Below are 47964 nucleotides of genomic sequence, written 5' to 3'. Positions count from 1 at the left end.
GCACAGGAAGAGGTCCGTAACCATGGCCACCCGAAGAAACAGCGCTGAGGACACCGATTCCGCAAACCGCATCAGCGGTTGTAACTGTTTGTTTTTAAAAATCGAGAGACTTATCTTAGTGCCATTCCAGTCTGGCTGATTTGATCGAGCCGAACCTACCGGAACAACTGCAACGCTGGCAGCCGCAGATCCGGTATCTGCTGCTCGATGAGCACCGTTATACGGAGGCCGATCTGGCCGGACAGCGGAATCTGGCGGCGGCGCTGTTTCGCTTGGAGAACAGTCGCCAGCCTGAAGACATCGAGCGGGTATTAGCCAGCCTGATCGACTGGTTGACCGCTCCTGAACAGGATGAACTGCGCCGCGCCTTCGTGGTCTGGCTCAAGCGGGTATTGCTCCCGGCGCGCGTGCCCGGCGCAGAGCTTCCCCCTGTCAACGACTTGCAGGAGATGCACGCCATGTTAGCCGAACGAGTGAAGACCTGGACTGAAGAGTGGAAACAGCAAGGGCTTGATCAAGGCCGGTTACAAGGTCGGCTCGAAGGTCGGCTCGAAGGTGAGGCAAAGGTGGTACGCCGTTTATTAATCCGCCGCTTTGGCGCGTTGCCTGCCTGGGTCGATCAACGCCTGGAGCGGGCCAGCGAAGTGGAATTGGATGTTTGGACTGAACGGCTGCTGGACGGTCAGACGCTCGAAGCCGTCTTCAACGACATGAACTGAAGCGGTCAAGCTGGAAACGTCGATAGAACGTCGTCATGTTGATGACGATTTTTCCGGTCTTGCTCCGGTCTGGTGGAGGCCATCTGGTCCAGTTCTGGTCCTGATTTGGCCTTTCAGGTGCCTTGGCAATGCCAGCGATGTCTTTTTCTTTCAAACAGTTAAGGGTCGCTTGGCCCGGATGTTCGTGGGGCTCTTAATCCATCGGTCGTAGGTTCGAATCCTACACGACCCACCAAATTCAAGATCAGAATCAGCCGGTTACGACCGGCTTTTTCTTGCCTCCTCGGTTTTCCCGTGGCCAGTGTGCCAATGCGTCCCTGATCAAATTCAGATTCGCGTCATCAATCCAAATGGCATCACAGCTTTCTTCTACCCCTCGACAAAAGGTAGAGATCGCATCATCTGGCCGCTTTAATTTTCCATTCTTGCTTCATGCGCACGCCTGAAAATTTCCCGTGCAATGTGCTTATGGGCAATTGATCGGAATTCCCTGTCGTTCATCACCCGTGAAAAGATCTCTTCGTTTCCTTCCATGCGGTCGATGAAAAGCTCATCCAGCATCCGCGCCAAAAATGACGAGAAGTTATCGAGATTGTTGGCGCGTGCCGCTTCCATGATTGTGTCGTTTGATTCGGCGCTCGCGCGGATCTGGTCGAAGAAGAGCTGATCCGCGGCGGCAAAGTCGGTGCCAAAGCGCGCATTGAGTGCGTCGACGAGCGTGGACAGTGGAACGGGATCGTCATGGATACCGCCTGTGCCGACATCTGTTGGTCCCTTGAGGGGATAGACTTCTCCCTGGCTGAGATCGATCGAGCCCTCGGTCATTTGCTGCAAGCGGTAGAAACGTAACGCCACTTCGTCGTCCAGCTTGAAGGCTTGCCCGTCTCCTGGCGGTGGCAATTTGGCGATCAGGTTGCGAATGAAGGTGTAGAGCCGCTCAAGCTCGCTGTCCTGATAGGGAATGATCTGAGAGAGAAAGGCGTACAGGTTGCGATAGGCGATCAACTGACCGCGAAAATCATCCTGCTCGGTGTCTTCCCTAGCGAGAAACCGCTCGACCACAGCGTCCAGCACCGCATTCATCACCCGATGATCAGCGGCCGAATGATCACGCTTGCGCCGATACCAAACCTCGGCAAAGGCATTGACATCGTCGGGCGTAAAGATGGCCCATTCCAGCAGCCGATAGTGCAACTCGGACAGTCGGTGCGGGTCGGCGTTTTCACCGATGGGTGTCGTCTCATAGTAAGGCTTGAATGCCTTATGGATGTCGTCCTCTTCGTTGACGAAATCGAGCACGAAGGTACGTGCCTTGCCGGGTGCCACCCGGTTGAGGCGGGACAGGGTCTGTACCGCCTGCACGCCCGCAAGCCGCTTGACCACGTACAGGGTCTGAAGCAAAGGCTGATCGAATCCTGTCTGATACTTGTCCGCGACCAGCAGTACCCGATAGTCGTCGCGCTCGAAGGTCTCGGGCAGCTCGCTTTCCGGCACACCGTTGTTCATCGACGCTTCCGTATAGGAGGAACCGGGATCATCCGGATCCTCGACGGAGCCCGAAAAGGCCACCAGTGAACGGATGCCGCGATAGCCCTGATCCTGGATGTAGCGGTCGAAGGCCAGCTTGTAACGCACCGCCGCCAGCCGCGAGCCGGTGACGACCATCGCCTTGGCGCGCCCGCCCAACTCGTGCATGACGTAAAGCCGGAAGTGCTCCACAATGACCGAAACCACCTGCTCGATATTGACCGGATGCAGTTCCAGGAAGCGCGTCAACGCCTTGGCGGCCTTTTTGCGCGGCACATCAGGATCATTCTCGATCTGCTTGATGAGGCCGAAGAAGCGCTTGTAGGTCGTGTAGTTCTGGAGCACATCCAGGATGAAGCCCTCATCGATGGCCTGCCGCATGCTGTATTCATGGAAGGGCGATGACCCGCTCGGCCCCGGCTCATCGAATAGCGCCTTGGTCTTGAATTTTGGCGTGGCGGTAAAGGCAAAGAAGCTGAGGTTCGGCTGACGCGCGCGTTTCAGCGCGTCACGCAGGATCGCCGCCTTGGTCTCCTCGGTGAGCGCGTCATCTTCTTCGTCCGACAGCTGCGCCGCGATCGCCGCTTCGATTCCGTCCCGGTTCAGCATCCCCTTGAGCGCGGTCGCCGTCTCGCCACTCTGCGAGGAATGGGCCTCGTCCACGATCACCGCAAACCGCTTGCCTGCGGTGTCGATCGTCACCCCCTCGCCCTTACCTTCCAGGGTGGCGAGCGCCCGCGCGATAAAGGGGAACTTCTGAATGGTGGTGATGATGATCGGCGTCTCCTGCGAGAGCGCGCGGGCAAGCTGCTGGGTATTCTCGTCGATCTTTTCGACCACCCCGGTCTTGTGTTCAAACTGGTAGATGGTGTTCTGCAACTGTTGATCCAGCACGCGCCGATCGGTCACCACCACGACCGAATGGAACACCTTTTCATCCTGGTCGTCATGCAGGTTAGCCAGCCGGTGCGCGAGCCATCCGATCGAGTTCGACTTACCCGATCCCGCCGAATGCTGAACCAGATAGTTGTGGCCGGACCCGTGCGCTCGGGCATGCGCGATGAGCTTCCGCACCCCGTCGAGCTGGTGAAAGCGCGGGAAGATCATGGTCTCCCTGCGGATCGTCCGCACGCCCTGATCGGTCTTGACCTGCCTTTCCTTCACCTCCAGATGCATGAAGCGTTGCAGGATATCGAGCAGGCTGTCGGCCTGGAGCACCTCATCCCACAGGTAGTAGGTCTTCCAATTGCCCGCGACCGGCGGATTGCCCGCGCCGTGGTGGTGGCCCCGATTGAAGGGCAGAAAGCCGGTCTCACGGCCCTTCAACGCCGTGGTCATCCACACCTCGTCCGGATCCACGGCGAAATGCACCAGCGCACGCCTCTTGAACGCGAACAAGAGATCGCGACCGTCACGGTCGTTCTCATATTGACGGATCGCATCGGCCGCGCGCTGGCCCGTGAGCGGGTTCTTGAGTTCCGCCGTCACAACGGGCAGCCCGTTCACCGCTAGGGTCACATCGATGATGCAGCGCCGATGCTGACCATCGGCCTGTTTCATCGCCGAGGTGAAGGCCACCTGCCGGGTGATCGTCAGCCGGTTTTTGGCGTAGAGCGCGGCGGCCTCGGGATTCATGCGGGAATTCGGACGGAACCAGGCGAGCCGGAAGGTCTTGCCGTAGCACTTGAAGCCGTGACGCAGGATATGGAGTGTCCCCTTGAGGTCCAGTTCCTTACCGAGACTGTCGAGCACGGTTGTTTCGGTCCGGTCGCGGAGCAGTGCTTCGAGCTGACCCCAGCGGGTCGGTTGGCTGTCCTTCAGAAAGCCGATGACATCCTCGGGGAACAATGCACGCGCTTCGTCATAGTCGCTGGCCGCGCGTTTTGCATAGCCGCCCGCGCCGATCAGTCCGGCTTCAATCGCTGTTTCGAAGTCGCGTTCGGTGTGGGCTGGCATGGCTTGATCCTCCCGTTGATATGGGTATCGGGCTCGATACGCCGATCAGACCGAAAACGGTTTCATAATCCGCGCACCAGTCCGCTCCACATCCCGCTCATTGCGGGGTCGCGTGGGCGGAAAAAGTCCGCGTCTTCGCCGACGTCCGGCATGGCGCGGAGGAGGCGCTTGATGTCATCGCCCGTGGCACGGGCCGTGGGGTTGGCCTCGAAGATGATCGCCACGCGCACGGGTCCAGCCGGAATATCTGGCGGTAGCTGCAAATGGAGGCAATGATCCTGCGGGATCTCGGCGAGGGCTTCGTAATAACGTGTGCTCATGCGGTTTCCTCGTCGGATAGGATCAGTTCAGCTCGGTGATCTGGCCGGTGACGGCGGCAGTGATGAGGGTGGAGCGGTATTCGCCAAGCAAATCGATACTGCGCCGGATTTCCTCTATAACAGCTGCGCTTCCTCTGTCTTGTTCCCTAATGAAACCTGCGATGTCTTTTTGTTCGCTCGCTGGCGGCTTGAGAACAGGAAGAGATTTCGTTCCATCCTGATTGAGAATGCCTAATGTGTTCCCATTTGATGCAACACGAACTTCTTCACGGAAACCATGTAGAAAATAGGCGAGATAGTAAGGATCGTTTGTCTGCTTAATCAGAATTGCATTGATCTGCTGGTTAGCAGAACCGACGTTGGTGCTGACCGCAACTTTCCCCAAAGTCGCGCCAATGCCGACAAGGAAAACAGTAGCTTTTGGGAAGAGTGTCGATACGCCGTCTTCCAAGGCTTCGGAAATGATTTTTCGCGTAGATCCTTGCAATTCTATGTCGTAGCCAAAGTCGCCTGGAGTGAACCAATTGATTTCACCATCCGTAAAATAGTCGGTGGCACCTGAAGGCGGCGTTCGACCCGTCGCCACTTTTCGGGCGATCCGTCGCAAGGGGACTGCCTCCCAATGATATGGAATCTCCCCAAGCCAATCGATGCCGGAGTGTTTCATGGGCGCGTCGGGATTCAGGCCCTTGGTGACAGCGCGGGTGATGAGCGCCTGACGCTTTTCCGCCAACCGGTCCAGAAGCGCGCGCTTCTTCTCGATCAGGGCGTCGATTCTTGCTGTCTTTTCATCCAGGAAGTACGCAATTCGCCGCTGGGTTTCGAGTGGTGGGACGCAAATCTCTAATGATGCGGCATCGCCCTGATAGATCGTTTTGTGCGTGGAACCGTTCGTGATCTGGGCGATCTTGTGTCCCATTGACCGAAACAACCAAAAAAGATAATCAGGTAAAAGCTTTGGTCCGCAGATCCAATTCCAAAAGTCCTGTGTTGTCGCCATTGCTGTCGGCATGATTCCGCTGAATCCAACCGATGCAGTTCGCGACAGAATGACCGTACCTCGTGGTAAAAGCTCTGCCGCTGAATTGAGAAGACCTATTTCGCTAATTTTCTCCTTAGTTTTACCGAGATACTTCCTTGTCCCATCTCGAAGCTGCCAAACATCAGCCAGTGTAAACCACGGAATAGTGCAATCGCCCCAGTACTCTGATGACTGACGGCTTGGCGTATGGCCAGTTCGCATCATTGCGAACCGTCTGATGTTACCTGTCTCCCAATGGGCAGGAATCACCCCGATCCAATCGATACCAGAATGCTTGTAATCCGGCGCAGGAGAACTTGAAGAGAGGGCATTGCTCATATCCTCAACCCCTTCAACAACCCCGCAATCTCGCCTTCAAGCATCGTAATATCCGCTTCGATCTCATCAAGCAGGCGCGGCGGCTTGTAGACATAGAAATGCCGATTGATCGGAATTTCATAGCCGATCTTGGTCTTATCGTAGTCGACCCAGGCATCCGGCACATGGGGCCGCACCTCGCGCTTCATGTAGTCGTCGATGACCGGCTTGAACGCGGCGACCAGCCGATCATTGGGCTTGTCCGGCCCGAAGGCCATCGGGAGCGGAAGGCGCGAGCCCTCGGGCAGCGGGATATTCTCGGTATCGCGCAATTCGCTGTCCGGCTCCGGCTGGCCCTTGGCGTCGCGGCAGATCGCGGCCTCCGGATCGCGCTCGCCCAGTGCCGCGAAGATCGCCTTCTTGACCGGCGCGGCGAGCTTCACGCCGGCCCGCTTGACCGCGCGGCTCATGTCGGCCTCGAACGTGGCCCGGTCCATGTCCTTCCAGCGTCGCCAGCAGGGCGCGGATAGCATCTTGCAGCGCGCGGCCGGCCGCGATCTCGCGCGCGGCGGCGGTATCATCCTTGCGCTTTTTGGAACTGGCGAGGTTGGCAAAGGCGCTCTGATCGTCCAGCCGGGCGATGCGTTCCGGGGTCGCCTCGACATTCAAGCGCAAGGGACGCTCCACCGTGACCTTGAGGAACCCGAACTCCCGGTTCTCGAAGAGGCGCGAGACGACACGGGTTTCGGTCCCGCCGTTGATGGCCACCTCCGCCGTCTCGCCGTCCTGGAAGTGGCCGTAGAGACGGGTCAGGTGACGGATCTGCGCTTCGGTGATTTCGTTGCGCTTGTTGTTCAGGCTCTTCTTCATGCGCTGGAAGAAGCGCGTGCCGTCGATCAGTTGCACCTTACCCTGCCGCTCGGGCGGCTTGCGGTTGGTCACCAACCAGACGTAGGTGAAGATGCCGGTGTTGTAGAAGAGCTGATCCGGCAGGGCGACGATGGCATCGAGCCAGTCGTTCTCGATGATCCAACGGCGGATGTTCGAGGGTCCGGAGCCGGCATCCCCCGAGAACAGGGGCGAGCCGTTGAAGACGATGGCGATCTTGGAGCCTTCGCCGCCGTCCGCGGGCGATGGGTGCATCTTGGACATCATGTGCTGAAGAAAGAGCAGTGACCCATCGTTGATGGCGGGTAGCCCGGCGCCGAAGCGTCCGGCAAAGCCATGTAAGGCGTGCTCGGCTTCGACGACCGTCTTCTGATCCTTCCACTCGACGCCGAAGGGTGGATTGGCGAGCATGAAATGGAACCGCTGGCCCTCGAAGCCGTCACGGGTCTTGCCATCCCCCAGGGTGTCGCCCAGGACGATATTGCCGGTCTCCTCGTCCTTGATCAGCATGTCCGAGCAGCAGATGGCCCAGGATTCGTCGTTGTACTCCTGCCCGAAGAGCGCGAGATGGGCGTCCTCGTTCTGATCGAGGATGAACTTCTCGGATTCCGACAGCATGCCGCCGGTGCCGCAGGTCGGGTCGAAGATGGTCCGGTAGATGCCGGGCGTGTAGACATCGCGCTCGCCGGTGTAGACCAGGTTGGCCATCAACCGGATGACCTCGCGCGGGGTGAAGTGATCCCCGGCCTCTTCGTTGGCCTGTTCGTTAAAGCGCATCACCAGATGCTCGAACAGGTAGCCCATTTGCAGGTTGTCGATGTAGTCCGGGTGCAGATCCTCTTCGGCCATCGCCTTGACGATGGTGAAGAGGCGGTTGCTCGCGTCGAGCTTTTCGATCTGATCGCTGAACTTGAAGCGCTCGAAGATGGCGCGGGCGGTGGGCGAGAAGCCGGTAATGTAGGCGACCAGGTTCGGCGCGATGTTCTCGGGGTCGTGGAGTAGCCGTTTGAAGGTGTAGGGGCTGATGTTGTAGAGCGGGTGCTTGCGCGTCGGGTCGGCGGCGCGTCCCAGCAGCCGTTCCATGGCGCCTTCGGGCATATTCTGCGCTTTGAGCCTCTCGTACTCCTTGAGCACGGCGTCCTTGGTCGGCTCCAGGACGCAATCCAGCCGGCGCAGCACCACCATGGGCAGCATGACGAGCCGGTATTGCGGCGGTCGATAGGGTCCGCGCAGGCGGTTGGCGATTTCCCAGATGTTGCTTTTCAGGCGTTCGTGTATTTGTACGTTCATTCGTTTGCGAGCGGTGAGAGGCTTCCTGGTTTTGGCGACACCCTTGGCTGTCGCGGGTTTTCGCGGTGTCGCGTCCTTCAATCAGGATGGCGGCGCTCACCGCGGATTAGAGAACCAGGAACAGGATGACTCCGCCGAGCAGGAAGCGATAGAGCACGAAGGGCAGCATGCTGATGCGCTCGATGAACTTCAGGAAGAAGTGGATGGTGAGGTAGGCGACGACGAAGGAGACGAAGGCGCCGAGCAGCAGGGCGGTCCAGTCCGTGGGGCCTTCGGCCTTCAGCAGATCCAGGGTTTCCAGTGCGCCGGCCATGAGGATGGTCGGGATGGCGAGCAGGAAGGAGAAGCGCGAGGTCGCGCGGCGGGTGAGTCCGAGCATGAGGCCGGCGGTGATGGTGATGCCGGAGCGCGAGATCCCTGGGACGATGGCGATCGCCTGAAGCAGTCCGATGATGAGGGCGTCCCGCCAGCCGAGCGCGTATTCGTCGCGACTACGCTTGCCGCTCCAGTCCGCCCACCAGAGCAGCAGACCGAACCCGATGGTGGTGCCCGCGATCACCAGGGCGACTAGGGCTTCATCCTCGCGCAGCCATTCCAGCAGCGATTTCAACGGCAATCCGAGCAGCACCACGGGGATGGTCGCGATCAGGATCATCCAGCCCAACCGGGCGTTCGGATCGTCGAAGCGTCGGGTTCCCATTGAGTCGATGACGGCGAGCGCCATGCGGACGATCTCTTGGCGGAAGTAGATCATGACGGCGGCCAGGGTGCCGAGATGCACCGCGACATCGAAGGCCAGGCTCTGAAGCTCGTAGCCGAACAGCAGCGGGGCGAGGATCAGATGGCCGGAGCTGGAGATGGGCAGGAATTCGGTAATGCCTTGAACGAAGGAGAGTAAGAGGATCTGAAGGGTTTCCACGGCGCGGCTCCTGGATGAGAGGCGCGGCAGTATACTCCGCGCGCTCCGAGCCGGTTAGATCCAGTCCAGGTCGTAGGTCAGCCAGTCGGACGGCGGCGGCAGGCGGGCGCGGGCCACGGCGGCGATGTAGCCGGGCTCGGGGATACAGTGCCTGACCTCGGGCGGGGTGGCGCCGGGCAGACGGGGTCGGAACAGTCCGCGTCCGTCGCACTTGGCGTCCGCTTCCAGCGCGGTCCAGGCGCGATGGAAATAGGCCAGACGTTCGGGCTCGGCGGTCTTCTCCAGCGCTTGCGCGACCTCAGGGGCGAACATGCGTCTCGCGACCGCCAGGATATCGACGCGCGGCCGAATCCATTCGCAATCGACGCCCAACTCGGACTCGGGTCCGATTCCTGCGCAGAGTCCGACCAAGGCCAGGTCGCCGGTCGTGGTGAGGTTGAAGAAGACCGAACCGCCGGGGTTGTCAAGATAGGGTTTGCCGGCCGGACCGTACTCGAAGCGCAACGTGGCTGGCGTGCCGCCGAGATAACGCGACAGGATGAGGCGCAAGCCCGCTTGGGCGCGAATATAGCGTTCGCGAAAGGCCGCGTGTCGCATCGCCCCGGCCCGCGCCCGCTGGCGTTCTCCCAGGCCGCTCAGGGCCAACTCCAGTTCCATACCCCGACTGTCGGTGCGGATGCGCCACAGGTGCGGATCGCCCGTCCCGAGGCTTGGCGCCATGGGCGCCGGCTGCCAGTCGATCGGCACGGCCGTTGCGATTTCGCGCCCCGCCGCCTCCGTCAGCGTTTTGACCCCAATCGTCATCGTCTTATACTCTTCGGCCACCAGTGGCGGAGGCGGTTGTGCGGTCCTTGGATGAATCCCCTGTCGAGGCGCGTCTCGAGATCCTGTGCGGCAAGGGCTGCCAACAGGTCAGGCGGGATATCGCCGCGCTGGAATCCGGCGCCGAGCTGCCGGAGACCCGGGGACTGACCCCGGCCGAGCGTCACCGGCTCCTCGCCGAACTCAAGCAGATCATGGCCGTTTACGGCGACGCCTGCCGACTCGATTGAGGCGCAAGCCTACTGGAATCCCCCGCTCGTCCCAAGCTGCCCGGCCGACATCGGCTGCCTCCCGACCCTTATCATTCCCGCATCGCGATCCAACGGACCCCTATGACCAGCATCATCGAGACCATCAGTCAGGAGCTATCCGCCCGCCCATCCCAGGTGGAGGCGGCGGTGCGGCTGCTCGACGAAGGCGCGACCGTGCCCTTCATCGCCCGCTACCGCAAGGAGGCCACCGGCGGTCTCGACGACATCCAGTTGCGCCATCTGGAGGAGCGGCTCGGTTATCTGCGCGAGCTGGGCGAGCGTCGGGTGGCGGTGCTCAAGAGCATCGAGGAACAGGGCAAGCTGACCGACGCGCTCCAGGCCGAGATCCTGGCGGCACAAACCAAGCAGCGACTGGAAGATCTCTATCTGCCCTTCAAGACCAAGCGCCGGACCAAGGCCCAGATCGCCCGCGAGGCCGGTCTGGAGCCGCTGGCCGACGCCATCCTCGCGGATCCGACCCAGGCCCCCGAGGCGCTGGCTGCGGGCTATGTCGATCCGGCCAAGGCCGTTCCCGATCCGGCCGCCGCCCTGGAAGGCGCGCGCCAGATCCTGATGGAGCGCTTCGCCGAGGATCCCGAGCTGACCGGCCGGCTGCGCGACTATCTCTGGGAGCATGGCCTCCTGGTCTCCCAGGTGCTCGCCGGCAAGGAGCAGGAGGGCAACAAGTTCTCGGACTATTTCGACTATCGCGAGGCGATCGCCAAGGTTCCCTCGCACCGCGCCCTGGCGCTGTTTCGCGGCCGCGATCAGGGCGTCCTGAGCCTGGAACTGCTGGCGGGCGAGGGCGAGGATCCGGACGCCATCTGTCGCGGACTGATCGCGGCGCGCTTCGAGGTCCGCCAGCAGGGACGTCCCGGCGACGCCTGGCTGGTCGAGACGGTGCGCAAGGCGTGGCGGATCAAGCTGATGACGCGCCTGGACCTGGAGCTGAAGGGCCGTCTGATGGAGTCGGCCGAGGAGGAGGCGATCCGGGTCTTCGGGCTCAACCTCAAGGCCCTGCTGCTGGCGGCCCCGGCTGGTCGCCTGCCGACCCTGGGGCTGGATCCCGGACTGCGCACCGGCGTCAAGGTCGCGGTGGTGGACGCGACCGGACGGGTCGCGGCGACCGACACCATCTATCCGCACGTCCCCAAGAACCAATGGGACGCCTCCATCGCCCGACTCGCGATCCTGGCCAAGACGCATGAGGTCAAGCTCGTCAGCATCGGCAACGGCACCGCCTCGCGCGAGACCGATCGCCTGGCGCGCGATCTGATCCAGCGTCACCCCGAACTGGGGCTCAAGTCGCTGGTGGTGAGCGAGGCGGGCGCTTCGGTCTATTCGGCCTCCGAGCTGGCCTCCAAGGAACTGCCGGAGTTGGATGTCTCGCTGCGCGGGGCGGTCTCCATCGCGCGCCGCTTGCAGGATCCGCTCGCCGAGCTGGTCAAGATCGAGCCCAAGGCGATCGGGATCGGCCAGTATCAGCACGACGTCAACCAGAGCCGCCTGGCGCGCGCCCTGAACGCCGTGGTCGAGGACTGCGTGAACGCGGTCGGGGTGGATCTCAACACCGCCTCCGTGCCCCTGCTGGCGCAGGTCTCGGGGCTCAATCGCGGTCTGGCCGAGAATATCGTCCAGTTCAGGGAGGCCAACGGTGCCTTCCGCAATCGCAAAAAGCTGATGGCCGTCCCGCGTTTCGGCGACAAGGCGTTTCAGCAAAGCGCCGGTTTCCTGCGCGTCCCCGACAGCGACGAGCCGCTCGACGCCTCGTCGGTGCATCCCGAGGCCTATCCGCTGGTCCGGCGCATCGTCGAGCGTAGCGGGAAGGGTATCCGCGATCTGATCGGCGACACCGCGACCCTGCGTCGGCTGGACCCCAAGAGCTTCACCGACGACCAGTTCGGCCTGCCCACCGTCAAGGACATCCTGGCCGAGTTGGAGAAGCCCGGTCGCGATCCGCGCCCCGAATTCAAGACCGCGCATTTCAGGGATGGCGTGGAAACCCTTAAGGATCTGGAGCTGGGCATGATCCTGGAGGGCACGGTGACCAACGTCACCAACTTCGGCGCCTTCGTCGACATCGGCGTGCATCAGGACGGACTGGTGCACATCTCGGTGCTGGCGGATCGCTTCGTCAAGGATCCGCACGAGGTCGTCAAATCCGGCGATCTGGTCAAGGTCAAGGTGATGGAGATTGATCTGGAGCGCAAACGCATCGCGCTCAGCATGCGGCTGGGCGAGTCGGCTCCCCTGGCGAGCGGGGCGGGGAGACAGGCGCGACCGCCGGCCGAACGGGACGCGCGTCGCACGCCGGCCAAGCCATCGCCCTCGCCGTCGGGGCGTTCCGGTGGGAAGGAGCCGCGACGCGCGCCCGAGGAGCCCGCAGGCGGCCTGGGCGGCGCCCTGGCCGATGCCTTCGCCAAGGCGCGCAAGGGCTAGTCTGGTCGAGCGGTCGAGGCGATGGGTTTATCGGAAAGCTCGGACAGGTTGCGGCGACTGGTTCGGGTCGGGCCATCGCCGATCCATGGGCAAGGCTGTTTCGCCAGGGTTGCCTTGGATCCCGGCGACCACATCGGCACCTTCGAGGGGCCGCTGGTGGATACCGACGGACCCCATGTGCTCTGGGTCTATGACGCCGAGCGCGGAGAGTTGATCGGCCGCGAAGGCCGCAATCCGCTGCGCTGGCTCAATCACGACGAGGATCCGAACGCCGAGTTCGATGGCTTCGAACTCTACGCCCGGCGCTCGATCCTCGTCGGCGAGGAAATCACCATCCAATACAGCGCGGGCGCCTGAGGCCGTGGACGGCCATGGTTGCCCGGCGGATCGATGACGGGGGCATTTGCGGTCAGCCGCCAGCGATCAGCCTCCAGCCGTTGTATGGCCGATGTTTTCGCTTCTTGCGGGCGTCACCCAATAGCTGGCTGCTGGAGGCTGGAAGCTCTTTTTAGGTTGAAAGACCTGACATCGATCCCATCCCGCCTTCTCAAGGTCAGGCGTGACGGATGTTCGGAGGTCTCCGGATATTCGGTAATCGAAGCGAATCAGGCGAGTTCAGGAGCGATCCGATGCAAGAACGTCCAGTGATCAAGACCGCGATTCCGCGACACCGTTACCAGGTGGGCAACCACGCCGCTTCGCTGCTCGGGGAGATCGAGAGCGGCGATGGTCGAACCTATCGTTACATCCTGGCCTTTGTCCCCGCGGGTGGGGTGGAGCCGGTGCTCTATGTCTGCTCCGAGCCGACGCCGCCCGCCGAACGGGCGGACGGCGCCTATCGGCTGCGCGTGGTGGGCGAGTTCATGTCCGACGTGATCGACACGGACGACCGTTGGGGCGACCTCGAAGGCTTCGCCGAGCAGGCGCTCAAACTCGGCGTCCAAATGCTCGGCTTACCCGAGGTCGGGATCGTTAAGCTCATGTGATGGGCTTTAGGTGATTTCCGGGAAAGTCCATACCCAATCTAAAGCTCCGGAAATGGACAGGATTTTTCAAGATTTACAGGATTAAAAACAGAGCCTTATAAATCCTGTCAATCCGGCGAAATCCTGTTAATCCTGTCTATGACGAGGCGGATCGCGGGTACAAGGTTTCCCGGAAATCGCCTTATTCCAATCCCAGGATGAACTCCCACTGTTCCGCGCTGACCGGCATGATGGATAGGCGGTTGCCGTTGCGCACCAGCGGCAGGTCGGCTAGGACGCCATCGGTCAGCGCCTTCAACTCGGCGAGTGGGATAGCGCGCTTGAGATGCCGCGCATAGCGGACGTCGACCAGATACCAGCGCGGATTCTCGGGGTCGCTCTTGGGGTCGAAATACTTGGCCTCGGGGTCGAAGGCGGTGGGGTCGGGACGCGCTTCGCCGGCGATCTCGGCGATGCCGACGATCGCGGGCGTCTCGCAGTTGGAGTGATAGAAGAACACCTGGTCGCCTGGTCGCATCGCGTCGCGCATCATGTTGCGCGCCTGATAGTTGCGGACCCCATCCCAGGGTTCGGTCTGGTTGGGCCGGGAGGCCAGATCCTCGGTGCCGAAGGTGTCCGGCTCGGACTTCATGAGCCAATAGCGCCTCATGCTCATCCCTCTGTTCCGATTTTCTTGCTCAAAGTTGAGCATCGGTGATTCGCGCTCCGTTGATAGGTCACCTGCCCTGCAACTGGAGTCCTGGTTGGACAGTACTCAACCGAATGGCCGGTCAATACCGGCAACACGACCCGTTCGGCGATCAGTACCCGGCTTTCGCCGTAAAAGTCGCCTTGTCGATCATCCTTGGACAAAGGCTTCTTTGCATACCGATCGCCATCGCGGGGCATGGAGCGCAACACGGTCGCGCTATAGACACCTTGTCTATAGGGAAAAATTTTAAACGCGCTTGCGCAAAAAATCGACAACAGTTTTATGCTCTCATTCCACTCAGCAGATTACGGAAGCTGGCGAGCCGTTCGGGCGCGATCCGGCCCTCGCTCACGGCTTCGAGGATGGCGCATTCGGGCTCCTGGTCGTGTCGACAGTCGCCGAAGCGACAGCGTCCCAGATAGGGCTGGAACTCGCGAAAACCCTGTTGGAGTCCCACCCGATCGATCGCCCCGAGCCGGAAGCTGCGCACACCGGGCGAATCGATCAGCGAGCCGTCGCCGCTCAGACGGTAGCAGGTGGCGGCCGAGGTGGTGTGGCGGCCGAGCCCCGTCGCCTTGGAGAGCCGGCCGATCTGGATCTCCTGATCGGGCAGCAGCGCCTTGACCAGCGATGACTTGCCGACGCCGGATTGGCCGACCAGCACGCTGGTCTGCCCGGCCAGGCCGGCGGTCAGTTCGCGGATCGATTCCGGCTCAAGCACACTGATCCAGAAGGTGCGATAGCCGATCGCGGCATAGTGCTGGAAGCGCTGCCGGAAATCCGCCCGCGCCGGCCCCTGGAGCAGGTCCATCTTGTTGCCGACCAGGATGGCCTCGACGCCGATGCCTTCCGCCGCGACCAGATATTGATCCACCAGATAGCCGCTCGGCTCGGGCTCGGGCGCGATCAGGATCGCCAGGCGGGTCAGGTTGGCGGCCAGCGGCTTGTCGTGTCCGTTGAAATCGGGACGGCTCAGGACGCTGGTCCGGGGCAGGATGGCGGTGACGACGCCCTGATCATCGGCGATAGGCTGCCAGACCACCCGGTCGCCGCAGACCGGGTGACCGATGTTCTGGCGCGCCAGACAGTGGACGACGCGCCCCAGTGCGTCCTCCACCGCGAGGTTGGCGCCGTGGCGGACCACCACGCGTCCTTCCTCGGGCTCGGTCTCGGCGTCGAGTTCCGACAGGGCCAGTTCCGGGCGGGTGGCGAGCCGCTCGCGGCGGCGTTCCTGGATGGCTTGAATGCGCTCGATCTGACGCGCGGACAGACGACGCTTGGTCACGAGGTCAGCGCGCGAACTGGTAGTAGTGCTGGTTCAGATAGGTCGCGACATCGGCGATATCCTCATCGAACCATTGGAGACCCAGCGACAGTTCGCAGCGTTGCACCTGCCGTTCGAGTCCCTCCAGCGAGGTCACCTTGCGGTCCTCGCGCGTATAGATCTCGCTGCCGTGGCACTTGATGCAGTGCGCCTGGTAGAGGGTCTCGGCATTCTCGGACGCCTGGACCGGGGTCAGGGCCGCGAGCATCAGGGCGGCGGCGGGCGCGACGGCGCGTGAGTGAAACTTTCGGTTCATGGGCTTGGCTCTGGGTAGGGGGACGTGACGTCATTGTAGGGAAAGCACCCGTCGTCCGCTCGACTCTTGCCTGCGTTAGACTGCGCATCGACCCAGCACCCGGCCGTCTCGCCGGGGCGAATCACGGACATCAGCCCATGAGCAAGAGTGAAAACAATCTGATCTGGATCGACCTGGAGATGACGGGCCTGGATCCCTTCCAGGACCGTATCCTGGAGATCGCCACCATCATCACCGACAGCGATCTGCGGATCCTGGCCGAGGGACCGGTCATGGCGATCCACCAGGAAGACGCGATTCTGGCGGGCATGGACCAATGGAACCGCGAGCATCATGGAAGTTCCGGGTTGATCGAGCGCGTCCGGCTCAGCCCCCATGGGGAACTCGACGCCGAGACGGCCACGCTGGATTTCATCGCGCTCCATGTCCCGGCCGGCGCCTCGCCGCTGTGCGGCAACAGCATTTGCCAGGATCGACGCTTCCTGGCGCGCTTCATGCCCAAGCTGGAAGGCTATTGTCACTATCGCAACCTGGATGTCAGCACCATCAAGATCCTCGCCCAGCGCTGGGCGCCAACGGTCGCGAGCAGTTTCAAGAAGAACGGCCGCCACCTGGCGCTGGAGGATATCCGCGAATCCATCGAGGAATTGCGGCACTACCGCGAGAACTTTCTGCGTGTGAATTGAAGCTCGCCAAGCAAAATACTAGGATTTGCCCATGGACTGAACAGGGTATTGGTTGAAGTCGATTTGGCCGTGACCATCTCGGTGATCGTAGGCGAACGGGCAAGATAACCGGCTTTCAGCGTCGGCAAGCGGATCCTGGATCCTTGAAGGCGATTTTGAATGAACGGTTTTTGTCCATGTTTTTCCTCTCCAACGATCCAATCGAGGTGACTGCCATGTCCGAGGAAATGCTGCGCAAGAACGACCGCCGTGCCTTCTGGTTCGTCGTGGCCATCTGTCTGCTTCCGCTCGTGCCCTACGCCCTGCGCGGCGGCGCCTGATCGGCTAGCCACGCCCACGCTTGATCGCCGCGCACGGTCGGGCTTATAGAATCAGGGCGGAATCGAAGCACCAAGAGACGGGGCCATTGGCTCCGTCTTTTTTTGTCGAAATTCCGATTCGGCTCCGCCTGGTTCAGACCGCCCCGAATCGAACCCCGTTCTGGTGCCGGCGCCGCGCCCATTCGACGTGCTCGCGCACGATCGGGCTTGGGTGGTCGAGCCGTGACTGGAGCGCGGTCGCGATGGCGGGCGAGGTCGGTGCGTTTCCCAGGGCGACCGCCAGATTGCGCAGCCAGCGTTCATGGCCAAGGCGTCGAATCGCCGAACCTTCGGTACGTTTCAGAAACGTCTCCTCGTCCCAGGCGAACAGCTCCAGCAGGGTGGCGGTATCGAGCCCATGGCGCGGCAGGAAGTCGCTTTCCTCCGTGCGCTGGGCGAAGCGGTTCCAGGGACAGACGAGCTGGCAATCGTCGCAGCCGTGGATGTGGTTGCCCATGAGCGGTCGCAATTCCTCGGGGATGGCGCCATGCAGCTCGATGGTCAGATAGGAGATGCAGCGCCGGCCGTCCACCTGATAGGGGGCGACGATGGCGCGCGTGGGGCAGATGTCCAGGCACGCCTGGCAACGGCCGCAGTGGTTGGCCAGCGGCTGGTCGATGGGGAGCGAGAGGTCGGTATAGATCTCGCCGAGGAAGAACCAGGATCCGGCACGCGGATGGATCAGATTGCTGTGCTTGCCGATCCAGCCCAGTCCGGCCTTCTCGGCCAGCGGCTTCTCCATCACGGGCGCCGAGTCGACGAACACCCGATAACCAAAGGGGCCAATGCTGGCGATGATTCGGTCGGCCAGGCGTTGCAGCCGCGCCCGCAGCACCTTATGGTAGTCGCGCCCAAGGGCGTAGCGCGCGACCAGGGCGTTCGCCGGATCCGCGAGCGCTCGTTGCATGGCCGCCTGGGATTCTGGCCGATAATCCATCCGCGCCGAGATGACGCTCAGGGTTCCCGGCACCAGATCCGCCGGACGTGAGCGCCGGGTTCCGTGGCGGGCCATGTACTCCATTTCGCCATGATAGCCATGGCCGAGCCACTCAAGCAGGCGCGACTCGGCGAGCGAGAGATCGGTGTCCGTGATGCCGATCTGCTGGAAGCCCAGCTCGCGTCCCCAGGTCTTGATGAGCGTGGCCAGGGTTTCGCCTGATTCGGGCTGGATGTCGGCGGGCTCGGTAGGCATATTCAGTCGTGGTCGGTGGTTCTATCCGAAAGTGTGGCACAAGCCTCCAGGCACGAAACAGCCGGGCTTTCGCCACGGATCCATCCGCAGGTTGTCTCCGGGATCGGATTGAAAGGATTGGGCCTTTCACTATGCTCTTCTCGGTGCGCCTGAAAATACCTGTTTACGATGCCCTGACAACTGACAACTGACAACTGACAACTGACAACTGACAACTGACAACTGACAACTGACAACGTCCGAAGTGCGCTCCGAGACTCAAGATACAAGGGCGCATCAACTGACAGGAGCCCCGTCATGCGCACCACCATTAATTTGGATGAAGAACTGGTCAGTCAGGCGCAACGCCTGAGTGGTCTGACCGAACGCAACGCGCTGATCCGTGAAGGTCTTAAGGCGCTGATCGAACGCGAGAGCGCCCGCCGGCTGGCCCGCCTGGGCGGTAGCGAGCCCCAGGTCGAGTCGATCCCGCGCCGGCGCCCCGATTCCGCCTGAGTTCTTTGACATGATCCTCGTGGATACCTCGGTCTGGATCGACCATCTGCGCCAGCGCGATCCGATCCTGGTGGATGCCTTGGACGCCGGACGAGTCTTAATGCACCCCTTCGTGATCGGCGAGCTGGCCTGCGGCTGTCTGGCCAACCGCGACGAGGTGTTGGAACTGCTGGCCAGGCTGCCAGCCGCACCGGTCGCGACCGACCCCGAGACACGGCGCTTCATCGATCGTCACCGCCTGATGGGGCGCGGCATCGGCTACATTGATGTCCATCTGCTGGCCGCCACAGCCCTGAGTGGTGACGCCCGCCTATGGACCCGAGACAAGCGACTGACCACCATCGCGGTTGAATTACGGCTGGCGTGGCGGACGACGGGGTAGCCGATGGCGCGGAACACCCGACGTCCTCGCTCTATGCGCAAAGGGTGACGGCATCCACCGGTGGTTTGATAATTCGGTGGCCTGAAAAACAACTGTTTACGATGCCCTGACAACTGACAACGTCCGAAGCCGCCTCGTGTCCCCGGCTGGGAGTTGAATTCCTATGAACCGACCAATGCCGGACAGGGGATGTCTGCCGCACGCCCTCTATCGCGCCGAGCAGGTGCGTCATCTCGATCGCATCGCGATCGAGGAACACGGGATCCCTGGGATCGAGCTGATGAACCGCGCCGGCGCGGTCGCCTATCGGGTGCTCCGCGAACGCTGGCCGAACGCGCGCCGGATCGCGGTTCTGGCCGGGGTTGGAAACAATGGGGGCGATGGCTATGTGGTCGCCCGCCTGGCCAGGGCGAGCGGACTGGGCGCGCGTGTGCTGCAAATCGGCGACCTGGACCGGCCGCGTGGCGACGCGGCGGAAAGTCTGGCCGCCTATCGCGCCGTCGGCGGCGCGGTCGAGCCCTATCAGGGCTTGCCTCGGGATATCGATGTCTATGTCGACGCCCTGCTCGGCATCGGTCTGGAACGACCGGTCGAGGGGCTGTGGGCCGAGGCCATCAAGGCGATTAATAGCCAGTCGGTGCCGGTGCTGGCGCTCGATATCCCCTCCGGACTCCATGCCGACACGGGCCGGGTCATGGGGGTCGCGGTGCGGGCCACTGTCACGGTCACCTTCATCGGGCTCAAGCAGGGGCTCTTCATCGGCGAGGCGGCCGATTACCGGGGCGAGATCCTGTTCAGCGCGCTCGAGATTCCGGCCGTGGTCTATTCACGCGAGATCCTCTCGGTGCGGCGCATCGATTGGACCCAGCAGCGCCGGTCCCTGCCGCCGCGCTCGCGGATCGCCCACAAGGGCGATTTCGGGCACCTGCTGGTCATCGGCGGGGCGCCGGGCCTGTCGGGCGCGGTGCGTCTGGCCGGAGAAGCCGCCTTGCGTTCCGGGGCGGGACTGGTCACGATCGCGACCCATCCGCGCCACGCGGACTGGCTGAATCTGGGCCGCCCGGAGCTGATGGTGACCGGCGTGGAACGCGCCGAGGATCTGGATCCCCTGCTCGAGCGCGCCGATGTGGTGGCGATCGGTCCCGGACTCGGCCGCTCGGATTGGGGGCGCGCGCTCTGGGAACGGGTGCGCGCCTTGTCGATCCCGCTCGTGGTGGACGCGGACGCGCTCAATCTGCTGGCGGAGACAGCGTGCCTGGGCGCGGACTGGATCCTGACGCCGCATCCGGGCGAGGCCGCGCGTCTGCTCGGCGTGACGACGGCCGAGGTCGAGCGTGATCGTCTGGAGGCGGCCAGGCTGTTGTGCGAGCGCTTCGGCGGCGTGGTGGTGCTGAAAGGGTCCGGGACACTGGTCTGGGGATCCTCGCATCGCCCCCCGGCGGTGTGCGGCGACGGCAATCCGGGGATGGCGACGGCCGGTGCCGGGGATGTTCTCACGGGCGTGATCGCGGCGCTGCGCGGACAGGGTCTCGAGGCGGAGGAGGCCGCCTGCGCGGGTGTCAGCCTGCATGCGGCGGCGGGCGACGTGGCGGCCCGTCGGGGCGAGCGGGGGCTGATCGCCAGCGATATCATCGCGGCCTTGCGTGATCTTTCCCTTACCTGACCTGATGGAGAATACGGATGGAGTTATGGCTCCCGACCGAGGAGGCGCAGATCGCGTTCGGCGAACAACTCGCGTGCGCGCTCAAGCCGCCTTGCGTGATCTTTCTGGAGGGTGATCTCGGCACCGGAAAGACGACCCTCGCCCGTGGGATACTGCGCGGACTTGGCCACCAGGGCGCGGTGCGCAGCCCGACCTACACCCTCATCGAACCCTACGAACTGGCGCGGGCGCATCTCTATCACTTCGACCTCTACCGTCTGGACGATCCCGAGGAACTGGAATATCTGGGTCTGCGCGACCTCCTGGGGCGGGAGGCGATCTGGCTCCTGGAGTGGCCCGAGCGTGGCGCCGGTCTGCTGCCCAAGGCCGATCTCCTGATCCGAATGTTCTACCAGGCCGAGGGTCGCTCGCTCAGTCTGACGCCGGTCACGTCTCGTGGAGAGACGATCCTGGCTGAAATTGGGGATTATCCCAGTAGACAGGCGTGAGATTTCGGTGACGGCGTTGTTTGCCCGCGACAAAGCCTGATGAAAGCTTGAGGAATTTAATCTAATTCACGGAATCGGTTTGGAAAGGTTGGCTCGAAGCTGCTATCTTTTCAGTGTCGTTCGCACCCAAGAGAAGCTTCGAGGCGACATCGTGAACAGACTTTTTGTACTCCTTCTGCTACTGATTTCCCTACCTGTCGCTGGGTCTCAGGTGGCGGTCGAGTGTAGTTGGGTCTCGACCGATTCGGGCCGGACGCAGCTGATCCTCGACACCAGTTCGGCCGTACCCCACCAGATCTTCACGCTCGATGGCCCCGATCGGGTGGTGATCGACATCGTCGACGCCAGGCTCGTGGGCGAGTTGCCGGCGGCCAGGGTGGACGATCCGATCCTGGTCGGTGCGCGCGGTGGGGTGCGCGGCGAGCGTGATCTGCGCCTCGTGCTGGATCTCAAGCGCCCGGTCCGGGTCAAGAGCTTCGCCGCCCTCCCCGAGGGGCGCCCGGGGCATCGTCTGGTCGTCGAGTTGATCTCCGGAACGGATGAACTCCCATTGATGCGCGGTCCCCAGTTCAAGCGCATGTCGGGTCGGGAATCTCCGGCCCCGCCTCGCCCCAGCCGGGCACGCATGGCCATCGTCGCCATCGACGCGGGACATGGCGGAGAGGATCCGGGAGCGATCGGTCCGGGTGGTACGCGCGAAAAGGACGCGACCCTGGCCATCGCGCTCAAGCTGGCCCGACTGATCGAAAAGGAGCCGGGGATAGGCGCGGTGATGATCCGCGACGGGGACGATTACATCGCGCTGCGTCAGCGCATCCTCAAGGCGCGCGCGAGCAAGGCGGATCTTTTCGTTTCGATCCACGCCGATGCCTACAACAACCCGGAGGCTCATGGATCGTCCGTTTATACGCTCTCCCAGGTTGGGGCGAGCAGCGAGGCGGCGAGTTGGTTGGCGAGCCGTGAGAACAGCGCCGATCTCATCGGCGGGGTCGATCTTTCGGCCAGTGACGAACTGCTCGCGACCGTGCTGCTCGACATGACCCAGAACGCGACCATCGAGCACAGTACCGAAGCCGCCTCGGCCGTCCTGGGCTACCTGAGGCATGTGGGAGCGGTCCACAAAACCGATGTCCAGCGCGCCGGATTCGTGGTGCTCAAATCCCCCGACATCCCCTCGATCCTGGTCGAGACGGCCTTCATCAGCAACCAGGCCGAGGAGCGGCGTCTCACGAGCAATGCCCATCAGCAACGGGTCGCCCAGGCGATCCTGGCCGGCATCCGGGCCTACTTCAAGAAATATCCCCCACAGGGCTTTCTTACCGCTGATGTCGACGAGGACGGTGGTCGAAACAACAATCCCGCGAAGGCGTTCGGTCGGTCTCCACGGCCTTCCACCAGTGGCTCGCGCGAATACGTGATCAGTCAGGGTGATACCCTGTCAGGCATCGCCAAGCGCCATAGCGTCAGCATCAACTCGCTGAAGGCCGAGAACGGACTGAGCGACAACGATCTCATCCGGGCCGGTCAGGTGCTCTCGATTCCGTCCGATTCCTGATCCCGCTGCGGTTCTCGGTTGCGCGCGGAGGATCGGACCGCCTCAGGTCTTGATGAAGGACATGAACTCGGCGCGGGTGCGCGGATCCTCGTCGAAGGCGCCGCGCATGGCGCTGGTGACGGTGGTGCTGCGCTGCTTCTGGACGCCGCGCATCATCATGCAGGTGTGGCTGGCCTCCATCACCACCGCCACGCCATGGGCGCCGAGATGCTCCATCAGGGCGGCGGCGACCTGATTGGTCAGGCGCTCCTGGACCTGGAGCCGGCGCGCGAAGACATCCACTACGCGCGCGACCTTGCTCAGTCCGACGACCTTGCCATTCGGCAGATAGCCGACGTGGGCATGGCCGAAGAAGGGGAGCATGTGGTGTTCGCACATCGAATAGAACTCGATGTCGCGGATGACGACCATCTCCTTGACGTCTTCCTCGAAGACGGCTCCCTTGATGATGTCCTCGGCGGAAAGATCGTAACCGCTGGTCAGGAAGTCCATCGCCTTGGCCACCCGCAGCGGTGTTCGTCGCAGACCCTCGCGACCGGGATCCTCGCCGATCTCGGCCAGCATGTCGCGCACCAGCGACTCCTTCCTGGCGTCGTAGACCTCTTCGTCCGGCTCGGGCTCGAAACTCGCGGCATAGTGGCTATGGGCGAGCACGTTCGAGCGTTTTGCTTTCTCTGTCATGGTAATACCTCGGCTCCCGTGCGCGCTCGGCGAGGAGCCTGGAGCGCGGCTGTCAACAACATCCATTCAACGTCCATTTGTCAGTGTGGGGTTGGGAGCGGGCCAGCGAAAGGGTGGGCGGGTTGATTGCGCGCGAGCGGCGACGGATCCTGTCCGACCCGCGACTCATCCTCGGGGTCATTCAGCGAAGGAAAAAGGGTTCCTGGCCTGATCCCGCGTTCGGGCATCAGCCTCCCGTCATGTTCATGTAGCGCGGGATGATGGGTTTGGCCGTGAGATCGAACTCATGGCCCAGGGGCTTGAGATCCATGGCCGCGACGATCGCCTGCTGGACCCGCTGGTCATCGGTTGGATTGGCGCGGAGTGCGCGTCTCAGGTCGGCCGAATGCTCCTGACCGAGACAGAGCAGGAGTCGTCCCTCGGCGGTCACCCGGACGCGGTTGCAGTCGGCGCAGAAGTTGTGACTGTGGGGAGAGATGAAACCGACTCGGGTCTTCTCGCCGGCGATGCGGAAATAGCGTGAGGGGCCTCCGGTCGTTTCGGTGGTCGGCCGCAGGTCGAAGGCGTCTTCCAGCACCCGACGGATGGCGTCGCTGGGATAATGGGTCTCGGCGCGGTCATGGTCGCCGATCTGGCCGAGCGGCATCTCCTCGATGAAGCTGATATCGAGGCCGCGATCCAGGGCGAAACGGGTCAGATCCAGTACCTCGTCCTGGTTGCGGTTGCCGAGGATGACGCTGTTGAGCTTGATGCCCGAGAATCCGGCCGCGATGGCGGCCTCGATTCCCGCCAGTGTCTTGTTCAGATCGCCCAGGCGCGTGATGCGTCTGAAGCGCTCTGGCCTTAGGCTGTCGAGACTGATGTTGACGCGGGTGACACCCGCGTCCTTGAGGGATTGGGCGAAGCGATCGAGCTGAGTGCCGTTGGTGGTCAGGGTCAGGTCGTGAATGCCGGGCAGGGCGCCGAGTTGCTCGAACAGCCAGATGGCGTTGCGGCGCACCAGCGGCTCGCCGCCGGTGACGCGGATCTTGGTGACCCCCAGCGCGCCGAAGCAACGGCCGAGCCGTGCGATTTCCTCCAGGGTCAGGAGTTGGCTGCGGGGCAGGAAGCGCATGTCCTCCGCCATGCAGTAGATACAGCGCAGATCGCAACGGTCGGTGATGGACAGGCGGACGTAGGTGATCCGTCGGCCGTGACGATCGATGAGCGCCGGTCTGTCGGCGCCCTGGGCCTTGAGTGAAGGGTTCATGCGGCTCGCTCCTCCGGCTGGCGGTCTGGCGTGCCGCCTGTTTTCGTGACTGGTCGAACTTTACTCTGGCAGGACTGGGCGCGACCGGCAACCCGCGAGCCGCTATAGTTTTGTCGGCCAGACGTCCATCCATGGCGTCGCAGCCCCTGTCTCGAATAGAGGAGACGCGGCGCGTGCGCCCTTGCGGAATCCCAGGTCATGAACGAAACCCTGAAGGCGATGATGTTGGAGGCCGGCCGCCTGACTCGGGAGGGCCGCCTCGCCGAGGCTGCCGCGCTGATCCAGCGTGGACTGGGCGTGGCCGCGAGTGACTGCGATCCGGCCGATTCGCCTGATGTCATCGAGGGCGATTTCGAGGTCGTCGACGAGGCTGGATCGATCGGGGCGCGGTTCATCGGCGGCCACCAGGCCAGCCTTGAGGGTCGACTCGACTACAAGCTCTATGTGCCGGTTCGCGGGGCGTGCGCGCGGTTCGACGAGGCGCGTCCACTGATCCTGATGCTCCATGGTTGCGGACAGGACGCGGATCAGTTCGCCATCCTGACCCGGATGAACGTGATCGCCGATGAAATGGGCTTCCTCGTCCTCTATCCGACCCAGGCTCGCGCGGCCAATGGCGCGGGCTGTTGGAACTGGCCGCTGATCGAGCACCAGAAGCCCGACCAGGGCGAACCGTCACTGCTCGCCGGAATGACGCGGCGGGTGATGGCGAGCCACGGGATCGATCGGCGCCGCGTCTATGTCGCCGGTCTGTCCGCGGGCGGGGTGATGGCAATGACCCTGGCGGCGACCCATCCGGATCTGTTCGCCGCGGTCGGGGTCCATTCCGGACTTCCCCATGCCTCGGCCCAGGATGCCCTCTCGGCCCTGACATGCCTGCGTCAGGGGCCGACGGCGCCAGGCTGCCGTATCCCGCCACGGCCGGCGATCGTTTTTCATGGTGACGCGGACACCACGGTGCATCCCATGAACGCGGTGGGCGTCATCGAGCAGGCCCTCGGCGCGCGGCCGGACGCTAGCGATGGCCGGATCCGGAGCGCCGAGGGGCGTGTTCCGGGCGGATACGCCTATACCCGTACCGACTATCTGGATGCTCGCGGGGCGAGCCGGGCGGAACTCTGGCTGGTTCACGGCGGCGGTCATGGCTGGTTTGGAGGCCATCCCCTGGGCGCCTTCGCGCAACCCTTGGGACCAGACGCCTCGCGTGAGATGGCGCGATTCTTCATGGCTCATCCGAAACCAGAGGAAGGCGGTGACTGAACCGCTTTCCATGGGTCCGGATCGACTGGATCAGGGCAGGATCTCGATCGGCGTACCCAGGGCGGTCAGTGACCAGATCTCATCGATCGCCCGATTCGAGACGGCGATGCAGCCTTGGGTCCAGTCTCCCGCGAGCGGCTCCGCGCCGCCCCGAGCGTTCGGCTGACCGTGGATCATGATCAGCCCGCCAGGCGATTGGCCCCTGAACCGCGCGCGCCGGACATCGCGCGTATTCGGGTAGGAGATCCGCAGCGACTTGCGGTAGCGGCTGCGATCGTTGCGTCGGTCGATCCGGTAGTGTCCCTCGGGGGTTCGTCCGTCCCCCTCGTGCCGCTTGTGACCATCGGGCCTGAAGCCGAGCGCGATCCCATAGGTCCGCAACGCCTGCTCGCCGCGCATCAGGTAGAGTCGGCGTTCGGATTTTCGGACCACCAGGCGGTCGGCCATCCCCGGCTTGGGCGGATCGAAGGGCCGTTCGGTCTTGGCCGGGGCTGACCCTGGATAAGGCAGGATGGACATCCCGAGCGCGCTCATCGACACAACCAGGGAAAGCGACAGGAGAATCCGCGCGAGTCGCGCGGGCGGGTCGGATTGGCTCAAACCCGTCTTCCCCATAGGGCATGAAGAGAATCCGAGAGCCTCGAACGATCGGCGTGGCGGTCATCCCCAGGGCTTGGCCGACCGCGCATCGAGAACCCATCGCGGTCAGGGAGGGAAGGGGTCCAGCCGATCAGGTCGAGCTGCCGGAACCGCCGCGGTAGATGCGAACCGTGTCGCCCGGCTTGAGTCGATTGTCGGCGAGGTGATTCCAGCGCCGGATATCCGCGATCGAGACGCCATAGCGACGCGCCAGCGCCGTGATGGAGTCCCCTTGCCGGACCCGATGGGTGACGACATCCGGGGCCTTGCGGGTCGGGATGTTCAGGGTCTGTCCGGGAAGCAGGGTCTCGCGGGCGGCGAGGCCGTTCCATTCGGCGAGAGTCTTCTGGTCCAGTCCATGCCGGAGCGCGATCGAGGCCAGGGTCTCGCCGTTCTTGACCAGATGCGCCCTGGAGTCCGAGAAAGGCGCGGCGGTGGTCTCTGACACCTGTCTCTGATTCAGTCTCACGGCGACGCGCGATTCGCCCGCGATGGGCATGGTTTCCACGCTGACGAGTGGGGCGGCCGCGCTGATCCGGCGGCCCTTCCCGGCCGGAACCGCGAGTCGGGTCAGCGGCGGATGGTTTTTCTTGCCGAGCTTGAGATCGGGGTTGAGTCGCTTCAGGTCGGCGAGATCGACACCGCCGGCCAGCGCCACCTTGACCAGATCCATGGGCTGACTGCCGCGAATCACCTCGATCCGAGGCTGATCCGCGATGGCCGGAAGATGCTGACCATAGCGGCGGGACTCGGCGACCAGCTTGGCGGCGGCCAGGATCTGCGGAACGTATTGCTTGGTCTCGTTCGGCAGGTTCAGCGACCAGAAATCCGTCGGTTTGCCGGCGCGGCGGTTAGCTTCCTGGGCCGACGCGACACGTCCGGGACCACAGTTGTAGGCGGCCATGGCCAGTTCCCAGTCGCCATCGAACCGCTTGTTGAGCATTTCGAGATAGTCCATCGCGGCGCGGGTCGAGGCGATGACGTCGCGTCGCTCGTCCGTGCTCCCGTCCAGTCGCAGACCCATCTCGCGCGCGGTGTAGGGCATGAACTGCCACATGCCGGCGGCGGCCTTGGGCGAGGTGGCGGAGGGGTTGTAGCGGCTCTCCACATGGGGGAGGAGCGCCAGTTCCATCGGGAAGCCGCGACGCTCGATCTCCGCCACGATGGTGGGCAGGTAGGGGGAGGCACGTTGCGACATCTTCTCAAGATAGCGGGGGTCGCGACGGAATTGCTCCAGCTTGCTGTCGATGCTTGAATTGGCCTGAAGGTCCAGTTGCATCCCGACGCGCACACGCTGCCAGACGTCGCCACCCTGACCCTGACCTCGCTCGACGACGCGGGTCCGTCCCGTGACCACCACGTCGCGGGCTGGTCTGACGTAGCCGTACTCACGCGCCGAGACCATGCCCACGTAGGCTCCATGGGACTCATCCATGGCGGTGAAATCGTTCTTGCTGGCGCAACCGGTGAAAAACGGTAAGGCGAGGGCCGACAGCGCGCAGGCTGTAAGCCCCAGAAGTCTGACTTCTGGCATGGGCACCCCGAGGAAATTAACGTAACTCTCTGTATGAGCGAAACATTATTAATATTGTCGGCGTATGATACGCAAAGGACGGAACGAATTCCAGGTTTAACCGGATCCTAGTTCCGGATCCGCCGCTGCGACAGCCGGGCCGATCACGGTTACCATGTGCGTCCAGCAGAGGCATTCGAATGACCGTCGATCCAACCCAGGCACCCAAGCCCGCCCCCTTCCAGGACTGGTATCGCACACCGCTCGGCGCCGCCGTGGCGCGGATCGAGTGCGCCTGCGTCCAGCGGCTCCTGGCCAATACCTTCGGGTATTACCTGGTCCAGGTGGGCGCGAGCGATGGCTTTCGCGAGGCCCTGGCGTCGAGCCGGATCCGGCACCGGATCCTGTTGCCCGGCGAGCCGTTCGATGGACGCGGGCAATCCGGCATCGTGGGTCTGCCGACCGCGCTGCCGCTGGCCTCGGACAGCATCGACGCGCTTCTGCTGCCGCATACCCTGGACGACTCGGATCACCCCAGGGCCGTGCTGGGCGAGGCCGAGCGGGTACTGATTCCCGAGGGGCGCCTGGTGATCGTCGGTTTCAACGCCCTGAGCCTCTGGGGGCTCGCGCGTCTCTGGTGGCCCGCCAGGCGTCGCCTGCCCTGGCGCGCGCGGTTTCGGCTCGCATCCCAGGTCGAGCACTGGTTGTCCGATCTGGGATTCGATATCGAGGCGCGCGAATATGCCCTCTTCTGCCCACCCTGGGGTTCGCCACTGAGGCCGCGTTGTGTCTCGCTCGATGCCCTCGGCCGAAGGTTCTGGCCCATGCTGGGAGGTATCTACGTGATTCGCGCGGTCAAGCGGGTGGCGACCCTGACTCCACTCAGACCTTACCGGACCAGTCGGCGCGCCCTGCTACCGGGTCGCGCCGTGCGTCCGACAACCCGAGGAACGGGCCATGCCTGATTGCGTCGAAGCCTTTACCGATGGTGCCTGCAAGGGCAATCCTGGTCCCGGCGGCTGGGGGGTGCTGCTGCGCTGGGGCGAGGTCGAGCAGGAACTCCACGGTGGCGAGCGCGCGACGACCAACAACCGCATGGAGTTGATGGCGGTGATCGCGGCGTTTGAGTCACTCAAGCAAGCGAGCCGGATCCGGGTCACCACCGACTCGCAGTACGTCAAGCGCGGGGTCGGGGAATGGATGCCGCGCTGGAAGCGCAACGGCTGGCTGACCGCCGACCGCAAGCCGGTCAAGAACCGCGACCTCTGGGAGCGGCTGGATCTCGCGCTCGGTCAGCATGAGGTGAGCTGGCGCTGGGTCAAGGGGCATGCCGGGCATGCCGAGAACGAGCGGGCCGACCGGCTCGCCAACCAGGGTGTTCCAAGCCTGGGGGGACGCTGATGCGTCAGATCGTGCTCGATACCGAGACCACGGGTCTCGAGCCTCGCGAGGGGCACCGGATCATCGAGATCGGCTGTGTCGAGATGATCGACCGCCGCTTGACCGGCAACAATTTCCATCAGTACCTCCAGCCCGACCGCGAGATCGACGCCGGCGCGGAAGAGGTGCACGGGATCAGTAACGCCTTCCTCGCGGACAAGCCGCGTTTCGCCGAGGCGGCCGAGCGCTTCGTCCGCTACGTGGAAGGCGCCGAGCTGATCATCCATAACGCCCCCTTCGACGTTGGCTTTCTGGATCATGAACTCGGGCGCTGGCGCCCGGACGCGCCCCGCATCGCCGATCTTTGCGAGGTGACCGACACCCTGGTGATGGCCCGCCGGCTGCATCCGGGGCAACGCAACGGCCTGGACGCGCTCTGCAAACGCTATTCGGTCGACAATTCGCATCGCGAGCGCCATGGGGCGCTGCTCGACGCCGAGATCCTGGCGGACGTCTATCTCGCCATGACGGGGGGGCAGGTCGCCTTGCACCTGGGGGGCGACGCGGGCGATGAGCCGGGCCAGGCCAACCGCTCCCAGTCGCGCGGTCGGATCGACCCGAACCGGCCGCGGCTACGGGTCGTGAAGGCGCGTGAGCCTGAATGCGAAGCCCACGCCGCGCGGCTGCTGGCGATTCAGTCGTCCAGTCCGGACGGCTGTGTCTGGCTCAAGGACGGTTGTCGGTGATCCGCGGGCGGCGCGACCCGCGACCGCGATTCAGGTTTGCTGTTGCTGCTGGCGTCGGTTCTGGCTCGATCCGCCGACGAGCGATTCCAGGGCCAGCAGATCGAGCAGTTGGATGTGCTTGCGGTCGACCCGCATCAGACCATCGTCCTGGAAGCGCGTGAACAGCCGGCTCACGGTCTCGACCGCGAGCCCCAGATAATTCCCGATCTCATGGCGCGACATGCTGAGATAGAAGTCCGAGGGCGAGAGGCCGCGTTTGTGAAGACGCTGCGAGAGACTGAGCAGAAAGGCGGCCAGCCGCTCTTCCGCGTTCTTCTTCCCGAGCAGCAGCAGCATCTCCGTATCCTGGCCGATCTCCTTGCTGAGCAGGCGGTACATCTGGTGTTGCAGGCTGGGGATGGCGGCGGTCAGCTCCTCCAGGCGAGCGAAGGGAAGCTCGCAGATCGCGGAGGTTTCCAGCACCTTGGCCGAGCAGGCATGCATGTCCTTGTCGATGGCGTCCAGGCCGATGAGCTCGCCCGGCAGATGGAAACCCAGGACTTGCTCGCCGCCCTCGGGGCTGGGCGCGAAGGTCTTGACCGAGCCGGTCTTGACCACGAACAGCGAGCGGAAGCGATCGCTCTCGCGAAACAGGAAGTCTCCGCGGTGCAAGGGGCGCGCCCGTTTGACGATGTCGTCGAGCCGTTCCACATCCTCGGAGTTCAGCCCCATGGGTAGACAAAGAGCGGACAGCGTGCAGTTCTTGCACGCCACGCGGATGGTTTCTATCGAGATCACTCTGCTCTGGCTCAACGCGCCGCCCCCTTACGCCCCGACGTTTCGGTAACGTTCTTGTGATTGATCTGGGTCAAGTCCGGTCATTTTGTAACCTGATCCATGTCAGAATACAAGTGCTTAAGACCGTGTACGAGCCGGCGTTCCAGGCCGGGCGACAGGCGTTGGGGCGAGCGCTCCAGCGGGTCGGCCCGCTCGCTATCAGGGACCGTCCGGATTGAGCCGGCGCGGCGATTTTGGTAGCTTGTCGGGGCATTCGGGTCATGACTCTCCCACCCTCCTTTCGCGTTCCCTATGACAAAATTTATTTTCATCACCGGCGGTGTCGTCTCATCGCTGGGTAAAGGCATTGCCTCGGCCTCGCTGGCCGCCCTGCTTGAGGCGCGCGGTCTTCGCGTCACCATGATCAAGCTCGACCCCTACATCAATGTCGATCCGGGCACCATGAGCCCGTTTCAGCATGGCGAGGTCTATGTCACCGACGACGGGGCCGAGACCGATCTGGACCTCGGTCACTACGAGCGTTTCCTGCGCACCCGCATGGGGCGTAACAACAACTTCACGACCGGTCAGATCTACGAGAGCGTGATCCGCAAGGAGCGTCGCGGCGACTATCTCGGTCGCACCGTGCAGGTGATTCCGCACATCACCGACGAGATCAAGCAGAGCATCCGCCTGGGCGCCGAGGGCGCCGATATCGCCATGGTCGAGATCGGCGGCACTGTCGGCGACATCGAGTCGCTGCCCTTCCTGGAGGCGATCCGCCAGATGCGGGTGGAGGAGGGACGCGAGAACGCGCTCTTCATGCACCTGACCCTGGTGCCCTACATCCGGACCGCCGGCGAGATCAAGACCAAGCCGACCCAGCACTCGGTCAAGGAACTGCGCTCCATCGGCATCCAGCCCGACATCCTGCTGTGCCGCGCCGAGCACAACCTGCCGGACGAGGAGCGCCGCAAGATCGCGCTCTTCACCAACGTCTCCGAGAACGCCGTCATTTCGGCGGTGGACGCGGACAACATCTATCGCATCCCGCGTCTGCTCCATGACCAGAAGCTCGACGACCTGGTGGTGCGTCAGTTCCATCTAGAGGTTCCCGAGGCGGATCTGGTCGAGTGGGATCGGGTGATCGATGGCTTCGATCATCCCAAGCAGTCCGTGCGCGTCGGCATGGTCGGCAAGTACATGCATCTCACCGAGGCTTACAAGTCGCTGTCCGAGGCCCTGGCGCACGCGGGCGTGCATACCGGGACCAAGGTCGAGATCCTCTATCTGGATTCCGAGGAGATCGAGCAGAAGGGTCCGGATGGTCTGAACGGTCTGGACGCCATTCTGGTTCCGGGCGGTTTCGGCGAGCGCGGGATCGAGGGCAAGATCGCGACCGCCCGTTATGCTCGGGAGCGCCGCATCCCCTATCTGGGAATCTGTCTGGGCATGCAGGTCGCGGTGATCGAATACGCCCGCCACATGTCCGGCATGGAAGGCGCTCACAGTACCGAGTTCGACCGCCAGACCCCGCATCCGGTGATTGCGCTCATCACCGAATGGCGCGACGAGAGCGGCAAGGTCGAGACTCGCGCCGAGGGTGGCGATCTGGGCGGTTCCATGCGTCTGGGCGGACAGAACTGCCGTCTGGAGCCCGGCAGCCTGGCCCGTTCGGTCTACGGCACGGCCCAGGTGCGCGAGCGCCATCGTCATCGTTACGAATTCAACAACCGTTACCTCAATCAGCTCCAGGACGCGGGGATGCGTTTCTCCGGCTGGTCGCTGGACAATCGGCTGGTCGAGATCATCGAGATCCCGGACCACCCCTGGTTCATCGCCTGTCAGTTCCATCCGGAATTCACCTCGACCCCGCGCGACGGGCATCCGCTGTTCCGAGGCTTCATTCGCGCCGCGCTCGCCCAGCGCGAGCGCACGGGAGTCAAGGCCGCATGATGCCGCTCGGCCCGTTCGAGGTCGGGATCGACCGGCCCCTGTTCCTGATCGCCGGACCCTGCGTCATCGAGAGCGAGGCGCTGGCCCAGGAAACGGCCGGGGCCTTGAAGGAGATGACGGACGCGCTCGGCATCCCCTTCATCTACAAATCCTCGTTCGACAAGGCCAACCGGTCATCGGGCGACAGCTTTCGTGGACCTGGGCTTGAGGCGGGGCTGCGGATTCTGGAGTCCGTGCGCGAGCGGATCGGGGTCGCGATCCTGACCGACGTGCACGAGGACACCCCGCTCGGCGAGGTCGCCGCCGTCGTCGACGTGCTCCAGACCCCGGCCTTTCTCTGCCGCCAGACCAATTTCATCCAGGCCGTGGCCAGTCAGGGCAAGCCGGTCAACATCAAGAAGGGCCAATTCCTCGCCCCCTGGGACATGCGTCATGTGGTCGACAAGGCGCGCGCGACCGGCAACGAGCACATCATGGTCTGCGAACGCGGCGTCTCCTTCGGCTACAACAACCTGGTCTCGGACATGCGCTCACTGGCGGTCATGCGCGAGACCGGCTGCCCCGTGGTGTTCGACGCGACCCACTCGGTGCAGCTGCCGGGTGGACAGGGCGATCGCTCCGGCGGTCAGCGCGAATTCGTCCCCGTGCTGGCGCGCGCCGCCGTCGCCGCCGGAGTCGCCGGACTCTTCATGGAGACCCATCCGCGCCCCGACGAGGCGCTGAGCGATGGCCCCAACGCCTGGCCGCTCGGCCGCATGCGCGAGCTGCTGGCGACGCTGGTCGAGATCGATCGGGTGGTCAAGGCCGCCGGCTTCGCGGAAGCCTGATGTTGGATGGGCGGTAGCGCCCCAATCGATAGGATTTCGTGGGAGCGGCTTTTAGCCGCGATGAGCGCCGACGCGAGGTTGTTCGCGGCTGTAAGCCGCTCCCACGGGTGTGCGCGTGTGTTGTCATCCTACGAATCGAGGCACTACCGGATGGGTAAAGTGCCGCGTGCCCATCTTCACCGCTTCGCTCCTACGGCCGAGGCGGTTCCGGACATCCGAACGCGGTAGGTCGCTGCGCCGATCATTCGATTCCCACCAATGTTGGCTAATCAGGTAGCGGTTTATGGAGCGGGTGCGAACAGCCATGCGTGGTTTTTCCCGATCGGATAAGGGGCTCCTGGCGCGAGGGCTATTGGTCTTCGCATTGGCCATGGTCGCCGCGCCGACCTACTCGCAGTTGGCGTATCAGGCATTCGAGTATGTAATCAGCAAGCATGGTCAACGCTGTGACGCCGTGACCAGGACGCAGGCGATCGGAACCGGCTCCAATGGCGATGCCCTGGTCGCGGTCGCTTGCTCGAATGGCGGCGAGCATGTCGTGAGCATCCGCAAGGACAACGCTCTGTCCTACATGACCTCGTGCGCGAGTCTCGAATCCCGTGCTGGAATTCGTTGTTTCGACTCCAGTGCTAAGGAATGAACGTCCTGATGGTGTTTTCCGCCATGGAACCGATCACCGGGAAGCTGCGAAAGGCAGGCTACGAAGCCTCATTCGAGCGGCCGGATTGACGGCGACTGAATTCGTAGCGACGGTGTAGTTCGCAGGCATGTTGGGGTTCGCTATCGCTTACCCCAACGAGGGCCGAAGCGTAAATTGTAGGATGGGCAAAGCACAGTGTGCCCATTTTACCCAACTACGCGGGCTGCTTAACCTTATCCCTTGGGCGAAACGTACAATAATGAAATTAGGCCCAAGTAACCGTTCAGATATCTCACTAGCTCTAATCCACTTGACGGGATATCGAAACGGCCGTTTAGCAATCGATCTATTGATGAATCTTCTTTCCGAACAGCGAATCCGCGCATCAGGAAACGAGGGTTACATAAAAGGTATGCAGTCAGCTGTTTGCTTTACAGAAATGCCTCTTTCATCGGTCCATCGGCTTGTGGAGTCATCGCGGTGCTCAGGACATCCATACTCCTGCTATGGAGTCGCTCTTCATAAATCGCATGCGTTTTCACGTGGTGCTAGACCAGTAATATATCTGCCGGATGATGAGGCGGCATGGATACCACCCGAACAAAAATGGAGGCATGTAAGATTTGAGCATGGAGAGGTTGATTTTACTCATGAACGGGAGTGGCGATCGCCAGGTGATTTTTTACTCACTGGCATCGGCTTCTATGTGATTGTGGGTTCAAGAGATTGTGAAAATAGAATCCGTAGTTATGTCCCGTCTGTAAGCCTTGATAATATTCTTGGGTTCATACATATGGAAACGATTTGCGACTTTCTGTAATCAATTTTGTCTGGCGCGGCTGGGGTTTAACGAGAGTAAATATTAGTAGCAGAAATAGCCTAACAAGCGGTTAAAGAGCAGACCCTGCGGGCGGCACGGCGCGCATTCTTCGAACCCGAACATCAGGGTCGTGAAGGTACAAACATCGCCATTATAGGTCCTGCGTGGCATAAGCTTTCCCCAATCTCGAAAGCCGTGAATCCCGCGCTCCGAAGGAACACCAAGAACACCAGATTAAAGCCTGACCAACTCCGCCAAGGATTTCGCGAACGTGCCGCTGAACATCGCCCGATCCGGATTCCGCGATCTTTCATCCAGGCTATGCTGGCCGCAGGTAAGATAGCGCGGTTCGCGAACATCCATTTTTCAACATACGTTTCAGGAGTCACCCAGCATGTCCGAAATCGTCGACGTCCGCGCCCGCGAGGTGCTTGATTCTCGTGGCAATCCCACGGTCGAGGCCGATGTCATCACCGCCGATGGCGCGATCGGTCGCGCCATCGTCCCGTCCGGCGCCTCGACCGGCTCGCGCGAGGCCCTGGAGCTGCGCGATGGCGATAAGTCCAGGTACGGCGGCAAGGGTGTCTTGACCGCTGTCGGCAACATCCAGGGCGAGCTGCGCTCGGCGGTGCTGGGCATGGAGGTCGCCGATCAGGAGGCGATCGATCGGCGCATGATCGAGCTGGACGGCACCGACAACAAGGCGCGACTGGGCGCGAACGCCCTGCTGGGTCTGTCTCTCGCCGCCGCCCATGCCTCCGCCCAGGAGAAGGCGCTGCCGCTGTTCATGTCGCTGTGCGGCGGTCCCTATCGGCTGCCGGTGCCCATGATGAACATCATCAACGGCGGTTCGCACGCGGACAACAGCGTCGATTTCCAGGAGTTCATGATCCTGCCGGTCGGCGCCGGGAGCATCCGCGAGGCGGTGCGCTATGGTGCCGAGGTCTTCCATGCCCTCCAGTCCGTGCTGAAAGGTCGCGGATTGGGCACGGCGGTGGGCGACGAGGGTGGCTTCGCCCCGAATCTGTCCTCCAACGAGGCGGCGATCGAGGCGATCCTGGAGGCCGTCACCAAGGCCGGATTCAAGATCGGTTCCGACATCCAGCTCGGCATGGACGTGGCGGCCTCCGAGTTCTACAAGGACGGCAAATACGTCCTCGCGGGCGAGGGCCGCACGCTCGATTCCGACGGCATGATCGATCTGCTCGCGCAGTGGGTGTCCAAGTATCCCATCCTCTCGATCGAGGACGGTCTCGCCGAGGGCGACTGGGACGGCTGGAAGCGCCTCACCGAGCGTCTGGGCGACAAGGTCCAGATCGTCGGCGACGACCTTTTCGTGACCAACACCCGCATTCTCAAGGAAGGCATCGACAAGGGTGTCGCCAACTCCATTCTCATCAAGGTCAACCAGATCGGCACCCTGACCGAGACCCTGGAGGCGATCGAGATGGCGCATGACGCGGGCTACACGGCCGTCATCTCGCACCGCTCGGGCGAGACCGAGGACACCACGATCGCCGATCTGTCGGTGGCCATGGGGACGGGCCAGATCAAGACCGGTTCGCTGTCCCGCTCCGACCGGGTGGCCAAGTACAACCAGTTGATGCGCATCGAGGACCAGTTGGCCGAGGAGGCCATCTACGCCGGTCGCGATGCCTTCAAGTGGCTCTGACGTCGTTCCGTTTGGCCTCGGTCCCTCGTGGTCCGGGGCTTTAAGCCAAGAAAGGCCCCACGATGCGCTGGCTGATTGCTGTGCTGGTCGTTCTTCTAGTCGCGCTCCAGTACCGGCTTTGGGTCGGAGAGGGGAGCCTGGCCGATCTCCATGGCCTAAAGGGGGAGATCGCCTTTCAGGAGGCCGAGATCAAACGAATGCAAACCCGTAACCAGGAGCTTCAGGCCGAGGTCGAGGATCTCGGCCGGGGATCGGAAGCGGTCGAGGAACGCGCGCGCAGCGAACTCGGCATGATCAAGCCAGGCGAGATCTTCATCCAGGTCATCGAACGACCCAAGCCGGCGGCCAAGCCATGACGGCGGAACCCAGGCTCTGGGTGATCCTGCCGGCCGCCGGGGTCGGGCGCCGGATGGGAAGCGCGGTCCCCAAACAGTATCTGGAACTCGCGGGTCGCACGGTGCTCGAACATACGCTGGATCTCTTCCTGGCTCATGCTCGCCTCAGCGGGATCGTGGTCGCCCTGGGGGCGGAAGACGGTTATTGGGATTCGACCGCCCATGCGACCCATCCCAAGGTGATCCGTGCGCCCGGTGGCGCGGAGCGCTGCCATTCCGTCCTCAATGCCGTCTCGGCCCTGACGGAGCGAGCCGCCGACCGTGATTGGGTTCTGGTCCACGATGCCGCGCGTCCCTGTCTGCGACTGGATGATCTGAACCGGCTGATCGGCGCCCTGCTGGAGGACGAGGTCGGCGGTCTGCTCGGCATTCCGGTGCGCGACACCATGAAGCGCGCGAACGCCGGGGGGCGCGTCGAGACGACCCTGGATCGGGCGAGTCTCTGGCACGCCTACACGCCCCAGATGTTCCGTCTCGACCTCTTGCGGCGCGCCCTGCGCGAGGCGTTGGAGGCGAACGATCTGGTCACCGACGAGGCTTCGGCGGTCGAACGCCTGGGTCTGGAGCCGCGTCTGATCGAGGGGCACGCGGACAACATCAAGATCACCCGGGCGGAAGACCTTCCGCTCGCCGAGTTCTATCTGCGACAGCAGGGACGGATTGGTTAATCAAGCCCTTGGCTCGTCGCCGAGGGTTGGAGGCTCAAGCATGTTGATCGGTCAGGGCTTCGATGCCCATCGTTTCGCCCCAGGGCGCCGCCTGGTGCTCGGCGGTCTGGAAATCCCTCACGACGAGGGGATGCTCGCCCACTCGGACGGCGATGTCCTTATCCACGCCCTCTGCGACGCGCTCCTGGGCGCGGCCGGTCTGGGGGATATCGGCCGGCATTTTCCGGATACGGATGACGCCTACGCGGGCATCGACAGCCGTATTTTGCTGCGGCGTGTGATGGAGAGCCTGCACGGACTCGGGCTGCGGGTTCACAACGCGGACATGACCCTCATCGCCCAGCGTCCCAAGCTCGCCAGCCATATTCCCGGCATGCGCGAGATCCTGGCCGCCGACATGGGCTGCGACCCGAGGCGTGTCAACGTCAAGGCGACGACCATGGAGGGGATGGGCTTTACCGGGCGCGGCGAGGGAATCGCGGCCTCGGCGGCCGTGCTGTTGCGGGAGGAGACGAACTGAACCCCCTGGCACCCCCGTCGATCGTCACTTCCGCCGCCATGTCGGAACCGCCCCTGCCAAGCTGGACATCGTCCCCGGATCTGCCGCGCGCGCACGGCGCTCCGCTTGGCGAGGGCCGACTGCGTGTCGAGCCGGAGGATTTCCGCGTCACCGAAAGGCTCGGCTTCAACCCGGACGGCGAGGGCGATCACCTCTTGCTCTGGGTTCGCAAGACCAGCGCCAATACCGAATGGGTCGCGCGCCGCCTGGCGGCGGTGGCGGGCGTGCCGGTCTCCACGGTGGGCTACGCGGGTCTCAAGGATCGTCACGCCATCACCGAGCAGTGGTTCTCCATCCCGAAACCGCGCGAGGGCCTGCCGGACTGGACTCCCCTAGGCGATCAGGGCATCGAGGTTCTGGAGACGCATCCGCATCGCCGCAAGCTCAAGCGCGGCGCGCTCGCCGGGAATCGCTTTCGCATCCAGGCGCGCGATTGCCCGGTCGGCGTCGAGGATCTGGAGACGCGCCTGGCCGCGATCCGCGCGCGCGGGGTGCCCAACTATTTCGGCGAGCAACGCTTCGGACACGCGGACGGAAATCTGCGCCAGGCCCATGCCCTGCTGACCGGCGCGGCGCGGCGGGTCGTGCGCCATCAGCGCGGTCTCTGGCTCTCGGCCGCTCGCTCGCAGATCTTCAACGAGTTGTTGGCCGAGCGGGTGCGGCGCGACGATTGGGATCGTCCCCAGCCCGGCGAGGCTTTGCAGCTCGCCGGCAGTCACTCATTTTTTGTCGCCAATACGATCGACGATACCCTGGTCGCGCGCTGCGGGCAGCGGGATCTCCACCCAACCGGTCCGCTCTGGGGGGCGGGTGATCCGCCGACAGGGCCGGGCGTGCGCGCGCTTGAGGTCTCGATCGCCCAGGGCTTCGCGCCCTGGCTGGAGCGGCTCGCCGGCCTGGGTCTGGAGCAGGAGCGGCGCGCCCTGCGCTTGCCGGTCGATGACCTGGTGGGTGAACTGGACGGAACTGGTCTGAGGCTGGAATTCAGCCTGCCGTCCGGGGCCTATGCGACCGCCGTGCTGCGGGAAATCATCACCTGGCCTCTGGGCGATGCCGTCTCGATTGGCGACTGATCGATCAATTTTGCGATCCAGTACCGCATTCCCCATTGACTTGGCGGTTAGGATGCGACTGGAAAAATGGCGCGCGGTGATAAGGTGATTTCCGGGAAACCCTGTACCCGCGATCCGCGTCGTCATAGACAGGATTTCGCAGGATTGACAGGATTGATAAAGCGCTGTTTTTAATCCTGTCAATCTTGAAAAATCCTGTAAATCCTGTCCATTTCCGGAGCTTTGGGTTGGGTATGGACTTTCCCGGAAATCGCCCAAGACTCGAGTTTGCGCATCCGTCACACCGGCTCGAAACGCTCGAACGACCATGAAATTCCAGCCGTCGGCGCCGCGATGCGAATAGGTGTTCACGGGTGTTTGCCGGGTCGCGAAATCGACCGATTATGGGAACCCATGCCGCCGGTGGATTGGAACCGGTGGTTTCGCTACCGACAGGAGGATCCTGATGGCTAAGCTGCTGGTCGTGGATGACGAACCGATCAATCTGGATATCATCGCCAATTGTCTGGAGGACGAGCATCAACTGAGTTTCGCCCATGATGGGCTTGAAGCCTGGCAGATGTTGAAGGAGGAGCCCTCGCTTTACGATGGCGTGATCCTCGACCGGATGATGCCTCGGATGGACGGGATGGACGTGTTGAAACGCCTCAAGGCGGACACCCGTTTTCGCGACGTGCCGGTCATCATGCAGAGCGCGGCGGATAGCTCCGAGCAGGTCGCCGAGGGCCTTGCCGCCGGCGCCTGGTACTACCTCGCCAAGCCCTATGCCCCCAAGGCGCTGCGGAGCATCGTCAACGCCGCGCTCGACGACCGGCGTAACCGCAAGGATCTGGCCAGAATCGGGGGCGAACTGCACCGCATCCTCTGCATGACCGACAGCGCCACCTTCAGTTTTCGCAGTCTCGACGATGTCACGGTTCTGTCGTCCGCGCTGGCTCAGATGTGCCCCAGCCCCGAGTCGGCGTCCATGGGTCTCGCCGAGCTGATGCTCAATGCCGTCGAGCATGGCAATCTGGGTATCGACTACGCCGAAAAGGGTCGTCTGATCGAGGACGGGCTCTGGAAGGAGGAGGTCGAGCGCCGTCTGGCCGAGCCCGATCAGGCCGATCGCCATGCCTGCCTGAGCCTTAGGCGCGAGGCGGGTCGCCTCTCTTTCACCATCTTCGACCAGGGCCAGGGTTTCGAATGGCGCGACTATCTGGATCTGGATCCGGCCCGCGCCTTCGATAGCCACGGCCGCGGCATTGCCATGGCCCGTCATCTGGCCTTTTCGTCGCTGGAGTATCAGGGAACGGGCAACCAGGTGACGGTGACGATCGCGCTGACCGAACCGGATCCGAACAAGCCCGAGGCTGGCGAGGACGGTTGACAACCGGCCCAGCCCCGTCGACAGTCAAGCCTGATCTCCATCACGGCTTGCCATCGACCCATGGACCAACTGTCCGACATCGCCCAGCGTTTCATTTCCCAAGCCCCAGCCTGCGATGGCTGGACCCTGCGTCTGGTCGCCGAGGAAAGCGATCATCTGGAGGTGCGCCAGGGGGTGGTCGAGCCGAGCCTGATTGGCCGCTCGCTGGGGGGCATGATCACGGTGATCGAGGGCGCCGGCATCGGCTACGCGGCCACCAGCGATCTCGGTCCCGCCGGATTGCGCGCGGCCTCGGAGCGCGCGCTGGCCTGGGCGCGCGTCCATGCCCGATCCGGGTTGTTCGACGCCGCGCTCTATCCCATTGGCCAATTGACCGCCGACTATCGCGCCCAGGTTCGCGAGCCTTGGGACTCCATGCCGCTGGCCTCGAAACTCGATCGGCTGCGACTGGCCAACCAGTCCCTGGCCATCGATGACCGGATCCTCGACTGGGGGGCCTGGCTCGGTCATCGCCGCGTCGAGCAGTTGTTGGTCACCAGCGCCGGCGGTCGGGTCTCCCAGGTTCTCGAATACGTTCATTCGGGTCTGTTCGCGGTCGCCAACGAGGGCAGCCAGACCCAGCGCCGTCACGGTGGCGGGGCGGATGGCGCGCGCCAGGGCGGATTGGAGAACCTCGCGGCGTTCGGGTTCCTGGAGCAGGCCCCCAGGGTCGCCGAGGAGGCGATCGCGCTGCTTTCGGCCCCCGAGTGTCCGAGCGATGTTCGGGATCTGATTCTGACGCCGGGCCAGATGGTGCTCCAGATCCATGAGAGCATCGGCCATCCGCTGGAGTTGGACCGCATCCTGGGCGACGAGCGCAACTATGCCGGCACCAGCTTCGTCACCCCCGAAATGTTCGGCCGCTATCGTTACGGCTCCGAGCTTCTGAACGTTACCTTCGACCCGAGCGTTCCGGGCGAGTTGGTCTCGCTGGCCGCCGATGACGACGGCACCCCGGCGACTCGCGAGTATCTGATCCGCGCCGGTGTCCTGGAGCGACCCTTGGGCGGCGCCCTGTCCCAGGCGCGTTCCGGTCTGCCGGGGACCGCCAACAGCCGCGCCAGCGGTTGGGATCGGCCTCCCATCGACCGCATGGGCAACATCAATCTGGAACCGGGGCAGGGCGGCCTGGCCGATCTGATCGCTCGGGTGGAGCGGGGCGTGCTGATGGATACCAACCGTTCCTGGTCGATCGACGACAGTCGTAACAAATTCCAGTTCGGCTGCGAACTGGGACACCTGATCGAGGACGGACAGCTCAAGGGGCTGGTGCGCAATCCGGGCTATCGGGGCCGCTCGGCCGATTTCTGGCGCAGCCTGGATGGCGTGGGCGGTCCCGAGACGCTGGAGGTCCGGGGTGTGCGCAACTGCGGCAAGGGCGAGCCGAACCAGTCCGTCTATGTCGGACATGCCGCGCCACCCTGTCTGTTCCGGAACATCGCGGTCTTCGGAGGTGGCGAATGAACCCGGACGTCTTTTTCTCGCTGGCCGAGCGGCTCCAGTCCCATCTGAGCGGCTCCGAGATTCTTTTTTGCAACCTGAGCGGCGAGGTCTCCGACTTCGTGCGCTTGAATCGTGGTCGTATTCGCCAGGCCGGCAGCGTGCAGGCCGGCGGGCTGGGTCTGACGCTCATCGACGGAGCCAGACAAGCGGATGCGGGCTGTGACCTGACCGGCGATCCGGACATGGATCTCGCGCGGGCTCGGCATCTGCTGGAGCGTCTGCGCGAGCGACTGACCTTCCTCCCCGAGGATCCCTATCTGAGCTATTCGACCGAGGCCAGCGAGGGCCTGGCCGACATGGGTGGTGAACCGCCACCCGCCGAGGAGGCCATCGCGATGCTGGTCGAGGCGGCGGAGGGGCTGGATCTGGTCGGCCTCTGGGCCAGTGGCGAGATCCACGAGGGGCTCGCCAGCTCCATCGGTCATCGTCGCTGGCATCGCAGCCGCAGCTTCCATCTCGACTGGAGCGGCTATCGCGGGGGCGACAAGGCGCTCAAGTCGAGTTATGGCGGCGCCCACTGGGATCCGGACCGGCTGCGCGAAAAGCTGCAAGCCATGCGCGATGGACTGGAGGTCATGAGTCGCCCCTCACGCACCATCCAGCCCGGTCGCTATCGGGCCTATCTCGCGCCGGCGGCGGTCGAGGAACTGATGGGGATGCTGGCCTGGGGCGGTTTCGATCTCAAGGGACACAAGACACATCAGACGCCGTTGCTCAAACTGGTTCGGGGCGAGCGAGTCCTGAGTCCGGCGCTCAGCATCCGCGAGGACCACGCGCGTGGTCTGACGCCCGATTTCACCCCGGAGGGTTTTCTCAAGCCGTCCTCGGTGACCCTGATCGAAGGCGGTGCCTTCGCCGCATGCCTGGTGGACGCGCGCGCCGGCAAGGAGTATGGCGAGACGGTCAACGCGGCCTCCGAATCGCCCGAATCCCTGAGTCTGGACCCCGGCGAGCTGCCCCAGGCCGAGGTGCTGGCCCGACTGGAAACGGGACTCTGGATCGGCAACCTTTGGTACGGCAACTGGTCGGACATGAACGATTGTCGGATCACGGGCATGACCCGTTTCGGCACCTTCTGGGTCGAAGGCGGCGAGATTGTCGCTCCGGTGGAGGCGATGCGCTTCGATGACAGTCTCTACCACCTCCTGGGCGACCGTCTGGAGGGACTGACGCGCGAGCGCGAGCGGCTACTTTCCTCGGATACCTACGAGGGGCGGTCGAGCGCCAGCGCCCTCTTGCCAGGGATCCTGGTCTCAGGGATCGACCTGGCACTCTGAGCGAACGCGCGGATCGCGCGAGGATCTGGTGGTCGAGCGGTTCAAGGAGCCACCGCCGATTTCCAGGATGGTCCGACGGTTGGATTCTACGAGCATCCGACCAACGCACTTTCGGAGCAGGCCATGACCAATTGCCGACTCATTTACCGCAGCACCTGTACCGACAAGCTCATGCCGAACGAGGATCTGCGCCGGTTGATCGAGCAGAGCGCCGAGAGCAATCGCCAGCATGGAATCACCGGCATGCTGGTTCTGTCCGGGGACCAATTCCTGCAAGCGCTCGAGGGGCCGTCCGAGGCCGTGAACGCCCTCTACGCGCGACTCATCCGGGACGAACGCCACCATGACCTGAGGCTCATCTCCTACGAGCCGATTCAGGAGAGCTATTTCGAGGACTGGGGCATGTCGCTGGTCGATCTCTACGATCTGCCGAAGCCTGTTCGCAGCATCCTGGCCCGCAAATATCCATCGAAGGACGGCGCGGTCCGGATCCCGGAGCGTCTGCACGAACTGTATGCCTTCTTGCTGGATGCCAAATTCATCTGTTTAGGGAGGCCGTGGGACAAATGAACCCATCCATGTTGTCGACACAAGGACGTAGGCATTCGGCCCGGTCGCGATGGTTATGGCTCTCGTTCCTGCTGCTGGGCATCGGCTCCGACGCCCTCGCCTCGGAGTCGCTGTATCGCTGGGTGGACGGTCAGGGACAGGTCAATTTCAGCGATCAGCCGCCGCCAACCTCGACCGGCCCGGTCGAGGTTCAAACCCTGCCGGCCGTGCCGGCGGCGAAAACGCCGGCCGACGACCGCTATTCCGTGGTGAATCAAGCCAGACGGATGGAGGAAGAGCGTCTGCAACGTGAGCAGGTTCGCCGGGACGCCGAGCAGCGGAGTCTGGAGGCACGGCGACAACTCCTAGCGATCGAGGCGGAACGGGCGAAGGCGGAGGCTGAGAATACGACCCGCGAGCGCTATTTCGTCCACCCGATCCCGAGGCATCCGCGCCCGCCTCGATCCCCCGGATTCGAGCCGCGTCCGCCCGGACCGGATCAGGGTCCGCCAAGAAGACCCGAGCGTCGGCCCCAGACCTCGTTGGTGAAACCCTCGCGGCCTTAACGACCTATCGAGCCGAATGACTCAGGGCGCGAAGAGAGCCGGATCGAGGATGCCGGCCAGGCGGGAATAGGGAATCAGAACCTCCTGGGGGCCGGCCGCGTAGGGCGCGACGGCATAGGGCGGGAAGACGACGGTCAAACCATCGGGGCCAGGATAAAGCAGGCGATAGTTCTCGGGCCTGGCCTCCGTGCCGGCGCGCAGCCAGTCGGAATCCGAGGCGAGGTCGTCGCGTTGACCGAGCTGTTCGAGACAATGAGACGCGAGCGCCTCGGTCCAGGGCGCGCCGGGTTTGAACAGACGCTCTGGTGGGAGGCGTTCGCCATTCGTCCGGTCGATCAGCAGCGGTTCCATGACCGGCATGCCGTGCGCCCCGCCGCCATAGGCGTAGCCATTGAAGGCGATCAGGACGTAAGTCCCGGTGATGAAAGGCTCGTCGTAGGCGATATCCAAGGACGCCGCTGGCATGTCCAGCGCCTTTTCCGCGTCCGCGAGCGGTGTGTCCTGTTCCTCGACGAAGGGCTCGATGAGTGTTTCGACGAAGGCGCGAATCGTCCGGTTGACGACCACCAGGCCAGGCTCACGAAAGACCGGGTAAACGGCCGAGACCGAGTACCCTTGCCCGGTATCCGCGATCTTGCCCTCCTCGATGTTTGCCGCCCGCGCGATGAGTGGCGCGAGGGCGGTCAGGCAGAGTAATAGGATTCGTAGAGGTTTCATTCTTGGCAGGTCTCGAAACCACGGCGCTTGAAATACAAGAATGGATCAGGTCCGCATAAATCCTGTCAATCCTGCGAAATCCTGTTAATCCTGTCCATTGAAGACCTTGCCGTGGGTATGGGCTTTCAGGACATCAACTATTTCGTCGGCGCCTGGGCATTGGTCTCGACGAACAGATTCCCGCGTCCTTTCTTGATGTAGTAATCGCAGTCCTTCTCGCCAGCGGACTTCAGTACGCCGACCTTTCGGCCGTCGGTCTTCAGGAACACGCAACGCTTGCGGCTCGGGTTCCACCAATACTCGGGGCCACCGTGTTCGCCAGCCGGCTGGAGCAACTCGTAGCCCCGCTTGGCCATTTCCCGCTGGCCATCATCCAGATCCTTCGAGGTCAGATCCTCCAGATCGGTCGCCTTTTCCAGTGCCCAGCCTGAACCGGAGGCCAGCGCCAGCGTCATCAGCAGGGCCGCCGCTTGCGCGCCTTGTTTGGACATGATGCCTTTCATGATCGTCATCTCGTCTTGGTGGGTTGAAGGTTTACCGAATCTCGACCGCCATGCCGAAAGTAGCTGGCTTTTCGTTTCTGGACCCTTGCGCCGCATTCCTAAACAAAGATCTGTTCGATGCTGTCCACTGAACGCCATATAGGGATGCCGCGACCCCGCATCAATCATCCGCGTGACCATGGCGGGGTCGCGTGGCGGGCTAGTGCCGTTTGGGCGGCATCAGATCCGTGATCGATCCGTGCGCCATCTCCGCCGCCAGTCCGATCGTCTCGCTGAGGGTCGGATGCGGATGGACGGTGAGACCGATGTCTTCCATGTCCGCGCCCATCTCCAGCGCCAGCACGGCCTCGCCGATCAACTCGCCGGCGTTGGGTCCGGCGATGCCGGCGCCCAGGATGCGCTTGGTCTCGGGGTCGAACAGCAGCTTGGTCAGACCCTCGTCGCGATGGATGCCGAGCGCCCGGCCACTCGCGGCCCAGGGGAAGACGCCCTTTTCATAGGGGATGCCCTTGGCCTTGGCCTTGGTCTCGGTCAGACCCATCCAGGCGACCTCGGGATCGGTATAGGCGACCGAGGGGATGGTCAGCGGATCGAAGAGGGCGGGCAGGCCGGCGATGACCTCGGCCGCGACCTTGGCCTCGTGGGTCGCCTTGTGGGCGAGCATGGGGCCGCCGACCACGTCGCCGATCGCCAGGATGTTGAGCACATTGGTGCGCATGTGGCCATCGACCTGGATGAAACCGTGTTTATCGACCATGACACCGGCCGCTTCCGCGTTGATCAGCTTGCCGTTGGGCAGGCGTCCGACGGCGACCAGTACCTTGTCGTAGGTCTCCTCGCCCGCGTGCTTGCCCTCGAAGACGACCTTGATGCCCTCGGGTCCGGCGCTCATGCTGGCGACCTTGGTCTCCAGGCGGATGGTGCCGTAGCGTTTCTTGATGACCTTCTCGACGCAACGCACCAGATCCAGATCGCAGCCAGGCATCAACTGATCCTTGAGCTCGACCACCTCGATCCTGGAGCCGAGCGCGCTGTAGACGCTCGCCATCTCCAGGCCGATGATGCCGCCCCCGACCACCAGCATCCGCGCCGGGATGTCGGCGATCTCGAGCGCGTCGGTGGAGTCCATGACGCGCGGATCCTCGTGCGGGAAGCCGGGGATCTTCATCGGCGAGGAGCCGCAGGCGATGATGCAGTGATCGAAACGAATGCCCACCCGGCCTTCCCTGGTCTCGACGCCGATGCGGTTGGGCGACTCGAAACGGCCAGTACCCTGAATGACCTCGACCTTGCGCTGCTTGGCCAGGGCGGAGAGTCCGCCGGTGAGCTTGGCGACCACCTTGTCCTTGCCCGCGCGCATCTTGTCCAAATCGACCTCGGGCTCGCCGTAGGTCACGCCCATGACGCCCAGCGTCTTGACCTCCTCCATGATGGCGGCGGTATGCAGCAGCGCCTTGGATGGGATGCAGCCGACGTTCAGACAGACACCGCCGAGCCGGTCGTAACGCTCGATCAGGACGACCTTCTTGCCCAGGTCGGCGGCGCGGAAGGCGGCGGTGTAGCCGCCGGGTCCGGCGCCGAGCACCACGACCTCGGTGATCAGATCGACGGACGTGGACTCGGCGTCGGCTGCCGGTTCCGAACCCTGGTCGGCGCTGTCGGACGGCTCAAGGGTCAGGATCGTATCGCCCAGCGAGACCCGCTCGCCGACCTTGACGTTCAGATTCAGGATGGTCCCGGCACGCGGCGAGGGGATCTCCACGGTTGCCTTGTCGCTTTCGATCGCGATCAGCGATCCCCCCTTGGCCACCTCGTCTCCCGGCACGACCAGAATCTCGACGATTTCCACGTCCTTGAAATCTCCGATATCCGGAACCTTGACCTCGATCGTATCGCTCATGATTTCCTGTTTCTCTCTGTGCCTACAGGGGTAGGCATGGGGTTATGAATGGGTTAGATGGCGACAATGCTAAACGATCGCCGGGGAAGAGGCGAAGCTGATCGACGGGAGAGAGCTGGTCTTTCGGGGCCGTGCGATCGGGGGTGGCGGCTGTCGAGGG

General features: G+C 63.4%; 45 protein-coding genes and 1 pseudogene. 28 read left to right on the top strand and 18 right to left on the bottom strand.

Going from position 1 to position 47964, the window contains the following annotated elements; all coding sequences use genetic code 11:
* Positions 1-140: 140 nt before the first annotated feature.
* On the top strand, positions 141-719 hold the full coding sequence (locus tag CKO27_RS17640; RefSeq protein ID WP_242470971.1) for a DUF4351 domain-containing protein: 579 nt from the start codon (positions 141-143) through the stop codon (positions 717-719).
* Between the two features lie 411 nt (positions 720-1130).
* Here CKO27_RS17640 and CKO27_RS17635 read toward each other — a convergent pair whose 3' ends face one another.
* The 6 genes and pseudogenes from CKO27_RS17635 to CKO27_RS17610 form a co-directional block, all read right to left on the bottom strand.
* Positions 1131-4202: a type I restriction endonuclease subunit R gene (locus CKO27_RS17635; protein ID WP_200376234.1), complete on the bottom strand. Its 3072-nt coding sequence runs from the start codon at positions 4200-4202 to the stop codon at positions 1131-1133.
* Positions 4203-4264: 62 nt separating this feature from the next.
* Entirely contained in the window at positions 4265-4522 is a 258-nt protein-coding gene (locus tag CKO27_RS17630) for a hypothetical protein (RefSeq protein ID WP_200376233.1), read from the bottom strand.
* A 22-nt stretch (positions 4523-4544) separates the two neighbouring features.
* Positions 4545-5882 (bottom strand): restriction endonuclease subunit S, encoded by a 1338-nt coding sequence (locus CKO27_RS17625; RefSeq protein ID WP_200376232.1) that lies wholly within the window; start codon positions 5880-5882, stop codon positions 4545-4547.
* A pseudogene (locus tag CKO27_RS17620) lies at positions 5879-8039 on the bottom strand (type I restriction-modification system subunit M). The gene CKO27_RS17625 and the pseudogene CKO27_RS17620 overlap by 4 nt, the downstream one beginning before the upstream one ends.
* 106 nt (positions 8040-8145) lie before the next feature.
* Positions 8146-8958: an undecaprenyl-diphosphate phosphatase gene (locus CKO27_RS17615; protein ID WP_200376231.1), complete on the bottom strand. Its 813-nt coding sequence runs from the start codon at positions 8956-8958 to the stop codon at positions 8146-8148.
* 54 nt (positions 8959-9012) lie between these two features.
* Entirely contained in the window at positions 9013-9762 is a 750-nt protein-coding gene (locus tag CKO27_RS17610; protein ID WP_242470970.1) for a 4'-phosphopantetheinyl transferase family protein, read from the bottom strand.
* Between the two features lie 38 nt (positions 9763-9800).
* Here CKO27_RS17610 and CKO27_RS17605 point away from each other — a divergent pair, with 38 nt between their 5' ends.
* The 4 genes from CKO27_RS17605 to CKO27_RS17590 all read left to right on the top strand — a co-directional run bounded on the left by CKO27_RS17605 (position 9801) and on the right by CKO27_RS17590 (position 13456).
* Positions 9801-10010, top strand: a complete 210-nt coding sequence (locus CKO27_RS17605; protein ID WP_200376230.1) for a hypothetical protein — start codon at positions 9801-9803, stop codon at positions 10008-10010.
* A 102-nt stretch (positions 10011-10112) separates the two neighbouring features.
* Positions 10113-12470 (top strand): Tex family protein, encoded by a 2358-nt coding sequence (locus tag CKO27_RS17600; RefSeq protein WP_200376229.1) that lies wholly within the window; start codon positions 10113-10115, stop codon positions 12468-12470.
* A gap of 21 nt (positions 12471-12491) precedes the next feature.
* Positions 12492-12827, top strand: coding sequence for an SET domain-containing protein (locus tag CKO27_RS17595; protein ID WP_200376228.1), 336 nt, complete (start codon positions 12492-12494; stop codon positions 12825-12827).
* A 272-nt stretch (positions 12828-13099) separates the two neighbouring features.
* Complete coding sequence (locus CKO27_RS17590; RefSeq protein WP_200376227.1) at positions 13100-13456, top strand: hypothetical protein; 357 nt, start codon at positions 13100-13102, stop codon at positions 13454-13456.
* 181 nt (positions 13457-13637) lie between these two features.
* Here CKO27_RS17590 and CKO27_RS17585 read toward each other — a convergent pair whose 3' ends face one another.
* The 3 genes from CKO27_RS17585 to CKO27_RS17575 all read right to left on the bottom strand — a co-directional run bounded on the left by CKO27_RS17585 (position 13638) and on the right by CKO27_RS17575 (position 15727).
* Positions 13638-14105, bottom strand: coding sequence for an EVE domain-containing protein (locus CKO27_RS17585; protein WP_200376226.1), 468 nt, complete (start codon positions 14103-14105; stop codon positions 13638-13640).
* Positions 14106-14427: 322 nt separating this feature from the next.
* Positions 14428-15432 (bottom strand): ribosome small subunit-dependent GTPase A, encoded by a 1005-nt coding sequence (rsgA, locus tag CKO27_RS17580; RefSeq protein ID WP_200376225.1) that lies wholly within the window; start codon positions 15430-15432, stop codon positions 14428-14430.
* A gap of 4 nt (positions 15433-15436) precedes the next feature.
* Positions 15437-15727, bottom strand: coding sequence for a c-type cytochrome (locus tag CKO27_RS17575; RefSeq protein ID WP_200376224.1), 291 nt, complete (start codon positions 15725-15727; stop codon positions 15437-15439).
* A gap of 137 nt (positions 15728-15864) precedes the next feature.
* Here CKO27_RS17575 and orn point away from each other — a divergent pair, with 137 nt between their 5' ends.
* Positions 15865-16413: an oligoribonuclease gene (gene orn, locus CKO27_RS17570; protein WP_200376223.1), complete on the top strand. Its 549-nt coding sequence runs from the start codon at positions 15865-15867 to the stop codon at positions 16411-16413.
* 453 nt (positions 16414-16866) lie between these two features.
* Here orn and queG read toward each other — a convergent pair whose 3' ends face one another.
* Positions 16867-17964: a tRNA epoxyqueuosine(34) reductase QueG gene (queG, locus tag CKO27_RS17565; RefSeq protein WP_200376222.1), complete on the bottom strand. Its 1098-nt coding sequence runs from the start codon at positions 17962-17964 to the stop codon at positions 16867-16869.
* Between the two features lie 297 nt (positions 17965-18261).
* Here queG and CKO27_RS17560 point away from each other — a divergent pair, with 297 nt between their 5' ends.
* From CKO27_RS17560 to CKO27_RS17540, 5 genes are all read left to right on the top strand, one after another.
* Complete coding sequence (locus CKO27_RS17560; RefSeq protein WP_200376221.1) at positions 18262-18459, top strand: type II toxin-antitoxin system VapB family antitoxin; 198 nt, start codon at positions 18262-18264, stop codon at positions 18457-18459.
* 10 nt (positions 18460-18469) lie between these two features.
* Complete coding sequence (locus CKO27_RS17555) at positions 18470-18841, top strand: type II toxin-antitoxin system VapC family toxin (protein WP_200376220.1); 372 nt, start codon at positions 18470-18472, stop codon at positions 18839-18841.
* Between the two features lie 163 nt (positions 18842-19004).
* Complete coding sequence (locus tag CKO27_RS17550; RefSeq protein WP_200376219.1) at positions 19005-20504, top strand: NAD(P)H-hydrate dehydratase; 1500 nt, start codon at positions 19005-19007, stop codon at positions 20502-20504.
* A 17-nt stretch (positions 20505-20521) separates the two neighbouring features.
* Positions 20522-20992, top strand: coding sequence for a tRNA (adenosine(37)-N6)-threonylcarbamoyltransferase complex ATPase subunit type 1 TsaE (tsaE, locus tag CKO27_RS17545; RefSeq protein ID WP_200376218.1), 471 nt, complete (start codon positions 20522-20524; stop codon positions 20990-20992).
* 151 nt (positions 20993-21143) lie between these two features.
* Positions 21144-22547: an N-acetylmuramoyl-L-alanine amidase gene (locus tag CKO27_RS17540; protein WP_200376217.1), complete on the top strand. Its 1404-nt coding sequence runs from the start codon at positions 21144-21146 to the stop codon at positions 22545-22547.
* Between the two features lie 42 nt (positions 22548-22589).
* Here the strand turns inward: CKO27_RS17540 and folE are convergent, their stop codons facing one another.
* Positions 22590-23228: a GTP cyclohydrolase I FolE gene (gene folE, locus CKO27_RS17535; protein WP_200376216.1), complete on the bottom strand. Its 639-nt coding sequence runs from the start codon at positions 23226-23228 to the stop codon at positions 22590-22592.
* Positions 23229-23454: 226 nt separating this feature from the next.
* Positions 23455-24477 carry a GTP 3',8-cyclase MoaA gene (gene moaA, locus CKO27_RS17530; protein ID WP_200376215.1) on the bottom strand — a complete coding sequence of 341 codons (1023 nt, stop codon included), beginning with the start codon at positions 24475-24477 and terminating at the stop codon, positions 23455-23457.
* A gap of 198 nt (positions 24478-24675) precedes the next feature.
* Here moaA and CKO27_RS17525 point away from each other — a divergent pair, with 198 nt between their 5' ends.
* Positions 24676-25737, top strand: a complete 1062-nt coding sequence (locus CKO27_RS17525) for an extracellular catalytic domain type 1 short-chain-length polyhydroxyalkanoate depolymerase (RefSeq protein ID WP_200376214.1) — start codon at positions 24676-24678, stop codon at positions 25735-25737.
* Positions 25738-25767: 30 nt separating this feature from the next.
* On the opposite strand, the gene CKO27_RS17520 is transcribed toward CKO27_RS17525, so the two are convergent.
* Both CKO27_RS17520 and CKO27_RS17515 read right to left on the bottom strand, forming a co-directional pair.
* A complete protein-coding gene (locus CKO27_RS17520) occupies positions 25768-26337 on the bottom strand; it encodes a L,D-transpeptidase family protein (protein ID WP_242470969.1) in 570 nt (189 codons plus the stop codon).
* 130 nt (positions 26338-26467) lie between these two features.
* Entirely contained in the window at positions 26468-27910 is a 1443-nt protein-coding gene (locus tag CKO27_RS17515) for a LysM peptidoglycan-binding domain-containing protein (RefSeq protein WP_200376213.1), read from the bottom strand.
* 179 nt (positions 27911-28089) lie between these two features.
* On the opposite strand from CKO27_RS17515, the gene CKO27_RS17510 reads away from it, so the two are divergent.
* Genes CKO27_RS17510 through dnaQ form a run of 3 tightly spaced genes read left to right on the top strand, consistent with a single transcriptional unit; the run spans position 28090 to position 30015 of the window.
* Complete coding sequence (locus tag CKO27_RS17510; protein WP_200376212.1) at positions 28090-28854, top strand: class I SAM-dependent methyltransferase; 765 nt, start codon at positions 28090-28092, stop codon at positions 28852-28854.
* A complete protein-coding gene (rnhA, locus tag CKO27_RS17505) occupies positions 28847-29290 on the top strand; it encodes a ribonuclease HI (protein WP_200376211.1) in 444 nt (147 codons plus the stop codon). Before CKO27_RS17510 ends, rnhA begins: the two co-directional genes overlap by 8 nt.
* Positions 29290-30015, top strand: a complete 726-nt coding sequence (gene dnaQ, locus CKO27_RS17500) for a DNA polymerase III subunit epsilon (protein ID WP_200376210.1) — start codon at positions 29290-29292, stop codon at positions 30013-30015. The genes rnhA and dnaQ overlap by 1 nt, the downstream gene beginning before the upstream one ends.
* A gap of 30 nt (positions 30016-30045) precedes the next feature.
* Here dnaQ and fnr read toward each other — a convergent pair whose 3' ends face one another.
* Positions 30046-30807: a fumarate/nitrate reduction transcriptional regulator Fnr gene (fnr, locus tag CKO27_RS17495; protein WP_200376209.1), complete on the bottom strand. Its 762-nt coding sequence runs from the start codon at positions 30805-30807 to the stop codon at positions 30046-30048.
* A gap of 276 nt (positions 30808-31083) precedes the next feature.
* Between fnr and CKO27_RS17490 the strand changes: the two genes are divergently transcribed.
* From CKO27_RS17490 to CKO27_RS17430, 13 genes are all read left to right on the top strand, one after another.
* Positions 31084-32727: a CTP synthase gene (locus tag CKO27_RS17490; RefSeq protein WP_200376208.1), complete on the top strand. Its 1644-nt coding sequence runs from the start codon at positions 31084-31086 to the stop codon at positions 32725-32727.
* Complete coding sequence (gene kdsA, locus CKO27_RS17485) at positions 32724-33554, top strand: 3-deoxy-8-phosphooctulonate synthase (protein WP_200376207.1); 831 nt, start codon at positions 32724-32726, stop codon at positions 33552-33554. The genes CKO27_RS17490 and kdsA overlap by 4 nt, the downstream gene beginning before the upstream one ends.
* 304 nt (positions 33555-33858) lie before the next feature.
* Positions 33859-34194, top strand: coding sequence for a hypothetical protein (locus CKO27_RS17480; RefSeq protein ID WP_200376205.1), 336 nt, complete (start codon positions 33859-33861; stop codon positions 34192-34194).
* A 1214-nt stretch (positions 34195-35408) separates the two neighbouring features.
* Positions 35409-36686, top strand: coding sequence for a phosphopyruvate hydratase (gene eno, locus CKO27_RS17475; protein WP_200376204.1), 1278 nt, complete (start codon positions 35409-35411; stop codon positions 36684-36686).
* Between the two features lie 62 nt (positions 36687-36748).
* Positions 36749-37042: a cell division protein FtsB gene (gene ftsB, locus CKO27_RS17470; protein ID WP_200376202.1), complete on the top strand. Its 294-nt coding sequence runs from the start codon at positions 36749-36751 to the stop codon at positions 37040-37042.
* A complete protein-coding gene (ispD, locus tag CKO27_RS17465; RefSeq protein ID WP_200376201.1) occupies positions 37039-37749 on the top strand; it encodes a 2-C-methyl-D-erythritol 4-phosphate cytidylyltransferase in 711 nt (236 codons plus the stop codon). Before ftsB ends, ispD begins: the two co-directional genes overlap by 4 nt.
* Before the next feature lie 40 nt (positions 37750-37789).
* Entirely contained in the window at positions 37790-38269 is a 480-nt protein-coding gene (gene ispF, locus CKO27_RS17460) for a 2-C-methyl-D-erythritol 2,4-cyclodiphosphate synthase (RefSeq protein WP_200376200.1), read from the top strand.
* A gap of 38 nt (positions 38270-38307) precedes the next feature.
* Positions 38308-39381 carry a tRNA pseudouridine(13) synthase TruD gene (truD, locus tag CKO27_RS17455; RefSeq protein WP_200376199.1) on the top strand — a complete coding sequence of 358 codons (1074 nt, stop codon included), beginning with the start codon at positions 38308-38310 and terminating at the stop codon, positions 39379-39381.
* 445 nt (positions 39382-39826) lie between these two features.
* Positions 39827-40750, top strand: coding sequence for an ATP-binding response regulator (locus CKO27_RS17450; protein WP_200376198.1), 924 nt, complete (start codon positions 39827-39829; stop codon positions 40748-40750).
* A 60-nt stretch (positions 40751-40810) separates the two neighbouring features.
* Complete coding sequence (locus CKO27_RS17445; protein WP_200376197.1) at positions 40811-42253, top strand: TldD/PmbA family protein; 1443 nt, start codon at positions 40811-40813, stop codon at positions 42251-42253.
* Positions 42250-43569: a TldD/PmbA family protein gene (locus CKO27_RS17440; protein WP_200376196.1), complete on the top strand. Its 1320-nt coding sequence runs from the start codon at positions 42250-42252 to the stop codon at positions 43567-43569. The genes CKO27_RS17445 and CKO27_RS17440 overlap by 4 nt, the downstream gene beginning before the upstream one ends.
* Positions 43570-43692: 123 nt before the next feature.
* Positions 43693-44139 (top strand): BLUF domain-containing protein, encoded by a 447-nt coding sequence (locus CKO27_RS17435; RefSeq protein WP_200376195.1) that lies wholly within the window; start codon positions 43693-43695, stop codon positions 44137-44139.
* A gap of 8 nt (positions 44140-44147) precedes the next feature.
* Positions 44148-44684, top strand: a complete 537-nt coding sequence (locus tag CKO27_RS17430) for a DUF4124 domain-containing protein (protein WP_200376194.1) — start codon at positions 44148-44150, stop codon at positions 44682-44684.
* A gap of 21 nt (positions 44685-44705) precedes the next feature.
* Here the strand turns inward: CKO27_RS17430 and CKO27_RS17425 are convergent, their stop codons facing one another.
* The 3 genes from CKO27_RS17425 to lpdA form a co-directional block, all read right to left on the bottom strand.
* Positions 44706-45401, bottom strand: a complete 696-nt coding sequence (locus CKO27_RS17425; protein ID WP_200376192.1) for an RsiV family protein — start codon at positions 45399-45401, stop codon at positions 44706-44708.
* A gap of 137 nt (positions 45402-45538) precedes the next feature.
* Positions 45539-46084 (bottom strand): hypothetical protein, encoded by a 546-nt coding sequence (locus CKO27_RS17420; RefSeq protein WP_200376191.1) that lies wholly within the window; start codon positions 46082-46084, stop codon positions 45539-45541.
* A 19-nt stretch (positions 46085-46103) separates the two neighbouring features.
* A complete protein-coding gene (gene lpdA / locus CKO27_RS17415; protein WP_200376190.1) occupies positions 46104-47804 on the bottom strand; it encodes a dihydrolipoyl dehydrogenase in 1701 nt (566 codons plus the stop codon).
* Between the last annotated feature and the right edge of the window lie 160 nt (positions 47805-47964).

It is taken from the genome of Thiocystis violacea (genome assembly GCF_016583575.1).
In the GTDB taxonomy this organism is placed as follows: domain Bacteria; phylum Pseudomonadota; class Gammaproteobacteria; order Chromatiales; family Chromatiaceae; genus Thiocystis; species Thiocystis violacea.
This window is presented reverse-complemented; position numbering and strand designations above follow the sequence as displayed.

What these genes read in the sequence shown, in the direction of transcription:
- CKO27_RS17420 (WP_200376191.1), bottom strand. Translation starts at nt 46,084, where the DNA reads ATGGTCACGCGGATGATTGATGCGGGGTCGCGGCATCCCTATATGGCG.
- CKO27_RS17445 (WP_200376197.1), top strand. Translation starts at nt 40,811, where the DNA reads ATGGACCAACTGTCCGACATCGCCCAGCGTTTCATTTCCCAAGCCCCA.
- moaA (WP_200376215.1), bottom strand. Translation starts at nt 24,477, where the DNA reads ATGAACCCTTCACTCAAGGCCCAGGGCGCCGACAGACCGGCGCTCATC.
- CKO27_RS17430 (WP_200376194.1), top strand. Translation starts at nt 44,148, where the DNA reads ATGTTGTCGACACAAGGACGTAGGCATTCGGCCCGGTCGCGATGGTTA.
- CKO27_RS17450 (WP_200376198.1), top strand. Translation starts at nt 39,827, where the DNA reads ATGGCTAAGCTGCTGGTCGTGGATGACGAACCGATCAATCTGGATATC.
- CKO27_RS17635 (WP_200376234.1), bottom strand. Translation starts at nt 4,202, where the DNA reads ATGCCAGCCCACACCGAACGCGACTTCGAAACAGCGATTGAAGCCGGA.
- CKO27_RS17590 (WP_200376227.1), top strand. Translation starts at nt 13,100, where the DNA reads ATGCAAGAACGTCCAGTGATCAAGACCGCGATTCCGCGACACCGTTAC.
- CKO27_RS17515 (WP_200376213.1), bottom strand. Translation starts at nt 27,910, where the DNA reads ATGCCAGAAGTCAGACTTCTGGGGCTTACAGCCTGCGCGCTGTCGGCC.
- eno (WP_200376204.1), top strand. Translation starts at nt 35,409, where the DNA reads ATGTCCGAAATCGTCGACGTCCGCGCCCGCGAGGTGCTTGATTCTCGT.
- CKO27_RS17630 (WP_200376233.1), bottom strand. Translation starts at nt 4,522, where the DNA reads ATGAGCACACGTTATTACGAAGCCCTCGCCGAGATCCCGCAGGATCAT.
- ispF (WP_200376200.1), top strand. Translation starts at nt 37,790, where the DNA reads ATGTTGATCGGTCAGGGCTTCGATGCCCATCGTTTCGCCCCAGGGCGC.
- dnaQ (WP_200376210.1), top strand. Translation starts at nt 29,290, where the DNA reads ATGCGTCAGATCGTGCTCGATACCGAGACCACGGGTCTCGAGCCTCGC.
- CKO27_RS17600 (WP_200376229.1), top strand. Translation starts at nt 10,113, where the DNA reads ATGACCAGCATCATCGAGACCATCAGTCAGGAGCTATCCGCCCGCCCA.
- CKO27_RS17525 (WP_200376214.1), top strand. Translation starts at nt 24,676, where the DNA reads ATGAACGAAACCCTGAAGGCGATGATGTTGGAGGCCGGCCGCCTGACT.
- rnhA (WP_200376211.1), top strand. Translation starts at nt 28,847, where the DNA reads ATGCCTGATTGCGTCGAAGCCTTTACCGATGGTGCCTGCAAGGGCAAT.
- folE (WP_200376216.1), bottom strand. Translation starts at nt 23,228, where the DNA reads ATGACAGAGAAAGCAAAACGCTCGAACGTGCTCGCCCATAGCCACTAT.
- kdsA (WP_200376207.1), top strand. Translation starts at nt 32,724, where the DNA reads ATGATGCCGCTCGGCCCGTTCGAGGTCGGGATCGACCGGCCCCTGTTC.
- CKO27_RS17585 (WP_200376226.1), bottom strand. Translation starts at nt 14,105, where the DNA reads ATGAGGCGCTATTGGCTCATGAAGTCCGAGCCGGACACCTTCGGCACC.
- CKO27_RS17595 (WP_200376228.1), top strand. Translation starts at nt 12,492, where the DNA reads ATGGGTTTATCGGAAAGCTCGGACAGGTTGCGGCGACTGGTTCGGGTC.
- CKO27_RS17510 (WP_200376212.1), top strand. Translation starts at nt 28,090, where the DNA reads ATGACCGTCGATCCAACCCAGGCACCCAAGCCCGCCCCCTTCCAGGAC.
- CKO27_RS17575 (WP_200376224.1), bottom strand. Translation starts at nt 15,727, where the DNA reads ATGAACCGAAAGTTTCACTCACGCGCCGTCGCGCCCGCCGCCGCCCTG.
- CKO27_RS17440 (WP_200376196.1), top strand. Translation starts at nt 42,250, where the DNA reads ATGAACCCGGACGTCTTTTTCTCGCTGGCCGAGCGGCTCCAGTCCCAT.
- tsaE (WP_200376218.1), top strand. Translation starts at nt 20,522, where the DNA reads ATGGAGTTATGGCTCCCGACCGAGGAGGCGCAGATCGCGTTCGGCGAA.
- ftsB (WP_200376202.1), top strand. Translation starts at nt 36,749, where the DNA reads ATGCGCTGGCTGATTGCTGTGCTGGTCGTTCTTCTAGTCGCGCTCCAG.
- CKO27_RS17550 (WP_200376219.1), top strand. Translation starts at nt 19,005, where the DNA reads ATGAACCGACCAATGCCGGACAGGGGATGTCTGCCGCACGCCCTCTAT.
- lpdA (WP_200376190.1), bottom strand. Translation starts at nt 47,804, where the DNA reads ATGAGCGATACGATCGAGGTCAAGGTTCCGGATATCGGAGATTTCAAG.
- CKO27_RS17490 (WP_200376208.1), top strand. Translation starts at nt 31,084, where the DNA reads ATGACAAAATTTATTTTCATCACCGGCGGTGTCGTCTCATCGCTGGGT.
- CKO27_RS17610 (WP_242470970.1), bottom strand. Translation starts at nt 9,762, where the DNA reads ATGACGATTGGGGTCAAAACGCTGACGGAGGCGGCGGGGCGCGAAATC.
- truD (WP_200376199.1), top strand. Translation starts at nt 38,308, where the DNA reads ATGTCGGAACCGCCCCTGCCAAGCTGGACATCGTCCCCGGATCTGCCG.
- CKO27_RS17625 (WP_200376232.1), bottom strand. Translation starts at nt 5,882, where the DNA reads ATGAGCAATGCCCTCTCTTCAAGTTCTCCTGCGCCGGATTACAAGCAT.
- orn (WP_200376223.1), top strand. Translation starts at nt 15,865, where the DNA reads ATGAGCAAGAGTGAAAACAATCTGATCTGGATCGACCTGGAGATGACG.
- CKO27_RS17555 (WP_200376220.1), top strand. Translation starts at nt 18,470, where the DNA reads ATGATCCTCGTGGATACCTCGGTCTGGATCGACCATCTGCGCCAGCGC.
- queG (WP_200376222.1), bottom strand. Translation starts at nt 17,964, where the DNA reads ATGCCTACCGAGCCCGCCGACATCCAGCCCGAATCAGGCGAAACCCTG.
- CKO27_RS17560 (WP_200376221.1), top strand. Translation starts at nt 18,262, where the DNA reads ATGCGCACCACCATTAATTTGGATGAAGAACTGGTCAGTCAGGCGCAA.
- CKO27_RS17480 (WP_200376205.1), top strand. Translation starts at nt 33,859, where the DNA reads ATGCGTGGTTTTTCCCGATCGGATAAGGGGCTCCTGGCGCGAGGGCTA.
- ispD (WP_200376201.1), top strand. Translation starts at nt 37,039, where the DNA reads ATGACGGCGGAACCCAGGCTCTGGGTGATCCTGCCGGCCGCCGGGGTC.
- CKO27_RS17425 (WP_200376192.1), bottom strand. Translation starts at nt 45,401, where the DNA reads ATGAAACCTCTACGAATCCTATTACTCTGCCTGACCGCCCTCGCGCCA.
- CKO27_RS17435 (WP_200376195.1), top strand. Translation starts at nt 43,693, where the DNA reads ATGACCAATTGCCGACTCATTTACCGCAGCACCTGTACCGACAAGCTC.